This is a genomic window from Paenibacillus sp. JT22N12 (genome assembly GCF_056269365.1).
In genome coordinates this window covers 115,344-173,014 of sequence record NZ_JBWDNU010000010.1, presented here as the reverse complement: position 1 = coordinate 173,014, position 57,671 = coordinate 115,344, and the positions used below count along the sequence as shown (strand labels likewise).

The window sequence follows — 57,671 nt, the reverse complement described above, 5'->3', positions numbered from 1 at the left end:
TACATTACCTGGGCTCACTCTTAAATCCGGGTATTGTTCAAATACTTTATTAATGATTGCCGGAGATTTAATGATTTCTTTGTATGAATTGATCAACATGATATTGGTCTGTAAGGTACTCACATTCACGGAGTCTGCAATCTGGGAGGACTGATTGACAATTAGCTTGGCGTTCGCCTGATACATTGGTGTTGTTAAGTAGAAGCTTTTAATGCCTGCAATGATACATCCGATCGCAACTATGATTACGATCAACCAAATCTTTTTGATTACAATTTTAAAATATTGTTTAAGTTCCACCTTTGTTCCTCCCGTGAGAATGAGGTTTTAGCCCTCATTTAATAAAACAAGTTCGATTATTCAGCAATAAATGTAAAAAACTGTTTATCCAGTACGAATTAAAAAATGATTTGTGGTAATACTGAATAACAGGTATGATACGTAATGTATCATTTTCAATGTTTACTTTACGATACGGATTGTAGCATGTCAAGGATTTTTTCATAGTTCTTACAAGCTTGCTACGTTTTGTTTCATATCATGCATTTGTAAGCGTTTCGTATTAATATGTTGGTATGGCTGGTTAGGAGGAGTATTATGAACATAGGAATTCGTATTGCAAAATTGAGGGAAGATAGGGGGTGGACTCAGGAACATACCGCTGCTTCACTGGGAATTTCGCGAGCGGCATTATCTCATTACGAGAAAAACCGCAGGGAACCAGATACCGAAACACTTTCCAAATTCGCCGACTTGTTTCATGTTTCTGTAGACTTCCTCGTAGGAAGAACAAATTCTCCTCATGTTACACTCGACGATCCGATACGCCAGTTTGTCGATCAATTAGAATTGGCGGACGAACAATTGCTGCAGAATTTCGCCTTGACCATAGATGGCCGCAAGTTAACTGTTGAAGAAGCGCGGCGGTTCATTGCTTTTGTACGCGCAGAGAGAATGATGAATTAAATGAGCATCACTTTTCAAAAAAAAAACCATAGTTGGCCAGCTAAGCCAACTATGGTTTTTTTGTCCTTATAGAAAGGATGACGTTTCATTCCTGTAAATGTCTATAAGGTTAAAGAGAAGAAGCCAATCCTGCCGCCAGAGACCGGCAAATGCCGTCTCTTCTTGCTTATCCTCATTTTTTCCCTTCCACGGAAGCGTTGATTTGAGACCAGCTGTTAGAAGTAATGCCAAGCTGTTCCATAATCGCTCTCACATCGAGCTCTACCTGCTTGCCTGCCGCGCGATCAGTTTTTTTATCCTGGTTTGAATTCATTCCAAATCAACACCTCAGCTCTTTGTGTTTTCACGAACCATACAAATGCGCTCTTGTTAATTGGTTATTATTCAAATCGATTTCAAACTGACATCGTAATTAAAAAATCTTCGCATATAAGAATTCGTTTTCTTACATACAAAGATTATAATGATCTATGATGGTTGTCAGAAATCTGTTTTCAAGAAGAACTGCCGATCAGCTTAACCGTTTCTTGGCGCTGCTTCGATACTCATCCTCCCATTCCTTGGATATGCCCATTTGCTCCATAATCATTCGAATATCAATGGTTTCCTTTTGCTTGAGCTTCATATCGTGCAGTTGTCTTTCATTCGTATGAATCATTGCAACAAATCACTCCTTAGACCTATTAAATCGACCGGCTACTGAAAGACTGTAATCATTGTAACCGCTTTGATTTGTTTAAGTTGTCGTTTGTTGGAAGTCAAAACCGTACTATCTTCCTGTTATTTTGTCGAATTCGCAATCATATTGGGAGTTTCTATTCATTTTTCATAGCTTATTACCGATATAACCGATAATGGATGCACTTTGATCTCTTGACAGCTCACTATGGAAGCGTACTGTCTTCAGATCCAGCTCTCTGCAATCCATATCTATAACGGATTACAAGAAGCATCATACCATGTATACTCCCGTATGTAAGCCTCCTAAGGTACCAAAATGCCTCATTTCGCGATTAAGTTTCTCTCAGATATTCTAATGTTTTTCTCATACAATCACCTCTTTGCAGCAAAAAACGGCCTTACAGGAATGTGAAAGCTTGCATAAAGCAATTTCACAGCAGCCCATAAAACCGCACCATCCCAAAACGATAATTACCCCGACTTTTAGGATATGAAACGATTATTAATAATTTTAATTTGATTGAGCGACAGATTATTATTGATCCGTACGCCGCCAATCAAGATCAGCATGTCTTTATTGATGATATTCTCCGAAATCACATGCCCGCTTCCAACCTTTACAAGAATGCCGGCACTGGGACTAAGCCTGCGCGGACTTGTGACATCGTTTTTTGAAATGGTAATATTGTTGCTTGTGGCTTGAAGATTGTTGCCGTCATCCCCTGGTCGAATCGCAATATTAAATTGATTATTCGTGCATTGATTCTCAAGAAGGATACAGGAATCCGAACCATTTTTGACATCAATTCCATAATAAAAGCCTCTTACCGTATTGTTTTTAATTACGCTGTTTATCTCTCTTTCAAGTGTGATCCCCTGTTGATTCAAATTTCCGTCGCGATCCTCGATCACCGTGCAGTTCGATACCGTGTTATATTGGCCGCCTCCAAAAAGTGAAAGATGTCCGTCGCGGGAATTTCGGATTTCACAGGAGTCAATCAGGCAGCGGTCAGAATTGAAGTTAATAATGCCGGAACCATTATTAAATTCGCTTGTGATCCGGGAGATCGAGCAGTCCTCAGAATTATACATATTAATACCTTGGGAGTAATTCCTTATGGTCATCCCCACAACCGAACAGGAGCGGCAATCCTGAAGCAGGAGACCCACCCTCGAGGTTAGAATGCCGTTCGAAGGTAGTTGATCCCCTCTAAGACTTCCGCCCTGGAAATGGACATTCGAAGCCTTATGAACCCAGAACACTCCGTAACTGCCCGCAGTCCTGGTTTCAAAAATGGCATCGTTCATTATAATGGTTATCGGCTTTACGATTTTCAATGCTGCATAACTGGTTCCATAGCCTGTTGTTATTTTATGAAGCGGGTTTTTGCTTACCTTGTAATTACCCGCGGGCACAAGCAGAGTTCCGCCTTCCGGGACAGAATTAATGGCGGTTTGAATAGCTAGCGTATCATCATGAATACCGTCACCCACAGCATTAAAATCTGTTATCACATTCATACTCACCTTAATTCCTCCTCCTTCCTATTCATCCTGCTAATCTATTCTATTATTGAAGCCTCCGATTGTTTCTGGTTGCATGCCCCCTATGCCGATAAGTAGTTGCCAGGGACTTCCTCTTGAATCTTTCACATTCCATAAGTACAAAAAAAAGAAAGACTGCCGGGGTCACCCTGCAGTCTTTCCTATTCCATCTGTTTTAGTTGCCGCCAATGCGGGCCAGCTCTTTCATATTGGCTTCAAATGCTGCCAAGAGAGCAGCCTCGCCGGCTAAGCCGGTTTGCTCCATCTTCTCGATTTGCTCCAGCATCCGTTTGTAATCCTTCGGAATGACCTTCACAAACCTCGTTATCGATGTGTCCCAATCCTTCAGCACCCGTTCGCCGATTGCGCTGCCCGTATAAGTCACGTGGCGCTCAATCATTTCACGAAGCTCCGTAACTTCTCTGGTATCTTCCACACGCTCCAGAAGCACCATCTCGATGTTGCAATGCTTGTAGAAGTCACCGGTCTCATCCAGCACGTAGGCGACGCCCCCCGACATCCCTGCGGCAAAATTACGGCCTGTGTTCCCCAGAATTACAACACGCCCACCCGTCATATACTCACAGCCGTGATCGCCTACACCTTCGACAACGACCTTGGCGCCCGAGTTCCGTACGGCAAAACGCTCACCAGCAATCCCGCTGATATAAGCTTCACCGTTCGTTGCGCCGTAGAGCGCAGTGTTGCCGATGATGACATTCTCCGCGGCCTTAAACGTCGCCTGAGGCGAAGGAGCGATGATGATTTTGCCGCCGGATAGCCCTTTGCCGACGTAGTCGTTGGAGTCGCCTTCCAGAGAAAGTGTAATCCCCTTCGGTACGAAAGCGCCAAAGCTTTGTCCTGCAGAGCCGATAAAGTGATACGAAATAGTATCCTCCGGCAACCCCTTTGCTCCATAACGGCGGGTTACCTCGCTGCCCAATATCGTCCCGACAACGCGGTTGATGTTGCGGATCGGCAGGGTAGCGCTGACTTTCTCGCCGCTCTCAAGCGCACGCTCCGCGATCGGAAGCAGCTTCTGCATATCAAGCGACTCGTCAAGCTTGTGATCCTGCTCCTGAATGCAGTAGCGCACAGCGCCTTCAGGCAGCTCAGGCTGATGCAGCAAGCGTGTCAGATCGATTCCTTTGAGCTTGTAATGTTCGATCAATGTCTTCGTCTCCAGACGGTCGACACGTCCAACCATATCCTGCACTGTGCGGAATCCAAGCTCAGCCATGATTTCCCGAAGCTCCTGAGCAACGAACAGCATGTAGTTGGCTACATGGCTCGGATCGCCCATGAATTTCTTGCGCAGCTCAGGGTTTTGCGTTGCCACTCCCACCGGACAGGTATCCAGCTGGCAGACACGCATCATGATGCAGCCCAGTACGACCAGCGGAGCCGTGGAGAAACCATACTCCTCAGCACCCAATAGAGCAGCGATGGCGAGGTCGCGCCCGTTCATGATTTTGCCATCGGTTTCGACGACGACGCGATCACGAAGATTGTTCAGCATCAGCGTTTGGTGCGTTTCCGCCAACCCAAGCTCCCAAGGCATTCCGGCATGACGGATGGAAGCCAGAGGCGATGCTCCTGTTCCTCCATCATAGCCGCTGACCAGAATAACATCGGCACGGCCCTTGGCCACCCCTGCGGCAATCGTTCCGACGCCTACCTCGGATACCAGCTTCACATTGATGCGCGCCCGCGGATTGGCATTCTTCAGATCATGAATCAATTCCGCCAAATCCTCGATGGAATAAATATCATGATGCGGCGGCGGAGAAATCAGCCCCACACCCGGCGTCGATCCGCGCACTTCAGCAACCCACGGATAAACCTTGCGGCCAGGCAGCTGCCCGCCTTCACCAGGCTTGGCGCCCTGTGCCATCTTGATCTGGATCTCATCCGCATTGACGAGATAATCGCTGGTAACGCCGAAGCGGCCTGAGGCCACCTGCTTAATGGCACTGCGTCTGGAGTCGCCATTGGCATCCGGGATAAACCGGGCCGGATCCTCGCCGCCTTCACCCGTATTGGATTTGCCGCCAATGCGGTTCATCGCAATTGCAAGCGATTCATGGGCTTCCTTACTGATGGAGCCATAGGACATAGCCCCGGTTTTGAACCGTTTGACGATGGACTCCACAGACTCAACCTCATCCAGAGGAATCGGCTCTGAATTATGTTTGAAATCAAGCAGCGAACGAAGGGTCAGATGCTTCTTGTCCTCGCCCTGCACAAGCGCCGAAAATTTCTTGTACAGCTTGTAATCGTTCGAGCGCGATGCCATCTGCAGCGTGTGGATCGTTTGGGGACTGAAGAGATGGTCCTCGCCGTCCTTGCGCCATTGATATTCGCCGCCGGAATCCAGCTCCTTCTCGCCGCCTTCCTGCTCGGTAAACGCGCGGTTATGATGCTTCAGATTCTCGTCGGCAATCACGTCCAGGCCAATACCGCCGATGCGGGACTGCGTCCAGGTGAAATATTCGTCCACCAGCTCTTCTTTCAAGCCAACAGCTTCGAAGATTTGCGATCCGCGGTAGGATTGAATGGTGGAAATCCCCATTTTGGAGAGCACCTTTACGACGCCCTTGGTCGCTGCCTTAATGAAATTCTTCACAGCTTTATCATGCGTAACGCCGCGCAGCATGCCTTGGCGGATCATATCGTCAAGCGTCTCGAAAGCCAGATACGGGTTGACCGCACTGACGCCATAGCCGAGCAGCAGGGCAAAATGATGCACCTCGCGCGGTTCGCCGGATTCAAGCAGGATGCAGACCTTGGTCCGCGATCCTTCGCGGATCAGATGATGATGCAGCGCCGATACCGCAAGCAGAGCCGGTATGGCCGCATTCTCGCGGTCTACTCCGCGGTCGGACAAGATCAGGATATTATGCCCTTTGCTGATTACGCGGTCAGCCGCTTCGCACATTTGGGTCAAAGCGCTGCGCAGACCCTCTTCGCCATTAGCCGCCTGGTACAGAATAGGCAGTGTAATCGACTTGAATCCGGGACGGCGCACATGGCGCAGCTTGGCAAACTCTTCGTTGGACAGAACAGGCGAAGCCAGTCTGATATGACGGCAGCTTTCAGGTTCCGGTTGAAGCAGGTTGCGCTCGGGTCCGAGAGTCGTTCCTGTCGCTGTAATAATCTCTTCACGAATGGCATCAATCGGCGGATTCGTGACTTGAGCGAACAATTGCTTGAAATAATTGTAAAGACGCTGCGGACGCTCCGACAGCACAGCCAGAGGAGCATCGTAGCCCATGGATGCAATCGGTTCCACGCCGCTGCCAGCCATCGGCTCCAGCACTTTGCGCAGATCTTCGAATGTGTAGCCAAAAGCCTGCTGGCGCTGCTGCACGGTTGCATGATCCGGTTCAGGCAGCTCCGGCGCATCGGGCAGATCATCCAGACCGACGAGATGCTCGTCGAGCCATTCACGGTAAGGATGCTCCTTCACGATTTGCGCTTTGACTTCTTCATCGGTAATGATGCGGCCTTCCTTGGTATCCACCAGCAGCATCCGTCCCGGGCGAAGACGATCCTTGTACAATATATTGTCCGGCTCAACCGGTACGGTGCCCGCTTCCGAACCCAGAATGATAACGTCATCCTTCGTCACGTAGTAACGCGCAGGACGAAGCCCATTGCGGTCGAGCAGAGCGACGATCTGGGTACCGTCTGTGAACCCCATTGCCGCAGGCCCGTCCCATGGCTCCATAAGCGTGCTGTGATATTCGTAGAATGCCTTCTTGTCGTCATCCATGCCTTCATGGTTCGACCACGGCTCGGGAACCATCATCATTGCGACATGCGGAAGAGACCGGCCGGACAGATACATGAATTCCAGCGTGTTATCGAACATCGCGGTATCGGAACCGTCCGGATCGATAACCGGCTTGATTTTATCCATATCGGAACCGAACAGCTCGGTTTCGAACAGGGTCTGGCGTGCATGCATCCAGTTGACATTGCCGCGCAGCGTATTGATCTCGCCGTTATGAATCATATAACGGTAAGGATGCGCCCGCTCCCAGCTCGGGAACGTGTTCGTGGAGAAACGGGAGTGTACCAGCGCGATTGCCGTTTCCACCGCTTCATCGTTCAATTCCAGATAGAACGAACGAACCTGCTCGGTTGTAAGCATTCCTTTATAAACGATTTTCTTGCTCGACATGCTCGGGATATAGTACGTGTCCGCACCTTCGGCACCGGAGTAGCGGATAGCATGCTCCGAACGCTTGCGGATGACATAAATTTTGCGTTCAAAGGCAAGCTCATCCTGGATATCGGCGCTGCGGCCGATAAACACCTGGCGGACAAACGGCTTTACGCTCTTGGCGGATTCGCCAAGCTTCCCATCATTCGTCGGAACCGTGCGCCAGCCGATCAGAGTCTGGCCTTCTTCGCGAATAATGGATTCAAGCTCGCGCTCGTGCGTGCTGCGCAGCGCTTCATCCTGCGACAAGAACAGCATGCCTACCGCATACTCTCCGTTTGCCGGCAGCTCAATGCCTTGCCCTTTCAATTCCCGAGCGAAAAAAGCATGCGGAATCTGCAGCATGATGCCCGCTCCGTCTCCCGTGTTGGGCTCGCTCCCTTGGCCGCCGCGGTGTTCCATATTCTCAAGCACCGTCAGCGCTTGCTGAATAATGGTATGTGATTTTTTCCCTTTGATGTTAGCCACAAAGCCCATACCGCAAGCGTCTTTCTCTAATTGCGGATCGTACAGGCCTTGCTTCGGCGGCAACCCATAACGATTCTCTTTCATGTCGTGCAACCTCTCTATGAGAAAATTTGTGGATAAACGGTGGTTACAAAAGATCCGTCTTCATTTTCGCCCTGCTTTGGTTTAGAATGAAGGAATGCGTAAGCATACAGCATACCAAACCAGCGAAAAATGAACAAGTTAAAAGACGCTGTTGTACGCTCGCAAGCAAGCTGTAATCATCAGCATCTTCCGATAAATCTGCGTCAAAACGTTATTATTTTATTTTAACATCACCCCATAATGATATCAATTTAATATTTTTATGGTTCTGATAAGAGATCTTTTACGGTGTGCAGGTTTTAACAGTCAAGAAGAAACAGCTCCACCCTCCTTTGGCGGCTCACAACAAGTTTCTTCATCTAAGAAGCAATTCGAAGCGAATACTTTTACATTTTATCAAAAGGACGTGGAGAGATTGAATAGCAACTTCAGGAAAATGAATATCGCCGCCTGCATACTCGCAGCCTCGCTGCTGGCAGGACCTGCCGCCTATGCGGCGGAAACATCATCGCTTATGCCGGCTGCAGGCACTTCTTCAATCGGAACGACCGGCTATCAGGGAATGCAGCCGAACGCTGCCGCCCTGCAGCAGACTTATGCGGCGCTGGCCGCAGCCGCGGAAACAAACGCTCCGCTGCGTATTGCCGCGGTAGGCGACTCCCTCACGGCCGGCTATGAGAATGGAATGACGGAAAGCACCGTTCCGTATGGCTATGCAGACCGCGTTTATGAGCAGGCCCTGTATCACGGAGCGGCGGAGCTCCAGAACTTCGGCGTGCTCGGCCTGAAATCCGACGGGCTCCGCCAATGGCTGGAGGCCGCGCAGAACGGAACAAGCGTGACCGCCGACGGCATTCAACCCGGTCTTTCGAAGTACCGTCTCGCACCTGAGACCATTGCCAAGTCCTCCGAGCTTCGCACGGTTCTGGAGCAGGCCAATCTGATCGTCATGACGATTGGCGGCAATGACTTCCTGCCCTTATTCGATGAAATGAAGCAGCATGTGATGAGCCCAAGCGATATCCAGACCTGGATCGACACGATGCTGGCAAGCTATCAGACTTCCCTCGAAGCGTCGCTAACCGCCGCGCTCGCCATCAATCCCAAGGCAGAAATTGTATTTGCCGACCAGTATCTTCCTGTGCCAAAGCCATCCCCAATCAACAAGGCGGTAACCGAGGAGCAATATGCCGTCCTGCAGGGCGCCGTGAAGCAGCTTCGCGAGCTTGACGAATCCGTAGCGTCACGTTTCCTCGAACAAGGCTATCGGGTGAAAACCGTGGACGTATCCGAGCCGTTCATAGGCAAAGAGCTGGCCTATACCAGTATTCTTCAAGGGGACATCCATCCCAAGCAGGCCGGTTACGAGCAAATGGCCATGGCGTTCGCCAAAGGCATCTGGGGCGAATACCGCAAGCCCGCTCCGCTTCCGGCGGGGGTGCCGCTGGATATCGTCATCAATGGCAGCGTGCTTGGCGGCAAAAACAAACCGATTCTCAAAAACGACACGACCTTCCTTCCGATGCGCGACATCGCGGATGCCCTAAAAGCTCAGCTGACGTGGGACGGCAAAACCAAAACAGCCACAATCAGCGCAAACAATAAGGTCGTCTCCTTCACGATTGGAGCCAAGACGATAAAGGTCGACGGAACGGCGGTTCCCTTGGAGACGCCGGCTTATCTGCAGCAGACAAACGGAGGTTCGTTCACCTACCTGCCGCTGGCGGCTCTTTCCAGAGGACTTGGCTACCAGGTCGTTTACCGCAAGTCCCTTCAAACCGCATTCATTAATTCTTAAGCTTCTTTATTCTTCTCCTGAAATGTAATAAGCCGTATTCCCCTCACTTTAATGAGGGAATACGGCTTTATTTTTGGCTGCACACCGGATAACTGCCATACCGTTACTAAATAACAGCCGGCTTATACACTCAGCATCCTGCTTTCCGGGACATCCGCTCTGCGGCGGTTTTTGCGGAAAAGAAACAGGAAGAAAACCAGAGTCAGTCCCGCGAAGACAATACCGAACAAGGCGATATGCAGGGATTGGTTCCCTGTTTGGTCAAGCGATTCTCCTGTAATGATGGACCTGAAGGCCGAGATCGAATACGTCATCGGCAGCCAGTCGCCGATGCTCCTCAGCCAGGCTGGAACCAGCTCGCGCGGATAGGTGCCGGCACTGCCGGTCAGCTGCAGGATAAGCAGAATGACCGCGACGAATCGTCCGGGCTGATCCATCGTCGTAACGAGGAACTGGATAATCATCATAAAGGTAATGCTTGTCAGCACCGAGAGGCCGACGAAGGGCCACAGATGATTCACATGCACGCCGATCCCGTAGACAAGGATGGCATCGGCAATCAGTGCCTGAATCATGCCGACGATCAGGAACAAGAGCGCTTTGCTGGCGAACCAGCTCCAGCCGGAGCGGGGAAGCTCGCCGGTCTCCCGCATCGGCATGACCATCGATGACAGCAATGCTCCTACAAACAGGCCAAGCGAAAGGAAATAGGGCGTAAAGCCCGTGCCGTAGTTCGGCACCTCGCTGAGCTTGCGCTCCTCGACATGGACCGGCTTCGCGAACATGTCATACAGGGCGTCGGTTCCCTGGACGCCGCTTGTTTGGGCTGCGGCGGCGCCGAGCTTGCCGGCCAGCTCTGCCGTGCCTCCGGCGAGCTGCTGCGCGCCGCTGGCAAGCGCGGCGGAGCCGCTCTGAAGCTTGCCGGTGCCAGCGGCAAGCTCGGCCGCTCCGCGGCCTGCTGCGGCTGCGCCGTCCGCGACCTGCGCGGCGCCGCCGGCCGTTTTCCTGGCGCCCGCGGCAAGCCGGGCGCCGCTCTTCTTCGCGACTGCGAGCTTCGCGTGCAGTGCGTCCATGCCCTGCAGCAGGGCGCTCTGCCCCTGCTGCAGCTGAGCCGCCCCGGCAGCCAGCTTCGCGCTGCTGCCGGCAAGCCCGTCCGCGCCCGCCGATAGCTTGCGGGCGGCGGCGAGCAGCTCCTGCAGCGCTGGGTCCTGCGCTGTATCGCCTCTGGCGGCGGCGTAAGCTTCAAGCGCCGCCGACAGCTTCGCCGAGCTGTCCGCGAGCTGCCCGCTGCCCGTCTTCGCCGCCACAAGCCCGCCTGCCAGCTGCCTGCCCGCCTGCAGGGCATCTCCAGCACCGCCGCTGAGCTGTCCGGCGGCAGCCTCAAGCTTGCCGAGCCCGTCTGACAAGGCCGCCGCGCCGGAGCTCAAAGCAGCTGTGCCTTCCGCTACACTGCCCGCTCCCTTGCCAAGCTTATCGGCGCCGCTTTTCAGTTCCAGCGTTCCGCTGGCCAGCTTGCCCGCGTTCTCGAGCAGCAGCGAAGCGCCGTTCGCCGCGTCCGCAGCCCCGTCCCTCAGCTTGGCGGCTCCCGCGCTGGCATCCGCAATGCCGTTGGCAGCATCGCCGATTTGATGGAACACCGCCTGGGCATAGGCTTTGGTAACCTCCTGCGACAGCTCCGCCTGCAGCTGATCCATCGCCGTATGGCCGATTTTCGCAGCCAGATAATTATCGCTGTCATTGGAGATATATTTCAGCGAAGCGGGCTGCGGATTCTCGTCCAGCAGCGTGGTTGCCTGCTTGGAGAAGACGGGCGGGATTTCAATGGCATAGTAATAATCCCCGGACTCAAGGCCCTTCTCCGCAGCTTCCCGATCGACAAAGGCCCAGCGGAATTGCTTGTTTTCCTTCAGGCTCACGACCAGATCCGAGCCTACCGTCAGCGTTTCACCCTCAAATGACGCTCCCTGGTCCTCATTAACGACAGCTACCGGCAGCTCGCCAAGCTTCCCGTAAGGATCCCAGAAGGCGCCGACCAGCATGCCGCTGTACATAATTGGAATGAACAGAACACCGATGATCGGGATCAACAGCTTGGGACTGCGGACAATACGTGCAAGCTCTCTGCCAAACAAGGTAAAACCCATCATAACCGCCTCCGAATGAATAATGAACATATGACCGATTTGGTTATTTGGTCACTTTGATTCAAAAAAATAAGCAGCGTGTGCCGCTTCTCAAACCATCAACAACAGCTTCGTTATACTAGTGCAGCCTTCAAGCCCCCACTCCGCTTTTGAGCAGGGAAGCAAAATACCCGGCGATTTCCTCGCGCGCAAGGGGTTCATGCTCTTTGCTCCAGTCTACGGCAAGCGATATGTACAGTCTGAGCATGATGAAAGCCGTCAGCTCCGGATCGACGCTGCGCACCTCGCCTTTCTCGACTGCCAGTGCAACTTCATTTTGTATACATGTGACGATAGCCCGCTCCAGCTTGGCAATCCCTTCCTTGGCCATGGGAGTGCCCAATTCGCGGACCTCTTGGGACAGCTTGACGATCAGCTCATGCTTCTCGCGAAAGCGGAGCAGTTCATACAACACAATCGTCAAATTTTCGAAGAAGGGCGTTTCGCGATTAATCGTGCGATCGGCAAGCGAGCGCAGCTCGCCGGTCAGCTGTCCGATTATTTCATCGAACAATTCTTCCTTGGTGGCGAAGAAGGTGTAGATGGTGCCCTTGCCGACTGCTGCGATTTTGGCCACAAGCTCCATTGTCGTTGCTTTATAGCCGAACATGGCGAACGATTGGGCAGCCGCTTCGACAACCTGCAGCCGGCGGTCAACCGGAAGCTTTCTGGTATCCATTTGCCGAAGCCTCCTTCTCGCGGATTTGCCACTCGAAATCTGTTATTGACCAAAATTCCAAATCGGTCATCCGGTCGATAAGCAAATAATACCACCTTTTGCCGCACCAGGCAACCCTTATTGTTCAAATCCCTCTAACCCATTCGCTGCAGCGCCCTTCACCCTCTGGACTACTCCCGCTGTCCCAGCTCATTCAGTTCTTCCATTGTAAAAAGCGCATGCAGCCGCAGGTTTATTTCCTCCAGCCTTTTGCGTCCCTGCGGGCTCCTTAGGATGACGCAGATGACGTTATCCACGATAGCTCCCGCTTCACGCAGCGCATTGACACTCATGACAACCTGCCCTCCCGAGGTTATAACATCCTCGACGACACATACCTTTTTGCCTGCCACATCGATTCCCTCGGCAATTTTGCAGGTTCCATGATCCTTCGCTTTCTTCCTGACAAATGCGGAAGGGATGCCCGTCTCCAGCGAAAGTGCCGTTGTCAGCGGAATCGCTCCCATCTCGATGCCAGCCAGAACCTGGGTTCCAATCGGAATATAGGCTGACATTTCCGAGGCGATGACCCCCAGCAGTCTGGGGTCGGATTCGAACAAGTATTTATCAAAATATTCGTTGGAAATTTGACCTGAACGCAGTACAAATTCTCCGGTTAAATGGGAAACCGCATAAATCTCCTTGGCCAGCCATTCCTTCCCCATCTTGTGCGCACCTCCTTAAATTTTATATTCACGCTGCAGCTGCGCAAGCTGCTCCAGTCCGCGCTCAGCCCACCGCTTTAACCGGTCGAGCGCTGCCAGCTCATTCTCCAGGGCTTCTTTAAGCGAATCGGGATAAGACGGGACCTCACCCGTGTAGAGCACGAGATCGCCGTAGGGAATATTGGCCTTCTCCGTGTAGCTGAGCGCCCTGCGCTCATGAAACAGCGGCACGTCCGGATTTTGCGGATTATGGAGATCGCCCTGCTCCGGATGCTTGAGCACAGCCAGTACTTTCACCAATGCGCGCGGACTGCCACCTGCAGCTTCCATCACTTCACCAATATACTCTCCTGTCTTGTAGCGGACCGCCACCAAAGAACCAATTGCCGGAATAAATTTTTGTTGCTGCTGCATCTTTTTTATCCTCCTGCTCGTCTATAAATTCAAGCTGATTATTTAAGAATAAGGCGCCTGTCCTTCGTTTACCTAATTTTTAGAATAAATTACTGAGGATTCCTCCGCAAGTCTCAATTCCTAACTTGTTTTGAACGGACTTGCAAAGTAATATAGGGGAGAGGGGATTTTTTGAAATATAAGAAAGTATTAATCTTCATCATACTTTGCTTATATTTCTCCGGAATGAAACGCACCCCGCCTCCAAAGGACGGCGACAGCCGTTTCACCTTGCGTGTTGTTATCGCCGATAGGAAAGACATCCTGGGGACATTTTTTCCTATGTGGTCAGAAAAGTAGGTGAGAAGTTGCGTAAAAAAAGAGTGCTGCTGCTCTCTGAAGGATTCGGTTCAGGTCATACTCAAGCCGCCTATGCGCTGGCTGTCGGACTGCGTGCGCTCAATCCGGGTATTTCCACCCGCGTCATTGAGCTTGGCAAATTTTTAAATCCCGTGCTTGGTCCGTTAATTGTTTCCGCCTATCGCAAAACAGTCAGCAAACAGCCGAAGCTAGTCGGCATCGTATATCGAAGACAATACAAGAAATCTTTAAACAGGTTCACCCAGCTTGCGCTTCACCGGATATTTTATACGCATACCTCTCAAGTGATTTCCCAGCTGAAGCCGGATTTGATCGTATGCACCCACCCGGTTCCCAACGCGGTGGTCTCCCGCTTGAAGCGTCTTGGCCTCAATGTTCCATTATACACGCTTATTACCGATTATGATGCTCATGGCACGTGGACCAGCTCCGAGGTCAACAAGTATCTGGTCTCCACCGAGCTTGTGAAGAAGAAGCTTACCGACCGGGGCATCCCTGCAAGCAGAATTGAAGTGACGGGCATTCCGGTTCATCCGAACTTCTGGGAAACACATGATAAAGCTGAGCTCCAGGCTCAATTCGATTTGAAGCCCATGCCCACTGTCCTTATTATGGGAGGCGGCTGGGGGATTATGTACAGCGACAATCTTCTGGAGTATATGACACGCTGGCGGGACCGCATACAGATTATCTACTGTGTGGGGAATAACGACAAGGCCAGAGAAAAAATGCTGGCTGATCCGCATTTCCAGCATCCCAACATCAAGGTGCTGGGCTTTACCAAGGAGATCAGCAAGCTGATGGACGTATCCGATCTGCTGATTACCAAACCCGGCGGCATGACCTGTACCGAGGGTCTCAGCAAGAGCATTCCGATGCTGTTCTATGAGCCGATTCCCGGACAGGAAGAGGTCAACTGCGAATATTTTGTTGAGAGCGGCTTCGGCGAAATGCTTATAGACACAGAGACGATAGATAAATGGTTTGAAATGATTCAGGAGCCTTACAGCGCTGTCCAGCATCGGCGTGATCTGATGACCAAACGCAATCAGCATTATAACCCGATGCAATGCTCCCGTGCCGTCCTGCAGCTGATGCAGTGACGGCTTCTTTTTTCAGAGCGCTTGAAGCTTTGAAGCTTGAGTCCCGTCCTGAAGGATTAGTGTAGAGTTTGCGCCGCTTTTGCATATCCTGCCTCTTTTGAGGGTAAATAAACGAAAGTATATGTGTTCATTCACAATCAGGGAGGCTATTAAGAATGAGGAATGTGCCGCTGGATGGGAAAACCGTTATTTTACGGATTGAGCTGGATACGCAAAAGGTCTTTTTTGGCGCCGCTGCCACGGCGATTGAGCGGGCAGGCGGCGATATTATCGCCATTGACGTCATACAGACCGGACGCGACCGCACGGTGCGCGATCTGACCGTCAAAGTGAGTGAAGCGGCGACCAATGAACGAATTGCCAAAGCGCTGGAAGAGCTGCCCGGCATCCGCCTCATCAATATTTCGGACCGGACCTTCCTGCTGCATCTTGGCGGCAAAATCTCCGTTCAGCCGAAAACGCCGATTCAAAACCGCGATGATCTGTCGCGCGTCTACACGCCCGAGGTTGCCCGCGTTTGCAATGCGATCTTCGAGGATCCCTCCAAAGCGTATACCCTGACGATCAAAAGGAATACAGTCGCAGTTGTTTCCGATGGAACGGCCGTGCTTGGTCTTGGGGATATCGGTCCCTATGCGGCTATGCCTGTAATGGAAGGAAAAGCGATGCTGTTCAAGCAGTTCGCCGATGTGGACGCTTTTCCTATCTGCCTGGATACCCATGATACCGAAGGCATCATTGCCGCGGTCAAGGCCATTGCTCCCGGCTTCGGAGGCATCAATCTGGAAGATATTTCCTCACCGCGCTGCTTTGAAATTGAACAGCGGCTGCGGGATGAGCTTGATATTCCCGTCTTTCATGATGACCAGCACGGGACTGCCGTCGTATTGTATGCCGGACTGCTGAATGCCCTGAAGCTGACCGGAAGGAATATTGCCGATGCGCGTATTGTCGTTTGCGGCATTGGCGCGGCAGGAACGGCATGCACGAAAATGCTGCTTGCCGGCGGAGCGCAGCATGTTGTCGGCGTCGACCGCGAAGGCATCATATGCCGCGACCATCATTATCCGAACGGCATGTGGCAGTGGTATGCCGAGCACACCAATGATGAGCGGATGAACGGCGGCCTGGCTGAAGCGCTCAAGGACGCCGATGTGTTCATCGGCTTATCTGCCGGAGGCATTCTGAAGCGGGAGCTGGTCATGAGCATGGCCCCGGATCCGATCGTATTCGCGATGGCCAACCCCGAGCCGGAAATCCGCCCGGAAACGGCAGAGGATATCGTCGCTGTTATCGCAACGGGACGATCCGATTACCCGAACCAGATCAATAATGTACTGTGCTTCCCTGGCATTTTCCGCGGCGCCCTGGACTGCCGTGCGAGCTGCATCAACGAGCCGATGAAGCTGGCTGCCGCCGAGGCAATCGCCTCGGTCATCAGCCCTGACGAGCTGAGTCCGCTGTATATCATACCAAGCGTATTCAACCAGCGCGTGGTCGAAGAGGTGCGAAGACGGGTCGTGCAGGCCGCCATCGACAGCGGGGTCGCCAGACGCACGCCGCGGGAGTAAATGACGTTTATGCGTTTTATGCAGGCTGCTTATTCATACAGCAGCCTGCACTGCCCGGTAATGGCCTCCTTCAGCCTTTCTGTTGCATAGGCTCCGGGCGAGAGCACAGCGGGTTTGATATAATAAGCCACCCGGAATGAGGAGCCGTCCTTAAACAGTACGCGCAGATGATAGCTTCCTCCGCTTAAGCTTTTGGTTTCTTTATTCAGTTTCGTCCGGTCAACCAGCTCGAGCTTGATGTACTCCTCCTTGAACACCTTTGCCGCCTCCGCTGTAAAGGCCTTCATCGGGGAGCCGTCAATGCCGCTTTCGAAACGGACTCCCGCTATTTCCCCCTCGATATCATAAAGCTCGCCAACGGTCCTGGCAGAAGGATTCTCCGCGACTTCATACAACTGGTCTCCGGCAAGAAGACGATAGCCTGTCTTATAACCCTTCATCGCATACAGCGGAGTCTCTGCCTGCAGCAGGGTGGCATCGTCGTCCTTCATCTGAAGCCCAGACAGGCGTCGTCTGCCATCCTGTAGCCGATCTCTCCGACCTTCTTCCCGGGCTTCAGTCCGGAAGATTCGCTATAAAGGTTATCGATATACATACGGCCGTCGAATTTGATTGCCGCAAAATAATCTATGGCGGCATTTCTGCAATTTTTCGGATCTTCCTTCATGTTTTGAGCCTTCGTATTTTTAACAGCCTCCGCTTGTACGGCTGCTGGCCTGGATAATGAAACAGTTGAACAGCCTGCCAGCGTAGTTGCGGCTGCTATCATCATCAACGCCCAAACCTTTATCTTATTTCCGTATATGGAAGTCACCCCCACTATGCATATCCTTCATGACACTACACGGGGCAACAAGATTTCAACCAGGCACCCAAATAGAAATCCGGGGCAGTTCCCCCGGATTTCGCAGATGATTATGGCTGATTTAATGCACCTGGTAACCTGCTGCCATCGCTCATTCTTTTGCGCCGCTCCGCTATTAACACAATTCCCGCAGCGGCGAAAATAATCAGCAGGCTCACAAGAGGATAGCCGTAGCGTCCAAAGGTTATAAAAGGCAGATGGATAAACCAATAATAGAGGAAGGGAAGCAGAACCGGGAGCGTCTGCTTCATTCTCTTGAGGGACAGAAGCAGTAAAAGAGCGACGAAGCCCGCTAATACATAGAGCCAATGAAGCACATTAATCGCAGGTCTTGGAAGACCCGGCACCGGCCTTGAATAGAAAGGAGCCGAGAACAAATAATAGGTTTTGCCCGCCGTAAACCAATAGGTGTAAGCAATCGGCGTATGCTTGAAGTTATACGCGATGAGACGCTGTGCCGCGAGCTTCTGCGCCGTATCGTTGGGCCCAAACAGCTTATTGTCCTTGTATTCGGGATACTGCTCGAAGAAGCCCTTGGGCGGCATGCCCCGTTTGACCAGCGCGCCGAGCAGCATGGGGTTTCCGGTTGATTTGGTGAACGGAATAAATTCATGAAACTGCACATAATTGCGGATCCACCAGGGCGAGAGCAGCGCCATGCTGCAAACGCCGACGATAGCCGTATATTTGACAATATCCTTCCAGCTGTAACGGTGGACAAGCCAAAGTATAAGCAGGCATATGGGAAACAAGGCGCTTTGCGGCTTTACATAACAGGCTAAACCCAGCATGATGCCAACCCATACATAAGCGAGGGGCGTTTTTTTGCGAATGGCAAATATTGTGCTGCAAAGCAGCAACAAAAGCAGCACTTTAAACGTCGATTCAGTTAGAATCGCTCCCGAAGCGAACAGATCCGGAATATAGCAGGCAGCCAATATAATAGCCACAAGGCCGACACGGCTGTTGAACACCGATCTGGCCAGAATGAAAAGCAGATAGATAGAGAACGATTGCATCAGACATTGCAGCAGCCGGAAAGCCATAACTCCAGCGTCCCGGTCCAAAATGGCGATAAACCCGCTTAGCATGACCGGTATGGTGGGCATAATGAAATTAGTAGGCAGGTCGCCGCTGTTATAGACAAGCGTATGGTCCTGCATCAGAACCTGTGCGGCATAAACATATTTGACATCGTCATTATCGCGCTTCTCATAAGATCCCAGGAGAAAATGATCGCCAAGCACAAGCACGGACGTTACATGCACAAGCAGGACAAGCGCCATCACGGTATAAACCCATCTTCTTATCACAGGCGTCTCAGATTTCAAAGAAAACAATCCTACATCTCCTTCTTTTACAAATATTTGGTATCGCTTGCCCAACGTTTTCCATTATACTATACAGGCCCTGTATAAAAGCAAACGATTTGAAATGAGAAGGATGGATCGTAAAATGGAGCACAAACGAGCCAGTGATATACTAGTGATCATTCCCGCCTATAATGAGGAAGCGACGCTCGCACGGACCGTGCATGAGCTCAAACGCCATACCGATTATGATTTTGTCGTCATTGACGACGGCTCCAGGGACCGAACGGCGGAAATCATCCGCAAAGAGGGATTCCCCTCCTTGCGCCATGCGGTTAATCTCGGAATTGGCGGCTCCATGCAAAGCGGTTACCGGTACGCCGACAGCAATGGCTATCTCTACGCCATTCAGCTGGATGCGGACGGACAGCACCGCCCCGAAGATATCGCCAAGCTCGTGGAGCATATTCAGTCCAGCGGCTGCGATATGGTCATCGGTTCCCGTTTTGTCCGTCACAGCGGCTATAAAGGCAGTCTTCTGCGGCGATTCGGGATCTTCTATTTTCACTTTCTGGTGAGAGTGCTCACCGGCGTTTCCATCTATGATCCTACTTCCGGCTTCCGCATTGTGAACCGCTCGACCATCGAGCAGTTTTCACGAGCCTATCCAACGGATTATCCGGAGGTCGAGGTGCTTGTCAGTCTGTGCAAGCAGGGCCGTAAAATAACAGAAATCAGCGTCGAGATGAGAAACCGCCAAGGCGGGGTCTCTTCGATCAACCTGTCCAAATCGGTTTACTATATGATGAAGGTCACCATGATCTCACTCATCCGCAAAAGCTTCTCCTAGAAGCCTTGTAAAGCCTGTGCTTCTTAGTAAAGCCTGCAGCGATTCCTGAAAAGCATGCGCCCTGGAAAGGATCATTTATCATGAATCAAATCGTTTCTCTCATTATTACGCTGCTGTTTCTTGTTATCATTGTTTGTCTCACGGTATCGCACCGGCTGAGGGACCGCTATGCGTTTCTCTGGCTTATAACAGCCATCGCCGGCGTCGTCGCGGCGCTGTGCATCCCGCTGCTCAACCGGTTCGCCTTGTGGATCGGCATTTATTACATGCCGACTTTTGTCTTTATGATGACGATCCTGTTCATCCTCGGACTGCTGGTTAGACAGACAATGAGCTTGTCCAATCAGTCGGACCGCATGAAGACCTTGACGCAGGAGCTTGCCGTGATGGAGAAGAAAATGCTGGAGCTGCAGCAGGCAGTCGAAGGACGTGAAAAGCATTGAATCTGGTTCAATTTGTACTCATTCTGGTCAATACGCTCATGCTCGTAACCGGTCAATTTATATGGAAGTATGGCCTCATGCAGAAATCCAGGCCATTCGAAAGCTTCCGCACCATTCTGGAATTAGTGTTCTCCCCTTATATTCTGGGCGGATTGTTCATCTACGGCTGCGCTACGATACTTTGGCTGTATATCGTCTCCAAGGTGGATCTAAGTCTTGCGTACCCTATCCAAAGCCTGGCCTATGTCATATCGATCATCGGCGCTTACTACATATTCGACGAATCGCTCTCCGCTTTGAAAATCGCCGGCTGCCTGCTCATTCTCGCCGGTGTCGCCTGCATCGGACTCTCTGCCAAATATGCATAGACGGATACAAAAAAAAGCCTTCCGCATGAGGATCACTCCTCAGTGGAAGGCTTGGCTTGTTCTAGCGCAGAATATCCTCAATCCGTGAAAGCTCTTCTTTGGAGAAGTCCAGATTGCTGAGCGCGGCTACATTATCCTCGATCTGGCTGACCCTGCTTGCCCCGATCAGCGCCGATGTTACGCGTCCGCCGCGCAGCACCCAGGCCAGCGCAAGCTGTGCCAGAGACTGGCCGCGTTCGGATGCAATTGCATTAAGCTTCTGCAGTCTGGCCACACGCTCAGGCGTTACCGCGCTTTCCTGCAGAGCGCCGGTACGGCTGGCAGCACGCGAATCTTCAGGAATACCGCCGAGATATTTGTTCGTGAGCAGCCCCTGGGCGAGCGGGCAGAAGGCGATGCTGCCTACGCCGTTTTCCTCCAGCACATCCTGCAGGCCGTTCTCGATCCAGCGGTCAAACATATTATAGCTGGGCTGATGAATAACAAGCGGTGTGCCCAGACGTTTCATGATGGCAATCGCCTCTGCGGATTGTTCCGCACTATAGCTGCTGATACCGACATACAACGCTTTGCCCGAGCGTACGATATGGTCAAGAGCACCCATCGTTTCTTCAAGCGGCGTTTCCGGATCCGGACGGTGGGAGTAGAAAATATCGACGTAATCGACACCCATCCGCTTCAGGCTTTGATCAAGGGAAGCGATTAAATATTTGCGTGAGCCCCACTCCCCGTATGGGCCTGGCCACATATAATATCCTGCTTTGGAGGAAATAATCAGTTCGTCCCGGTACGGCTTGAAATCGTTCGCCATAATACGCCCGAACATTTCTTCTGCCGAGCCTGCCGGAGGGCCGTAGTTATTGGCCAGGTCAAAATGCGTTATTCCCAGGTCAAATGCCCGGTGAAGCATGGCGCGGCCATTCTCAAATGTATCAACGCCGCCAAAATTATGCCAAAGACCAAGTGAAATGGCTGGAAGCTTAAGGCCTGTCCGTCCAACACGGTTATACGTCATGGACGAATACCGCTCTTTATTTGCCGAATATACCACGTTATCGCTCCTTCTTCATTCGATTCAATCGAAAGAATAACTTGCCTCCCCTATCTTACACTACTGCACTACCGTACTCAAGTCTCTTAAATCAGCCTGCGCCATGATAGATTACACATTTGATATAAATGCAAGAACAAACGGCTGTCACTGTACTTTGGCAGCACAGGAAGCCTCTCCCTAAAAAAGACTATCCCACGCTCACGCTGTGGAATAGTCCAAGCTTGCTGTATGCCGGAGTGAGGATGGCATTCTCCCCACAGTCCGTTCTACATCGTTCCCGTACGCTGCTTGACGTGAACCAGCCTTTGGATGAATGGCTTCGCCGCCGCACCATCCTCCTTGCCACCGCCGCTGTAAACCACAATAAGCAGCGATTGTGCTTCCAGGGACAATATGCCTTCTGACAGATAGAGCTCCAGATCGAATGGCAGCAGTTCGATAACAGCGTGCTTATGCAGCTCCTTCTCGCCGAGGCCCAGCGTAGCGAATGCCTCCGAGACATCATGCGGTTCTTTCGCCAGCTGCTGCATCCAGCCGTTCCACGCGGATTTGTCCATCGTAAAGTCCCACCACACCTTGCGCGGCTTATACTTGTGATTCAGATAATAATCCAGCTTCATGAGCCCAAGCGCAACCTCGGGCTGCCAGTGCTTGCCCGCTTCTGCCGTGCGGAGAATATGCACCTCGGACAGGAACGTCCACAACCGGGAGAAAAGGTCCTCCAGCTGATGGCCGATTTTCTGCCAGCCGCGTCCTTCCCAATAATCGCCGAACTGCTGGAAGAAGTCGAAGGCCGAATCAAATGCCTGCCCGATTAGATAGTACAGCGCATGGTCCATCCGGTGCGCATTCCAATATTTCTCCAGCACGTCCTCCACCCGCTTGATCCGCACGATATCCGAGAACGGCATAATATCGTTGCCAAGAATCTCGTAAGGCGCCCGGTCCATATAGATGTATCCGTGCTTATCCGCATCGCGGCGCATGCCGGTGCCCCGCAGCATCTTGAGGAAGCCAAGCTGCAGCTCCTCCGGCCCCAGCGCGAAGACATCGTTGAAGGTTTTGCGGAACGTATCGTAATTCTCCAGCGGCAGACCGGCGATCAAATCAAGATGCTGATCGATCTTGCCGCTCTCCTTCACCTTGGTAACGGTGCGGCTCAGCTTCGCAAAATTCTGCCTGCGCTGCACCTCCGCGTTCGTTGGATCATTGGTTGACTGCACGCCGATCTCGAAGCGGAAAATCCCCGGCGGCGCATGCTCGGCTAAATAATCAAGCACCTCGGGACGCATGATATCCGCGGTGATTTCAAACTGGAACACGCAGCCTCCATGATTTTCAATAAGGAAATGAAAAATCTCCAGCGCATAGTCGCGTTTGATATTAAAGGTGCGGTCCACGAACTTGATCAGCTTCGCGCCGGACTGGATCAAATAAAGCAGATCCGCTTTGGTCCGTTCCATATCAAAATAGCGGACCCCTACCTCAATGCTCGACAAGCAGAATTGGCAGCTGAACGGGCAGCCGCGGCTGGTCTCGAAATAAGTGACACGGCTTTGCAGACCGGCGATATCCTCCGGAAAACGGTACGGTGATGGAAGCTTGGCCAATTCCAGCTTCGGACGCGGCGGATTGAGGATGATTTCTATCGTATCGTCCTTGCGCTCTTTGCGGTAAGCGACACCAAACACCATATGCAGCTTCTGCGTATCCCGCAGCTCCGTGAGCAGATGATGAAAGGTTTCTTCGCCTTCGCCAACCACAATATAATCGACCTGCGTCAGACGCTCCATCCAGAAGGCCGTGTCATAGCTGACCTCGGGGCCGCCCAGTACTATACGCAGCTCAGGCATGATTTTGCGCAGCATATCGATGACCGTAATCGTCTCTTCGATATTCCAGATATAGCAGGAGAAGCCGATTACACTCGGTTTCCTCGCGTAGATGTCGGCGACAATGTTCATCACCGGATCTTTGATCGTATATTCCGCAATTTCGATGTCGAACTCATGCTCGCTGAAGGCTTTCAGGCAGCGCAGCGCGAGTGAGGTATGAATAAATTTGGCATTCAAGGTTGCCAGTACGACTTTCATATTGTTTAATTCCCTCTTTATCGTTATGGCTTACAAGCAACTCTATTGTACCGAATATGGCACAAAAAAAGAAGGGCAGCCCCCGCTCCCGCAGCATAATGCCGCAGGAGAGAAAACCGCCCCGCTTCAATCATCGTTCAAAGAGGTCAGGTCCGGACCTGAACGATCATCTTCTCTTTGCCTTGCAACTGAACAACGGGATAACGGACAAGCCATTTTCCATCTGCAGCAGCCGTCACCTCTGCCGCGTTCAAATTCCGGGGCTCGAAGCTGAACTCCTGCTCATAATAGACGGCAAGCTGAATGGTGTCGTCCGGCAGCAGCTTATGCAGCTTGGTTCCCGCATCGAGTGCCCAGAAGCGCAGATCATCATTAGCCATATTCCCGTACAGCATATAAAATGCAGGATCGATTACGGCCGAAACAACCAGCCAGCCCTTGTCATCGCGCTTGACCTCAATGCGCTGCAGCTTCGTTCCGCCCTGCGAGGTACTGATTTCCCCGAACTCCTTGTCGACCAGATCGCGGATATCATCGTCAGTTGCACCCACAAGGGTATCCGGCAACGTTGAGGGCAGGAAGTCAATTTTCTCGTTGGCTTTGTTGTCTTCAATATTATAAAGAAGGATGCTGACATTAAGCACGGATACCGCAAAATTCAAATCCGCTTGCGTGGACTCGATTCCCGATGACGTGATCCCTACAAGCTCGCCGTAATCGTCGAACAGCCCGCCGCCCGAGCTGCCGTGATCAATCGGGGCGCTGATCTGATAGGTCTGAACGCCATCCGCCTGCTGCAAATTGCTGACAATGCCATCGGAGACTGTGTTCTGGAGCCCCAGCGGACTGCCTATGGCAATGACATGCGCCCCTTTGCCCACGCCGTATCCGATTGTGGCAGGCTCTACTCCCAGGGGCTTTGTCGTCTGAATGACCGCCAAATCCGATTTCTCATCATAGCCGACAATGCCTTCCACCTCGAAGGTATCGCCGCTGCGCAGCAGAACAGTTGCCTTCCCGGCTTCCTGCATCACATGAAGGTTGGTAACAATCCGGTTCGGTCCAATAATTACCCCGCTGCCCTGCGCCGAATCCGTCGTAATCATGACGACCTTATCGTCGTTCATCTCAACAACTTCTTCGGTCGAAAACGTATCATACTCCCCATAGCCGGAATCAGGATCATCGGCTTCTGTCTCATCCTCATCCTCATAGGCTTGCGCTTCCAGCGCCTCAAAGGAAGTGATGCGAATCAGGCGGGCGGCGGAATCGAGCTTAACCTCGGCGCCAAGCGCTTCCGCAACAAAACGAAGCGGCACCATTGTCGCTCCTTTAATAATCTGCGGCGGTACCGCCAGGGTCACGTTCTTCCCGTTCTTGACGGCCTTGCTTGAACCAAGCAGCAGCGTAATGGTCGTACGGTCCTTGACAACAATAATTGTCTTGGTCGCGGGCTCCCAGGTTACGCTGGCCTTCAATGCATTGAAAATAGTGCGCATCGGCACGATGGTCGTTCCTTTAATCGTAACGGGCGATGGTGTTAAAGCCAGCTTCGTTCCATCCACAAATACCGGTATAACATCAGCTTGTGCAGCGGTCTTGGAGGCCGCAGCAGCAGCGCTGTAATCCGCCAAACCCGGGAGCGGTACGAATACCAATCCGGCCGCAAGGACAGATAACAATACACTTCGTTTCCAGACAAGCTTCAATTTCACTTTTGAATTTCCTCCAGTTATCTGCCAATTTCCCACGTGGCTATCGTATCACCCCGTCCTCTCTTTTGTCTATGAAATTGAAATGAAAGATTTATAGATTTCAAGCCATCAGCCAGCTATTAAATTTCATGCTCCTGCTGCTTGAATTCCGTTGGGGTCAGTCCTGTTTCATCCTTGAAATTCCGTGAAAAATAATGGATGCTGGCATAGCCCAGACGCTCTGCAATCCGCTCCATCTTCTCTCCCTGGAGCAGATGGTATTTGGCCTTGCGGATCCGCTCGGAAATCAGGTACTGCTTGGGCGTCACGCCTGTGCATTTCTTGAACAGCGAAGAGAAATAAATCGCATGATAGCCGCATAAGCCGGCCAGCTCCGTTACCGTCCAGTTCGCCTCGGGATGCTGGCCGATCGCGGCAAGCGCCGGTTCGATTTTGATCCGCTCCGCCGATGGAGGCTGACGGTTCAGCAGATGCCGGACTAGAGCCGTAATCAGCTCTGTCATTAAGGCGCGCAAATAAACCGCATACCCGGGCTGTTCATTGCTGTATTCCTGAACGATGCGCAGCAGGTACGGCTCCAGGGCCGGCATCGTAATGAAGTCTGGCAGACCGAGTCTGTCATGGCCTGGAACTTCAATCGTAAAGCCGCTGTCTGCAGAATGGAGCATCTCCTCTTCCGAGCAGTTCTGCAGGGCATAAGCCGGGTGGACCGGCTCGGGTGAGGCATGACGCAAGTGAAAATGGAGGCTAATATATTCAGTCCTGTTCAAGGTCCTCAGCCGGTGAGGATGCAAAGAACCATAGATGACGCAATCTCCGCCTGCAAGCAAATACCGCTGCCCCCCGATAATGGCCTCCGCTTCTCCGGACAAGATATAGAACAGCTGAAAGTCGGGATTTTTGCGTGGGCCCCAAACCGTATTCGCATGCGCCTCCGCGCGGGCGGCAAAGTTCACGGTTGGCGCAAGCTCATGAATCGATCCCAGATCAGTTGATTTCAAAAACGCCCCTCCCTCCCCTTCGCGAGCCATTATGATTCGTATTGGAAAAGTGCAAATCCCTCTTCAGTATTTGTAAAGACAGCGTTACCATTCTCCACTATGCTTAGCTTATCAACGAAATACAGCCAACACATCCGGGAGGAATATACTATGTTAAGTCAAGCACAAATTGAGGAATTTGAAAACAACGGTTTTTTGAAAGGCGGCATTGTCTTGAGCGATGCCGAGGTTGAGGCACTTCGCGATGAGCTGGATCTGGTCATGAACGGGCAATCCGTGAAAAAGCCGGTGCTTTCGCACAATATGCTGGCGAAGGGTTATGACGATATGAAAATGACGGTCAGCGAGTCCGTCGTGCAGATCGTCAACATCTGGATGGCCAGCGATGTTTATTTCCAGCATACGGCTAACAAGACGATCTGCGAGGAAATCGCCCAGCTGACGCGGACCGATGAAGTCCGTATCTGGCATGATCAAATTCAATATAAGCCCCCTGTTACCGGCGGACCGACCAAATGGCATCAGGATCACCCGCTGTGGCCGATCATTACCCCTTCCGATCTCGTCAGCGCCTGGGTTGCTCTGGATGATGCCACGATCGAGAACGGCTGTATGTGGATGGTGCCGGGCAGCCACAAATGGGGGAATCATCAGCAGTATCTGGAAAGCAACGCGGAATTCAAACCGGTCCACAAGCAGCCTGAGCTGCTTCCGGAGGGAGCGGATACTACGCCGGTGCCATTTGAAATTAAAAAGGGACAGGTCGGCTACCACCACTGCCTGACCTGGCACGGCAGCCCGAACAACCGCTCGCAACACAAGCGCCGCGCAATCGCCGTTCACTATATGCCGGGCCACACACGTTATGCGCCAACGGCCGGGCACCCCATGCTGCCTTTTGTCTCGGTTGAACCGGGCGAGCTGCTGACCGGGGATCATTTCCCGCTCGTCTATCAACGATAAGAATAAAAACCAACCAAAGTTCTGTTTGACGGCTAAAAAAAACCAGTTTTGCACGAAAGCGTGCAAAACTGGTTTTTTTTCACAATACAATCCGTTCATTATAACCTCACACCCTAAAAAACTAACGGGATATGGCTACCCGTTGAGCCGATTGACAATCTTGAGAACGGCATCTCTTGTTAATTTGCTGCCGCCGGCAGCCAGAATGTTCACCGTAGCCTGAGCGAGCGCAAGCGGAATTTTGCAGAACTTCCGGGCCGGTCCCGGCTTTAATTCGGCAATATACTCATCAGCCAGCTTCAGATTGCGCTGTGTATATATGAGCATTTCCTTGAAGTCCCACCCATTCGGATAAAAGTCCACGCCCCGTTTGAGATCTTCTTTGCGGTTTCGCAGGATATTGACCGCCTGCAGCCCTCTGCCGAAAGCAACAGCCTTCTCTCTATCAGATTGGGTATCATCATGCCATAACCACAACTCAGAGAGCATTTCTCCGACCATACCCGCTACGCTGTAGGTGTAGCCGTCCAGATCCTCTTCGGTTTGAATATTCCATTTCGCCTGGGCCCACTCTCCCATTTGCTTGGCCATCTTCGCATTATAGTGAATAACCGTATCCACAATGGAAGGAGGACAAAGAAGCATCCAATCGCGCAGTCTCATAGTTACTTCCGGCAGGACATCGCGATAAGGCATCAGGACTTCATTAGTTGCATGAATAATATCGGAGGTTTGGGATGCTTCATAAATTCCCCGCAGCAGATCAATCTTCAGTTGACCCGAGATCTCCTCATGATCTTCGATTTCATCGATTGCCCGCATACATAAATAGCCAGAGGTTACGGCTTCCTTCAAGCCCATATCCAGGCCGTTGATCGGAATGTAAAAGGTACGGCTCGTCTTCTGCAGCATGGTCAAGGCGTCATTCAAAATAGCGTTCGTAATGGGGAGTCCCTCCAAAGTAGCTTTACTAATCGTGCTGGTTCAAACTTATTTTACTTTTCTATCATAATACCATACCTGTCCCTTGAAGCACCAATCCACGGACTATTAGCGACCGTCTGTATGGCCCATTTTATGAATTTCATTTATTTTCTCCATAAAAAGTGTAGCGAAAAGCGTATTGGCGCCGTCTATAGGGTACGGAGGTGGTTACATGCCAAGGCCGGCCGGCCCCAATGACAAATCAAGCTTCCCTGAAAATCCCTCCTCAGCGCTTGAAGGCTTAATGGCGGAATATGGTTCCGCCGTGCTTCGCACTGCTTATTTCTATCTGGCCGACAGACATTTGGCTGAGGACGTCAGTCAGGAAGTGTTTATCCGCGCTTACCGGAACTGGTCCACTTTCCGCGGGGAGAGCAGTGTGAAAACCTGGCTGAGCAGAATAACGATTAATTTGTGCAAAGACCGTTTGGGAAGAAAAGCTGCCCAGGAACAGCCGACCGATCCCGTTCTGCTCACCAAAGCGGAACGGTACAGCGCCGAAGAAGAAGCGATGGCCAGATGGAACCGGACAGAAATACTGAGGCATGTTGTCAAGCTGCCCTCCCACTATCATGAGGTGATCTATTTGTTTTATTATCTCGATTTATCTACGCGTGAAATAGCGGAAGCGACCGGTTCCCCCGAAGGTACCGTCCGCGGCAGGCTTCATCGTGCAAGAGAGATGCTCAGCGACTATCTGGAGAAGGAGGGACTGGCCCGATGAAGACGCCGGATACAGAACTCCGTCAAACATTTAAGCAGGAAGCCGATGAGCTGCTGTTCGAAGATCTGCATTTCGATAACCGCCTGAAAGAATCTGTACGGCAGCGGCTATTGGAAACCCAGGAGCCTCCTTCTCCTAAAAAACGGCTGCCGACCAGAGGCTGGATTTGGGGATCGGCAGCTGCAGCCGCCATTATATTGATTTTGCTGGCTGCGGCTCCATTTCTCTTGTCGCCGGCAGCTCCCGGCAGCGTTGCAGGTACTCAAGGAGGCAATAACGGCCAATCGGAACCGATGGTTGGCGGGCAGCAGCCCGGCGATACGCTGAACACGCCTATGCTTGGGCAGAACAATCCAGGGGATGACCTTCCCCCACCCGCACCGGGCTCCTCCAGTCAGGAAATATGGGTGCTTCCATCTATTAAGGAAGCCAAGGTCTGGTTCGGTGACGCGCTGCTGGTGCCCTCTTACGTAACAGCAGGATTCACGCTTCGTGAAATTAATGCCAGCGGTCCCCGTGAAGGAGAAGCAGCAGAAATTGTCTTCAGTTACGTTTCTGCCAATCAATCCTTCGGGATCTTTCAGCAGAAGCGGGTTATAGCGGATTTTCCCGCAAATGGCAAAGCCGTCGACATCAACGGAGCTGCCGGCTCCATCACTATAGGCGATCCGGGCGAGGATGCAGGGGATACGGATCGGAACATTCAGCTTCATTGGCAGGCCAACGATATCGACTATATGCTCTCCGGGATTTTGCCGGAGGCAGAGGCGCTGCAAATCGCACGTTCCATGAAATCTCTACAGGAGGAATAAACCATGACAACCCTATTAAACGTAAAAGCACGTTTGGCGAAGGTGCTGCTGATCGGCGGCTGTCTGATGCTCTTGTCGGCCAACGCGGCATTCGCTGCACCTGAGAACTCACCGTGCAATACCGCCCAAAGCAACCAGGCCGTAAGCCAGGAGGATCTGCTGCAGAAGCAGCAGGAAATCGACAGCTATGTCGCGGGTGAAGGGCAGGATAAACTCGCGGAACAGGGCTTCCAGATTACCACCACAGCCCCCGGTCAGGACGCGGTCGAAATAGGCATCACACCTTATAGTGAAGCCCATGCGGAGTTTCTGTACGAGAAGTTCGGCCGTGACCAGGTGAAGGTTGTGGAAGGAGAGCAGGCTGTACTGTTTGGCGAGATGATGCCGGCTGCAGCAGATCAACCTTCCGCGGATCTGCTGAAGAAGCAGCAGGAAATCGACAGCTATGTCGCGGGTGAAGGACAGGACGAACTCGCAGAACAGGGCTTCCAGGTTACCACCACAGCTCCTGGGCAGGGCGCGGTCGAGATCGGCATCACACCTTATAGTGAAGCCCATGCGGAGTTTCTGTACGAGAAATTCGGCCGTGACCAGGTGAAGGTTGTGGAAATGGAGCAGGCACAGCTGCTGGACGCAGCACCTGCCGCCGCCCAGAATACAGCTGCGGCTGATTCCGTTTCCCCCGGCGGCCCGAACGCATCCGCTGGAATGTCCGGGACCAGCCCTCTGATGGTCATCATCATTATTGCCGTTCTTGCCTTGGGTGCTGCAGCGGCAATCAGACGCAAGCAGTTATTTTCCAGAAAGCATTGACCACCCGAGGCCTCTGACTTGATTAACAGTTTATGATCCCGGGCATCCAACCGGCAATGCCGACCAGTCAGTGCAGGCGGTGCGCTGACATACGGAAAGAGACCGATAATAGCAATATCGGTCTCTTTCATGCTATATTGGGGATAACTTTTATAGGACGGTGTGAGCCTTACCATGGACAAACGAAAATCAGCCCCAAAACACAATGCAGCCGCTAAACGCGGCAGTTTACCACCGCGCGGATCATCCTCGCGCGGGAGCGGCGTCCGCGCGGCAGCGGCAGGGACATCTGCCTCCAGCCGAAGACCGTCTGCCGGAGTCAGCGAGAGAAGCGCAGCCCGCGCCGACAGCAAGCCTTTTATCGTGAAGGAGCAGCAGGAACTGCTGGCCTTCCTGCTGCTGGCCATCAAGCATCAGGGCCGCAACGCGATTAAGTCCCTTCTGGGCCGCGGTCAGATATCAGTGAATGGACGCGTAGTCACCTTATATAACCACGCACTTAAGCCCGGGGATTGGGTCTCGGTAAGCAGAGAGAAGATCGTCGAGAAGCCTCCGCTGATGGGACTGTCCATTCTGTACGAGGATGAACATATCATTGTCATCAACAAGGAAGCCGGCCTGCTGTCGATCGCATCGGCGCAGGAAACCGATTTGACAGCCTACCGGCAGTTAACGGCATATGTCAGATTGGAGAATCCGGAGAACCGCATATTCGTGGTACACCGTCTGGACCGCGACACCTCAGGCGTTATGATGTTTGCCAGGAGCGAGGAGGCACAGCAGCTTCTGCAGAATTCATGGCAGGACGCTGTGAAGGAGCGGACCTATGTAGCCCTTGTGGAAGGCAAAGTCCGTAAGACGGAAGGGACCATCAAATCCTGGCTGAAAGAAAGCAAAACGCTGCGCATGTATTCCAGCCCTTACCCCAATGACGGCCAGCTGGCTGTCACCCATTACAGAATCATGCAGACCAGCAGCGAATTTTCCCTGCTTGAGGTGGAGCTGGAGACTGGGCGCAAGAATCAGATCCGCGTTCATATGCAGGATATCGGGCATCCCGTCGTCAGCGATAAAAAATACGGTTCAAAGTCGAAGGCGATGGGACGGCTCGGCCTTCATGCCCGCGTTCTTTCCTTTGACCATCCCATAACCGGAATACGAATGCGCTTCGAAACGGAAATCCCCAAGCAGTTCCTTATTGCGCTTCGCGATGTCCGGCAGTCGACTTGATCAGTTGAGCAGAGAATAATACAGTGCTCTCATCGTCCTGACGGGACAGATAAATCGGCTATGCTCTGGGTGCGCGGACAGCTGCTGAAGGGGTTAGTCCGTATCTGCCGCATCCTCCTGCACGATCTTTGTGGTCATTTTGTTGACTGAATGAAGAAATTACTCACCTTTCTTATAACTGGACAAATGAACTTGATTGTCCGTTGTTGCCCTGATAAGCCGAAAGATAAGCATCCATCTGGTCAGCCGGCTGCAGGACTGAAGATCCATGGCATACTTCCAGACGTAAAGGCTTCAGTTTAGATACGATTCTGCTGCTTCTGACTGCTTCATTCATGTCGAAGGTGAACATTTTCATCGGCAGCCGGAGTTGACCTTTCTTGGAGGTAAACAAGTCTCCTGCCAGCATCACCTGGTCCCGTTCATGATAATATACGACATGGCCTGGTGAATGTCCGGGAGTCAGATAAGGTCTCAAGCTGCCAAATGCCGCAAGCTCCCCATCCGCATCTGCCTGAAGCGGCTTGGCAAGCCCTGCCTCCACGCTTGCTGCCGCTTTCTTGCGCCCCGGATAAGGAAGCTTTCCTTCCATATACGGGATTTCGATTGAATGTGCGTATACTGGGACGGATGAGTGCTGCCGGATTTTCTTAATGGCCCCAACATGATCGGAATGACCGTGAGTAAGCACGATCGCTTTCAATGGACCTGCCCCAAGCTTCCCGATAAAGGACAAAATGCCCTTCGTCATGCTTCCCAGACCCGCGTCCACCAAAATAACGCCGTCCTCTTCTACCACCACCCACACATGTATAGGAATGATCATCCATGTTTTCAAACTCCAGATATGCTCAGACAGTTGTTGTACTTTCATATGCCATCATCTCCGCTCTTTTTTATAACCATTGGTTACTAACCGTTGGTTATAATATATTTGATTATTCATTCCCTGTCAATAGGCGGCTGAAGAAAAAGGATTCTATACGCCAATCTCCGGCTGGGGCGTCTTCACGGATTCGATTGGCATGCGCTTCCTCGTTTAATGGAAATGGGATTAGGTGAATATATAATTGATTGCAGAGGATTAATTTATCAGGAGGCTTGCCCCATGTACAACCGAAATCCATACCGTTTGTGGAATATAGTTGGACTGATCGCTGTACTGATTGTGAACGCACTCGCTCAATATCTTCCCCTCAATGGCAAAACAACCGCTGAGCTGTCGGCTCAATATCCGGTTTTGATAACACCGGCCGATTATGCATTTTCAATCTGGATGCTGATTTATGTCTTATTGATCGGCTTCGTTTTTTACCAGCTGGGCTCCCGTACAGGAGATCAGCCTTCCGTTCGAAGCACCGGTCCCTGGTTCTTCATCAGCTGTTTGTTTAATATCGCGTGGGTCTTCGCCTGGCACTACGAGCATGTGAGAATTAGCGTGTTTATTATGATCGCTCTGCTGCTGACTTTAATCATTTTGTATCAACGGATCCGAACCGCCACCTCCAGGCCTGCTGCGGGAGAATTTATCTGGGTCAGACTGCCCTTCAGTCTGTATTTCGCGTGGATCACGGTCGCCACGATTGTGAACATTGCAGTTGGCCTGTATCAGGCTGGCTGGAACGGATTTGGCTGGTCGGATGCATTATGGGCCATCGCTTTGCTTGCCGCCGCCTGGGTGCTTGCCCTGATAGTCGGCGGTGTTTCCCGCGATCCCTTCTATGTGCTTGTATTCGTCTGGGCCTTTATAGCCATTGCCCTCAAGCAGCAGGATTATGAGAATATTTACACCGTTGCCATGGTAGGGGCGATTCTGCTTCTTGTATTCGCTATCTATCTCATTTTCCGCAGGCGAAATGTCTCGAAATGGTAAAGACAAGGGAGCATAGGGGAGTAAATGGGAATAAATGCCCCTCTTTTTTATATATTTAGATTATTCTGAATATTTACAAAACTTACATACAGCTTGTACAATAAGGACATATCATTCAGAACATGAATGGTACACAGTCCACCGAGAGGGGATAGTCCATTGGAGAAGGTTAGCGAAGCGTGTCCCTGTATCAACAAAAAGGTTAGAGATTTCTATGGATATGAAAATTCATGGAGAGGAGTAAGCAAGAAGAACCGTATAGAATTGAATGTATGACCAACATATATTCATTCTATAAGTTCAAGGAAAGCCGCTTGCTTGTGGGACATTGCGGGAAATCAACGATTGGATGATGTGAAGAGGAATAGGCATTGCCGCTAAAGACAGCGTCGGGCCATTCTTCAAAGCCTGGCTTGAACGATTGGGTTTAATAATTTGCAACGGAAGTTGTCTGAATGGAGTGCAGGTAACAATTGAATACGATTGAAAGCATCGGATAGGGCTCCTGGTTGTCACAGACAAGCAGGAGCCCTATTTACGTGCAAATTCTCAAAGTCATCAATATCCCCGCCAAAAGCCCCTGCTAATCGGATTTCTCCCATAAAGAACGATGTTCACCCCTCCAGCACGACCCATTGATGATCCATTCCCTTTAATTGTTGACATTCTGTATTTAATTAGAATATTATCTAATTAGATATTAATCTAATAAGGTGGTTGTGAAATGCTCCAGCTGGATAAAATCGTTAATTATCACAAAGCATTGGCCGACCTGACACGCGTCCGGATGATCATTCTGCTGGCCGCAGGCGAGATGACCGGTCAGGAGCTGGCTGAAAAGCTGTATCTTTCGACGGCGACCATTACCCATCATGCCGCCAAGCTGCGCGCCGTCAGTCTGCTCCATGAACGGCGGGAGAAGAATGCGATTTATTTTTCGCTGGATCGTTACTTTCTCAAGCAGTATGCCGGCGCCATGCACGATCTGCTTCAGGAACAACACAACAAAATAGAGGAGACATCAACGATGGATGAGAAGAATGAACGTCTTAAACAGTCCGTTCTGCGCAATTTCTTTAGCGGAGACGGGAAGCTGAAGCATATTCCGGCACAGCTCAAAAAGAAACGGATCGTGCTGGAGAGTCTGGCTGAACGCCTGGTGGAGGGACGGTCTTATTCAGAGCAGGAAATAAACGGCTTCATCAAACAATTCCATGATGACTTCGCCACCATCCGCCGCGAGTTTATCATGCACGCTTATCTGTACCGCGACAACGAGGTATATGAACGCAACCCCCGCTCGATGTGGGAGAAATGGGAGACCCTTTCGTAACGGACTGCCGGGGAGGAGCGCAGCCGGACTTACTTCAAAGTCTGCGCCTGTCCCGATGCCTGTATCGTGTTGCCCTTAACCTCCATGCCGTACGATATGGCCTCCAGATAATCCAGCTGATTATGGATGTACGCCTTCTCCCTCGGAATGATCTGATTATTCTTGATGTAGAAAGGGTCGAACTGCATGGTGACCTTGCCTTTCTGGAGTGTTAGATTCAATAGACCGGTGTCTGCTGTACGCCCCTTCACATAATCCGGAAACAGAAAGTTTCCAATGGAATAGGCAATCGGCTTGCTTTTATAGGACTCGAAACCCTGAAGCACATGAGGGTGGCTGCCGATAATGGCGTCTGCGCCGGTATCGATCATTTCTTTGGCAAACTTCCGCTGCCATGCTTCCGGACGGTTGTTTCGCTCAATCCCCCAGTGCATATATACGATCAGGTAGTCCGCTCCTTCCCGTTCGCCCGCAATGGCAGCCAGCACCTTCTTCTGGTCATAGGCTCCGGCCACACCGGGTCTCTCTCCTTCAGCTACCCAATTAAGCTCCGGCAGGAAGCGGGAAAAGGCCAGGTATTTCACTGTCACGCCCTTCACCTTGACTGTTCTGGCCGAAAAGGCTTCATTCTCATTGCGGCCGGCTCCCACTGGTATGAGGTCGTATGCCTCCAGATGGTCCAGCGTATCCAGCAGACCCTTCCGCTGGAAATCCAGGACATGATTGTTTGCGACCGAAATAACGTCAAAGCCGGCATTTTTGATCCCTTTGAGCGAAATCGCATCCGATTTGAAATTGAAGATTTGACTTGTATCCTTATTCTTCTCATTCGTAACGGCTGTCTCCAGATTGACAAAGGCAATATCCGCTGCCGTTACCTTCTTCTTTACATGCACAAACGGATAATCGGGTCCTTTTTGCGCAATAGCCTTCTTCACCGACGCATCCATCATTGCATCACCGGCAAAAACCAGATGAATGGGCTCCTTATTGGCTGCAATTGGTGCTTCTATGTATTCGGGGGGTGTCTGCATGTCTCCAGGAGGTATTGGAATATCTTCAGGCTCTCCGGTATTTGCCTCCGCTGCTTCCGGATAGCTCCCTGCTCCCTGTACGGCTTGTTCATTGGGACCGGTTGGATCAGCTGCTTCACCAGGCGCTTCGCCTGTTACAGGAAGAAGTATGAGCAGCACTGCCAACACAATCAGCACAGACACAGATATAGAAAAAAACCATTTTTTGCTCATATAATCACCTTCCGTCACGGTTTCCTCTATGTAAGCTATTGCTTCGGGCATCGCTTCATTCATCAAATATAACGCAGACTTTTTTCCGCATCGTTTCAACTTGTATCGGTGATGTAAACCATCTACAGTAACTTTATACCTTATCATACAGAAAAAGGCAAACGGATGCGACCGATTCAATCGATCTTTTCCGTTTGCCTCATCATGCTTGCTTATCTTCTTAACTGGCTGGCCCCGTCCGGAGAACATCCAGGGCTTTGGCCATCTGCGGGTCTTCCTGCTTATATTTCTCCATTAAACGCGTCGTCATCCGGTAGGCTGTCTTGTCGTTCACAACCCCGTTATCCGGCAGCGCCTCATCCCGCTGGAACTTCTTCACCGCCGTTGAAGTTGCATCATCATAGATGCCGGTTCCGGCGCCGACGTCATAACCAAGCGTCTTGAGCATGCTTTGAACCGTCTGCACCTTGTCCCCATAATCCCCCGCTTTGATCTGCAATCCCGCCGGAAGCCTTGGCAGAAGCGTGTAGGAGGGCGCTTCGATGGCGATATTCGGCTCGATTCCCTTCTTGTGAATCCACTGCCCGTCCGGAGAACGCCACTGGGCTTCCGTAAGCTTAAGCACAGAGCCGTCCTTTAATTGTCTGAAGTTCTGGACGATCCCTTTGCCGAATGTTTTTTGGCCGACCACTGTTGCGTTTGCTGTTGTTTTGAGTGCTGCGGTCAGCACCTCCGCCGAGCTTGCCGTGTTGTCGTCGACCAATATCGCGATCGGGAGCGTCCATGGTGTTTTTTGCTCTGATTTATGCGTAATAACCTGCTTCTCGCCTTTATAAACCACCTGGAGAATCGTCTGTCCTTTGGGTACGAACAGATTGGCAATTTCAACGGTTGGGGTCAGCAGCCCACCCGGATTGCCCCGTAAATCAATGAGCAGCGATTTCATGCCAAGCTCCTGCAGCTTCGTGACCGCTTCCTTGAACTCGTCGCCCGTTTTCTCTGCAAAGCGGGTAACGGTAATTTCACCGATCTTGTCCGCCTTCATCTCATACGTGACCGTATGTACGGGCACGGCCCCCCGGGTAACGGGAACATCAAGCGGCTCATTCATTCCCTGGCGGCGGATCGTCAGCTTCGCAATCGATCCTTCCTTGCCCTGAACCAGCTGCTTGAGCTCCTCCAGCGTGATGCCTTTGACCTCTTTGCCGTCCACCGACAGAAACACATCGCCGGATTGCAAGCCTGCTTTTTCCGCTGGAGCCCCTTTTATCGTATTCTCAATGATGAATTCCCCGTCCTGTTCCCTTATCTCAACCCCGATCCCGACAAAGGTATCCTCGTAGGACTGTACATACTGCTCGCCCTTATCCCCGCTTAAATAAACGGAATACGGATCATTCAGCGAGGCAACCATACCTTCCGCGGCTCCTTCGACAAGCGCCTTGGATTTGGCTCCGTCCAGAAAATTATCCATAATTTCGTTATAAGCATAGGACAAATTGTGGAAAGTCGATTCCTTCAATATGGGATACTGCACCGTCATTGATATACGTCCACCGATAAAACCGATAACACATGCCACCACAATAAGCAGAACCATATTCACATTCCGCCGCTGCTTTGCTTCCTGCTGACCATACAAGCTCATCTTCAATCACTCCGTTCCGACACAAGGAATCTGCTACTCACTTTATCGCATTCCCCGGTCAGCCGCAAGGCTTGGCGCACAGTCCAAAGAGCCCTTCCTCATCCAATGTCATCAATGCGACAAATATCCGCATGATCCTTGGTTAAAGAAGGGCTTGAGGCTTGAGAAAAATGCAAATCCGGCATGTTTTATTGCTATTCAGCAGCCAGAGCTTCCTTCGCCAGGCTCAGCCAGGCCAGTTCGTCCGCAGTCAAAGCAACGGGAAGCGCCTTGATGCTGTCATAAAGCTCCGAGGTTTGATGCGGACCTATGATCGCCGCAACCGGGAACGGCTGGTTCAGCACATACGCCAGGGCGATATGGTTCGCGCTGACGCCATATTTGGCGCCCAGCACGGCCGCACGGCGCTTGCGCTCCCAGTTCTCGGCGCTGTAGTATACCCGGACCATATCGGCATCCTGTGTGATCTCAGGCGCATAACGATCCGTAAAGAAGCCCCCGGATTGGGAGGACCATGAAATAATCGGCAGCTGCGAATGCTCATGCCACGCCTCATCCTCGGCATAGGTCGAGACGCATCCCGCCCAGCGCGGCTCGATCGGCTTGGCCAGGCCAAGGTTGGGGCTGCTGCTGGCAAAGCCTTTCATGCCGTTCTTCTCGGCATACGCGTTCGCCTCACGGATACGGCTTACCGTCCAGTTGGAAGCCCCGAGGGACAGGCAGCGGCCTGCGGCAATCTGATCGTTCAAGCCTTCAAGAATATATCCCACATGGACATTGGGATCGTCGCGGTGAAGCATGTATATATCGACGTAATTGGTTTTGAGCCGTTCCAGCGATTCGACCAGGTCGCTCTGAATACAGGTCTTGGTCATCCGGGACTGCTCATACGGATGGGCTCCTTTGCCGATCAGAACGACTTCGCTGCGATTTCCCCGTTCCTCCATCCACTGCCCGACAGCCTGGGCCGTTTTTGCGCCATAGATATGTCCCGTATCGATTGCATTCCCTCCTGCTGATACATAGGCATCAAGCAATTCGCTGGAGTAATCCATCTTATCGATACTGAGCATCATGGATCCCTGCACCAGCTGGGAAATCCCCAGCTGAACATCTTCCACCCTGATTTGCTTCATCATCCAAAATCCACTCCCTATTGTCATATATTGATTATTATAAAGCAGGATTAACGGCAGTAAAATCGAAATATATTGCAATGACTAATACAATATTGATAAAGACATCGCTTTCAAAATAAAGGAGGCTTCCTCGGCGCAAATGGAACATCTTACACTGCCCATGGTTCGGCGGGACCGTTACTACTGCTTCCCCGAATCCGCCGGTTACTATAAGGAAATCCGGAACCACAAAGAAAATCGATCCTTCGGCAGCCTGCTGGAATTCAATCTCCATCTGGTTACAGCCGGCCAGGGCTTTGTGGAGGAAGAGAGCGGCCTCCAGGAGCTCAAGGCCGGCGACGCTTTTCTTTATTTCCCGGGTGATAAACAGACCTATTACAGCGATCCCGCGCATGCCTGGAGTGTAAAATGGATCCACTTCTACGGCAGTGGAGCATTCGCCGATCTCACGGAGCGCGGCTTTCACCGGTCGGTTGTTTGGCGAATCCGCTCACCCAAAATGCTTGAAAGCCGGATGGACGACCTGCTGCAGCAAATCCAGCGGCATAAATCACTGTATCCCACCAGCCTGTCGATGCTGATGTATGGAATTATAGCCGAATTAATCGAACAAGCAGAGCCGCTGTCGGCTCATACACCCGGCGAGGAGGCCAGTGAGCGCATCCTGCTGCTGCTCCCTGAGCTGCAGGCCGCTGCTTCCGCCTCCTTCGACCTGAATACATGGGCCGCAAAGGCCGGCACGAACCGTTACGCCTTCTGCCGATGGTTCCGGAGAGCCACAGGTCAAACACCGCTTGAATTCGTCACCATGTGCCGGATCGGCAAAGCCAAGCAGCTGTTAATCGAGAAGCACAGCCTGGCAATAAATGATGTAGCGCAGCTCTGCGGGTATGAAAGCCCGAGCTACTTCAACAAACGATTCCTGCAAAGCGAAGGAATGACGCCTACAGCGTACCGCAATCTGTTTCTGACAGGCCGCCGTTCTTAAAGGTTTCGTAAAAAACGCTTGTCCGCCGTATCAATATCCGATACAATCAATGAAAACCTTAAAGAGAGAACAGGAGCAGGAATAACCATATGTATAAACTTATTGCCATTGATGTGGACGACACCTTGCTGACCGACGATCTGACCGTCACGCCCGGGACCAAAGCCGCACTGACGGAAGCTATTGAACGGGGGGTATTTATTACACTCGCCACCGGCCGCATGTTTCCCTCAGCCAAAAAAATCGCCATGCAAATCGGCTTTGATGTGCCGATCATCACCTATCAGGGCTCGCTTATCAAGACACTGATGGATGAGCAGGTTTTATATGAGCGAAGCGTACCCAAGGACGCCGCCCAGCAGCTGTTTGATTTCTGCAGGGAACGCAAGCTGCACCTTCAGCTGTATATCAACGATGTACTTTATGTGCAGGAGGATACTGAGCTTGGCCGCGGGTACTCTGCGCTCTCCAAGATTCCGTTTGTCGTCGAGCCCGACTTCAATAAATTGATCGATCAGCCTTCAACCAAGATGCTGATTATCGATGACCCGGCTTACCTGGACGAAATTGCGCTGGAGCTGGCGCCGCTGATTGGAGATCGTGTGCATATCACCAAATCCAAGCCCCATTATCTGGAATTCATGCACAAGGAAGGGACCAAAGGTCATGCGATCGCCTTTATGGCCGAACATATCGGCTGCAAGCTCGAAGAGGTGATCGCCATCGGCGATTCATGGAATGACCACGAAATGATCGAAGTTGCCGGACTCGGCGTGGCGATGGGCAATGCGCTTCCCAAACTCAAGGAAATTGCTCAATATGTAACCCGGTCCAACAATGAAGAAGGCGTACGTCATGTCATCGAGAAATTTGTACTTGATCCGTCCTGATTCCGTTATCCGGTTCGAATGAAAGCCGCATTACAAGCAGAATTCTTGCTTGTGATGCGGCTTTTTTTGTGTAAAAGGATCCATTTATATATGGGTCAACGAACATGCGACTCCTTCTCGCTGCAAAGGACCGACGTCAGCTATTTAATTCTGCTTTTAAATAAATTCTTCACCCCTTGGTGATAATAGGAAAACGCAAGAGACCTGATACATAATAACGATATCCCCCTTCGAGGAGGAGAGAAATGGAAGCCGACAACAATAACAGCACCGCCAGACCATTACATGAAAACCTTAAAGAGAATATAACACATATTTATCGTGTCATGGGTACGAGCCCCGATTTGATCATCAAGGAGATTTCTTTATCCGGGACCGTCTCGACAGCCCTGATCTATATCGATGGTCTTGTAGACGTCAAAGAGCTGCACAACTGTGTCATTAATAATCTGATGTCTTCCAAAAGTATCCCGAGCGTTCAGGAAATGAATTCAAAAAGCAGCAGCGTTCTGGCTTATATCAGGAATGATATCCTGATGGCAGGAGATATAAGCATATTGGGTGACCTGGATACCATGATGACTTATCTCTTGTCCGGCGATGCGATCCTCATGGTGAACGGCTTTCGGGAATGCCTGCGCATCGGGGTAGCCGGATGGGAGTGCCGAAATGTCTCCGAACCGATCACACAAGCAGTGGTACGCGGCCCGATGGAAGCCTTCAATGAGAATCTGCGAACGAATACCGCCCTGGTCAGACGCAAAATACGTGACCCGCAATTATGGATGGAAGAGCGCCATATCGGTAAGGTTACGCAAACAAGCGTGGCCATTATGTATTTGAAAAATATTGCGAATGACAAAATTGTGGAGGAAGTGCGAACAAGGCTGGACCGGATCGATATCGACGGTATATTAGAGAGCGGCTATATCGAGGAATTGATTCAGGATAAGACGCTTTCGCCATTCGCCACGATCTACAACAGCGAAAGGCCGGACACCATTGCTGCAGGTATTTTGGAAGGCCGGGTGGCCATTCTCATCGACGGAACTCCCTTCGTGCTGCTTGTTCCAGCCCTTTTCGCTCAATTCTTTCAATCAGCTGAGGATTATGCGCAGCGCGCCGATGTCAGCACATTGCTGCGGCTTATCCGTTATTTAGCCTTTTTCATCTCCTTGCTGGCTCCTGCAATGTACATCGCTATTACGACCTTTCATCAGGAGATGCTTCCCACTGATTTGCTTATTAATCTTGCCGCCCAGCGCGATGGCGTTCCATTTCCCGCATTCATAGAAGCGCTTCTCATGGAGATCACATATGAAATCCTGCGTGAGGCTGGCGTGCGGATGCCCAGGACAGTCGGGCAAGCGGTATCTATCGTGGGAACGCTCGTTATTGGACAGGCGGCAGTGGAAGCCGGGATTGTGTCTTCGGTTATGGTTATCATCGTATCCATAACGGCAATCTCGAGCTATGTCATTCCGGCAACAAGCATGTCCATTTCCGTTCGGATGCTCCGTTTTATACTGATGGGCCTGGGCGCCTCCTTCGGTCTCTTCGGCATTCTGGCCGGAATCATTGTGCTTATTCTCCATCTATGCTCGCTGCGCTCCTTCGGGATCCCTTATATGAGTCCGTTCGCTCCTTTTAATCTGGCGGATCAGAAGGATACCCTATTCCGGGTTCCATGGTCTTCCATGTTAAAACGACCTCGGCTTATCAGTCAAAAAAATATTGTTCGGCAGCAAGCCGGAAATAAATCAGACAAATAAAGGAGTCCAATATGAAATGTATATGCAGATGGATATTGGCTGTTTGTTTGATTGTCATGTGCTTAACCGGCTGCTGGGACCGGCGCGAGCTCAGTGATCTTGGAATCCAACTGGGGACGGGATTTGATAAAATCGGCGATAATTATCAGGTTTCCGTCCAAGTCGTTAACCCCTCAGCCGTTTCAACGAAAAACGGCAATGGCAGCAGGTCCCCTGTTGTTATGTATAAAGCCTCAGCCCCAACATTATTCGAAGCCTTCCGTAAACTTACGTTAACAAGTCCACGAAAAATTTATGGGGCTCACATTCGCGTTCTGGTCATTGGTGAAGCATTGGCCCGGGAAGGAATCTCCAAAATCCTGGACTTCCAGACCCGGGTTTCGGAACCGCGGCCAGACCTCTTCGTGATGATTGCCAAGAACGGCACTGCTGAAAATGTTCTGAAAATCATGACGCCTCTGGAGGAGATTCCGGCAGTCAATATGTACAGCTCGCTTGAGGCATCCTCCAAGGTCTGGGCCACAACCGCGGATGTGACACTGGATAAGCTTGTAAGCCAGTTAATTACCGATGGTATCAATCCCGTACTGACGGGAATCAACGTAATCGGCAATCAACGCACCGGAGAGAAGGAACAGAATGTCAAGGAAATCGACAGCACCGCACGCTTGAAGTATTCCAATCTTGGCGTCTTCAAGGGGGACCGTCTGATCGGCTGGTTAGATCCGGAAGAAACCAAAGGCTTCAATTACATCATGAATAATATAAACACCACTGTAAATAGAGTGGCCTGTCCGGATGGAGGAAATCTCACGATAGAAGTCTACAACTCCAAGACCTCTACTAAAAGCCAGATCAAACAAGGCAAGACTCTTATGAACATTAATGTGAATATTACGGCAGACATTGGGGAGGTTGAATGCGATATCGATTTGACAAGCCCGCCCGTGATCAATCAACTGCAAAAACAAGCGGAGAAAGAAATCAAGCAGCAGATGGAACAAACCATGGCTCATGTGCAGGGAAAATATAAGAGCGATATTTTCGGATTCGGCCAAGTGATCTATCATTCTCATCCGAAAAAATGGAATCAGCTGAAAAAAGATTGGGATGTGGAATTCCCGAGGATCAAGGTGAATTACCAAGTAAAGGTAATCATTCGGAAGCTGGGAGCCATAGGCAACCCGATTACGAAGGAATTGAAGGAGTGATGCTTTGTGATGATGCTAATTGCTGTCCTGATATTCGCCCTGGCAGCGGCTGCACTTGAACTGCCGGTCCTGATCAGGAAACGGTGGATCAAAGAAACCGTCATTTTCTCCGTTCTGTTCGTCGCTGGGATCGCTCTGAGCATAGCGTCCGTTAAATCGGTTCCATTACCAAGTCCACTAATCGTACTCAAGATGGTCTATTCCCCGATTAGCAGCTGGATTTTCAACTAAGTTAGGAAAGGGTGGATATATTTGCGTGAACATGGAAAAATCAGCATCCAACAAATAACAATCCTCGTCATCTTCACTACAATCGGGGATTCCATCCTCTTCCTGCCTTCCATGATGACAACAGCGGCCAAACAGGATTCATGGTTATCCGTACTGCTGGGCATTCCTATCGGTCTGTTCATCTTGTGGCTGATGCTGCGGCTAAGCCGGATGGAGGCCAAATCGACACTATTTCAAATGAACCAGAAGCTCCTGGGTCAATTTTTCGGCGGGATTCTATCGGTTCTATTTCTGATGTTCTTTCTCGTGCTTACTTCGGGGATGCTGCGTGAAATCAGCGACTTCATTACGACCATCATTTTGCCGCAAACCCCGCTTTATGTGATTCACTTTATGATGATTATTGTGATGCTGTTCGGGATTAAATTGGGGCTGGAGCCCCTCGCAAGGGCAAGCGAGATTTTCTTCCCCTGGTTTCTGCTGTTCTTTTTCTCCCTGGTTCTGCTTCTGCTGCCCCAGATAAAACTGACGAATATGCTCCCGATACTGGGCAGCGGAATTGGCCCCGTGCTGCATGGAATGCTCTACTCGGTTGCCTTCCCGTTCTCGGAGCTTCTCGTGTTTCTGGTAATTCTTCCCTATGTCAATGAGGGTACGCATCTGCAGAGGGATCTGCTGCTTGGCTCCTTGTTCGGGGGAATGATCATTTTCATTCTGGTCCTGCTATCCACACTGGTACTGGGACCGACTATGAGCTCTTTTCATATCTACCCCTCTTACTCATTGGCCAAAAAAATCAGCATCGGCCATTTTCTGGAGCGGCTTGAGGCCATGCTGGCCATTATCTGGATTTTCTCGATCTTTTTCAAAACCGTCCTGTATTATTACGCCACCGTTCTGGGAACAGCCCAGCTATTCCGATTGAAGGACTATCGTATGCTTGCTGCTCCCATCGGATTCATCTTATTCGGACTCGCCTTTTACTTCTCCCCCAATTACTCTTACCTGACGGAAATAACGGCAAAATATTGGCCTTTCTGGGATTACACCTATATTGCCGCCATCGTATTGCTGCTGCTGGTCAGTTACCTGATCAAAAAAAACAAACAAAAGGCGTCTTCAATTCCTGAGAGCTGAGTCGGGCAACGGGGTATTCAACCCTGGTTCATTCGGGTTAAAAATAGTTATGTGTTTTAACCATTTTGTTACTTTATAAGGCGCCCGTATCACTTATAATTATGTTATATCATGCATCATGGAGGGATCTAGATGACCCAACACCGTTTGACGAGCAATTGCCTGAGAATACTGGTCCTTGGAGCAATTAGCAGCCTGATGTTCCATGCCGGCACCCCGCTTTCTTTTGCCAGTGGGAACGGGATTGCTGACACAATCGATGTCGGCAGCCCCTTAGCCAACCAAAAAACATCCGCCATCAAGGTCTCCGCAAAGACAATTAAAACAATTTCAAAAACGTATACCGCCAACGTCCAGTATCCGGTTATCGCTGGCCTGCGGAGCACCCAGTATCAGGGAGAGCTTAATTACCGCATCTCCGAGCTTGCCCGGCAGGATCTGGAGGCTGTCAAGAAACAGGCTGCCAGCGGTGCCGCAGAGGCGATCGATGCAGGTATTGATTTTATTCCCTATGATATCACGGTCAAGTATGAGGTTATGTCCGATGGAAGTCCCGGGAACAGCAATTATTTATCCATAAAAGTGCTTACCTATCTATTCACGGGAGGCGCTCATGGCATCACCCGCATGGATACCTATAATATCCGGAACTCCGACAAGCCTTCTCTTATCACGCTCAAGGACTTGTTTGGAGCCGATTACAAAGCAGTTATCAATAAAAAAGTGAAAGAAGAAATAGCGTCAAACCCCGATCATTATTTTCAGGATGCCTTCACAGGCATTACCGATGACCAGACCTTCTATGTGAAAGACGGCAATGCCTACATTGTATTTCAAAATTATGAAATTGCCCCGTATGCCGCAGGCTTGCCCGAAATCAAGGTTCCTTATGCCGGCGACAGCTCCTCCGGGGGCGGCCAATTGATTTCGCTGCCTGTGTTTATCAATGGAGTCAAGCTGGATCTCGGACAAGCGCCGCTGTTTACAAATGAGAGCGGTATCGTCATGGCTCCGCTGCGTCCCATCTCCGCCGCGCTTGGCTACAAGCTCAATTGGAAGGAAGCTTCGCAGCAGGCTGAGCTGTTCAAAGGCTCGCAGCTTATTACGGCAACCGTGGGTGAGGATTCCTACATTTCCGGCAAAAACGTCCTTCTCTCCCTGGAGACCGCCCCTGTTATTAAGAATGGAACGTTATATGTTCCGCTTGCTTTCTATTCCGGGCTGCTTCAGGCAAAGGTCGCTTATACAGCGACTGCAGTTATGATCACGGCCTGATTTTGCTCTTGACCAACGTACAAGACAGCGTCGACGAAAGGGAGACAACCCCGGAATGATTAAAATTGTACTGATACGCCACGGCCAAAGCCAGTGGAATCTCGAAAACCGTTTTACCGGCTGGACAGACATCGATTTGTCCCCCACAGGCTTTGAAGAGGCCCGAATAGCCGGGGGAATATTGCTGCGGAACGGCTATGTCTTCGATATCGCCTATACATCTTACTTGAAGAGAGCGATTCGCACGCTATGGATTATTTTGGATCAAATGAACTTGATGTGGATTCCCGTCTTTAAAACGTGGATGCTCAATGAACGCCACTACGGAGCCCTTCAGGGGTTGAACAAGGCTGAAACCGCTTTGAAATACGGGGATGAACAGGTTCATGAGTGGCGAAGATCCGTCCATATCCGGCCGCCTGCCCTGGAATTGACCGATACGCGCTGTGAGAGATCTGACCGCAGGTATGCGGGCATTGAACAATGTGTCCCGCTAACGGAGAATCTGGATGATACCAAAGCGAGGGCATTGGTCTATTGGAACGAAACCATTCAGCCCGCCCTGAAATCGGGCAGTCGGGTCCTGATCGCTGCTCACGGCAACACCTTACGGGCGCTTGTCCAATACCTGGATCAGATTCCCGAGGACGGGATTGCCGATCTCAATATTCCCACAGGCACCCCGCTGGTATATGAGCTGGATGACAATCTGAAGCCGCTGCGGCATTATTTTCTGGGCGAATCCGGCGAGGTGGAGGGAAGGTCCGTAACGGATCCTTTGACTTGAAGAATGGGTAGCGCAATCATACTTTCATATAGTGGATTACAAATGAGTTCACAGAGGAAAGCACCCTGCCGAAAGACCGAAGCAGAGTGCTTTTTTGCATGCTTTATTTCCAAGGATCATAGCCCCGCAAGCACTTGATACCATACGCCTTTAGGGGAATAGAGCGTATCCCGTACCTGGTCCCAGCCGCCAAGATAGCTGATGTCGAACAGATCCGCCGGCTGCTGATATTGGCCCTTCACCTCTGCCAGCACCTTATCGTCAACAGGTCGAAAGCCATAGTCGGCGAAGATATGCTGCGCCTCCGGGGTTTCCAGATAGTTCAGGAACGCTTCAGCCACCTTGCGCGTTCCGTGCTTATCCACGTTGACATCAACCACCGCAGCCGGATTCTCGATCAGAATCGTGGAGCTGGGCACAACGATCTCATATTTCACCCCTTGGTTGATTCGGGCAATCAGCTCATTCTCATATGTCACGATCACATCGCCTACACCGTATTCGAAAGCTGCCATCGAGGCGCGCCCGCTCTTATCGAGCGACTCCACATTGTGATGGATCTGTTCCAGAAAAGCCTTGGCATAGGCAGGATCCTTCTTGCCGGTATCCGCCTCCGACTTTTTGAGTCCGGCCCCGTACATCGCGTTAATGTCCCATTGGGCGCCCCCGGAGGTTTTCGGATTGGGGTAAAGCACCTTGATCCCTTTACGGGTCAGATCCGCCCAGTCATGGATGCCCTTGGGATTGCCCTCCCGGGTACCGAGAACGGCTATGGATCGTGTAATCATGCCATCATGCGCAATGGCCTTCTTCCAGTCATGCGTGATAAAGCCCGCCTTCTGGATTTTGTCGATATCGCCTTCCATCGCAAGCACGGCGATATCCGCCTCGAAGCCGCCGGCTATGGCTCTCGCCTGTGTTCCGGACGCTTCATAAGACTCCTGGAAATCAACCGTCTGTCCGGTTTCCGCCTTCCACTTCGCCTTAAACTTCGGAAGCAGCTCGGCAAAGGCATCCTTGGCCACGGAATAAGCGCCAATTACCAGCGTCACATCGCCCTTGGGCGCAGACGGAACGGAGCCATTCTGTCCCTGATCATTTCCCCCGCAGGCGGTGGCGATCATCAGGATTAGAATCGTACATGCAATACCGCTAATACGCCATCCTTTTGTCAGGGTAGGTTTCATTCATTACACAACACTTTCTGTCAGAGGCTGCTCTGCCCGAGATCCGCAGAGCACCTCCTTGTTAGATATGAATCGGCATGGGGTCTTCCTTCAGCTTATTCTCCATGATCCATGTGTCATTATCATTAAACAGATAGGCCCGGTGTATCAGCACACTGACCTCGTCTCCAGGCTGCAGGACTTCCTTCTCCAGCGAGCGGTACGTGATCAGCTTGATATCGCCAACCTCTACCTCAACCATCCACTCGCTGCCGCGGAAATGAACATGCTTGACCTTGCCCCGCGCAGTCGCAGATGCAATGCGGAATTCATTATGCCTGCCGATTTCGATATATTCCGGACGGATAAGCGCCTGGGTTCCCGGCCACTTGGATGCATCCTCGAAGCCCTTGAGATTCTCCACCTGCGATACGATCGTGGACTCTCCGATGAAGCTCGCCACAAACTGGGTTTGCGGATTTTTGTATATATCCCATGGCGACCCTTTTTGCTCCAGCCGCCCTTTATTGATAATCATAATCTCGTCTGCTACCTCGATGGCCTCATCCTGGTCATGCGTGACGAATATGGAGGTAATGCCCACACGTTCAATCATTTCCTTCAGCCATGTGCGAAGCTCGGAGCGGATCTTGGCGTCGATCGCTGCGAACGGCTCATCCAGCAGCAGCAATTGAGGCTCAGGCGCCAAGGCTCTGGCAAACGCGACGCGCTGGCGCTGGCCGCCGGACAATTGATGCGGCAGACGATGCTCGAAACCCTTGAGCCCCGTCAGCTCAACCAGGGTCATAACGCGGTCGCGAATGGCTCCCTTGGACTGCTTCTTCACCTTGAGGCCGAAAGCTATATTGTCGTAAACGGTCATGTGTTTGAACAAGGCGTAGTTCTGGAACACAAACCCGATCCCGCGCTCCTGCGGCGGCAGATCATTGACCCGTTTGCCGTGAAATACGATATCCCCGGAAGATGGCTGTTCCAGTCCGGCCAGCATGCGGAGAATAGAGGTTTTCCCCCCGCCGCTCGGTCCCAGGAGGCCAATCATCCTTCCCTTCTCTATGTCAAAGCTGACATCGCGCACCGCATGAAAATCACCGAATTGCTTGTTTAATCCGCGCACCTCGATATGCATCGTCTAATGCACTTCCTTTCGCTTTTTGGCCCATTCCATGAGCAGCAGAAGTCCGACAGAGAAAGCCGCCAGCACAAGCGCCACACCGTTTGCAGCCGTCACATTGAAATTCTCAACATCCTGATAGACGAGCGTTGTCGCTGTCTGTGTCTTGTTCATTATATTGCCCGAGACGACCAGCACGGCGCCAAATTCCCCCAATGACCGGGCGACGGTCAGAACGACGCCATAGATTACACCCCATCGGATTGATGGCCAGGTCACATGCCAGAAGGTATACCAGGAATAGGCGCCAAGCGTCGATGCGGCTTCTTCCTGCTGGGCTCCAATTTCCTGCAGCACCGGCATTACCTCCCGGACCATGAGCGGGAATGTAACGAACAGGGTCGCCAGAATCATCCCCGGCAGCGCATACACCACTTTAAAGCCGATATCCTCGAAGAACGTACCGATGATGGAGCTTGGTCCCAGCAGCAGCACAATCATCAGGCCGCCAATGACCGGCGAAACCGCGAACGGCAGATCGACGATGCTGTTGAGCAACTGCTTGATCCTTCGTCCCAGCCAGGTCGCCCGGACCAGATAAAGGGCCAGCATCACACCAAACAAGGTATTGATGGCCGTAACGACAAGGACAATAATGCCTGTCATCATCAGCGCGTTCAGCGCCTCCCTGCGGGTCAGCGCTTCAGCAAAGCCGCTCCAGCCATCCGCCCAGGCACCGGTGAATATCTTCACGATCGGCGCAATCAGCAGTATAAGAAATACGAGATACGTAAGCGGAATCCACAGCCTCTTCATTTGTCCGCCCTCCTCGTCTGAACGAGGTTGACGGCCCATAGAATAAGAAAGGATAGCGTGAGCAGCAGCACCGAGGTGGCGGCTGCACCCTGCGTATTGTCGCTTTCAATCTCACCAAAAATATAAACCGCTGCAATCAAGGTCTTGCCCGGAATATTGCCCGCCACAAGCACAACCGCCCCGAATTCGGCGAGCGCCCTGGAGAAGGCCAGCATCGAACCGCTCAGAATGCCTGGCAGCATCGACGGAAATATCACCTGAAAGAAGGTTCGGGCCTTGGAAGCGCCTAGCGTGTAAGATGCCTCCTCCTCCGATTTGTCCATCTCTTCCAGCAGCGGCTGAATCGCCCGGATGACAAACGGGAAGGTGACGAATACCATCGCCACAATTATAGCGGGTTCGTGAAAAACAATCTGAAAACCGAGATTATCGGCCAATCCCCCAACAAAGCTGTTAGGTCCCAGCAATAGCAATATCATTAATCCGCCGACAGCCGTCGGCAGCGCAAATGGCAAATCAACCAGACTGTTCAGCAGCCGCCGGCCCGGAAACCGGTAACGGATCAATACCCATCCGATCATGGTGCCCAGCAGCATATTAATAACAGTCGCAATAACCGAAAGCTTGATTGTGAGCAGAACCGCCTTCCACGCAAGTGGATCGGTGATGCTTTCCCAGAATGGCCCCCAGCCCAGAGTAAACGCTTGCGTGTAAATTCCGATAATCGGCAAAATGATTAAAACAATAAAATAAAGCATAATGGTGCTGCGAAAACCGAAACTCCACCAGCGGCTGCGCATCATAAAATTCAAGCTGACTTACCTCCCGGCGCTTTCCTTGTGGAATCGCGCTAATTCCCATTAAATTACTCGGTATTGATAATGTAGCAGATAGCTGCCTGTCCAGTCAATGCTTATATAAGAAATAATGATCGTATTTATGAGAAAAAATAAACTCCCCGGCCACATCTCCGGGGAGTTCAAATGAAGGGCTATTCCCCTTCGATATCATATTTGGTATTGCCGTTCGTAATGATCGCCCGCCCCTGGGTCACATCCGTCATCCAGGCTGTAAAACGCTCGGCCTCCGGTTCCTCCGGCAGGCAGGTCATTACCACACGGTCGGTAAACGCGGTGTCGCCGACCCTCCAGCCTTTGGCATGCAGCTCATTCTCCAGCTTGCCGTACCAAGTGTAATCCACATCCACGATCACCTCGCGGCGGAGGATCTTCACAATCGGCTGAGCCGCATCAATTGCCGCGACAGCGCCATCGGCATAGGCGCGAATCAACCCGCCTGCGCCGAGCATAATGCCGCCGAAGTACCGGGTGACCACGATAACGGAGTTTTTGAGCTCCTGGTGCTTCATCACTTCCAGAATCGGTTTGCCGGCTGTGCCGCTTGGTTCACCGTCATCCGACTGCTTCTGGCATTCGTCACGCTCACCGATCAGATACGCCGAACAATTATGCGACGCATCTCGATGCTGCCTCTTGATTTCATCGATGAAGGCGGCAGCTTCGGCTTCCGATTCTACCGGCTTGCCATGCCCGATGAAACGCGACTTTCTGATGACGATCTCGCCGCTTGCCTGCTGACGGAGCGTCTTGTATCGGTTCAGCATATCAGTTGCAAACTCCTTGCCGGCAGAGGATTATAGGCGTGCTTCCAGCTCGGCTTTTTCTTTCTCGAAACCAGGCTTGCCAAGCAGGGCGAACATATTCTTCTTGTAAGCTTCAACGCCCGGCTGATCAAAAGGATTCACGCCAAGCAGATATCCGCTGATCCCGCATGCTTTCTCGAAGAAGTAAACGAGATAGCCGAAAGTGTAAGGCGTAAGATCGGCAATATTGACGATAAAGTTCGGTACCTGACCGTCCGTATGCGCAAGCAGCGTGCCCTGGAATGCTTTCTTATTGACAAAATCCATCGTTTTTCCAGTCAGGAAGTTAAGCCCGTCCAGATTGTTCTCGTCATGACCGATCGTGATCTGCTCCTGGACATTCTCCACCTGGATCACCGTTTCAAAAATATTCCGGTTGCCCTCCTGGATAAACTGCCCCATGGAATGCAGATCCGTCGAGAAATCGACTGCCGCCGGGAAAATCCCCTTGTAGTCTTTGCCTTCGCTTTCTCCGAAAAGCTGCTTCCACCACTCTGAGACGAAATGAAGCGATGGCTCGTAATTGACGAGGATTTCAGTCGCTTTTCCTTTGCGGTACAAGGCATTGCGGGCTGCGGCGTATTGATAGGCCTCATTCTCGGCAAGATCCGGGCTGGCATAAGCCATCGAGGCGTCCGACGCGCCTTTCATCATGGCATCAATGTCAATGCCGGCAGCAGCGATTGGCAGAAGCCCGACAGCGGTCAATACAGAATAACGTCCGCCAACATCATCCGGGATAATGAATGACTCGTAGCCCTCTTCATTAGCCAGCTTCTTCAGTGCGCCCTGAGCACGGTCGGTTGTGGCGTAGATCCGTTTGCGCGCTTCTTCCTTGCCGTATTTGTTCTCCAGCGCTTCGCGGAAAATCCGGAAGGCAATGGCCGGTTCTGTCGTTGTGCCGGATTTGGAGATCACGTTGACCGACCAGTCGCGGCCTTCGAGCAGCTGCTGCAGATGGGTCAGATATGTAGAGCTGATATTGTTGCCGGCGAACAGGATTTGCGGCGTTTTGCGCTGTCCTTGCGGCAGTAAATTATAAAAGGAATGCGACAGCATCTCGATAGCCGCGCGAGCGCCCAGGTATGATCCGCCTATGCCGATGACAATCAGCACTTCGGAATCGGACTGGATTTTCGCTGCCGCCTTCTGAATGCGTGCAAACTCTTCTTTATCATAATTGTTCGGAAGATCAATCCATCCCAGGTAATCGGAGCCCGCGCCCGTTCCGTTATGCAGCTGGTCATGCGCCGCCCGTACCTGTTGGGTTAAATTGTCGATCTCGTGCTGACCAATAAAAGCAAGCGCCTTGCTGTAATCAAATTTCACTGCTTTACTCATGGGTGAAACCTCCTAAGTTTTTGGCGATACGTTCATGGATATCTTCCTGCCTGTCAGGGAGAAAAAGCACCTCGTAAGCATGTCCTACGATAGCATTAGAATAATGGATTTCCCAGGCAAAAACAAGGCTAGCGGAGACAGCTCCGGCCGTCCTCCAGCAGCTCCCGGTGTTCCGGGCAGGCAGGACACAGGCGGCAATTGAACGCGAAAACCACATATACGGCAGTTGTTCCCGAAGGTTGTCCAATTCTTCTCCAGGCCTGTTTATGATAAAATGAGAAGATCATGATTCACCTGACAAGGAGATGAAAGTGGATGAATAAAATCGGTTTTGTTGGCCTTGGTGTCATGGGTGCACCGATGGCGGCAAACTTGCTTCGCAAAGGTTATCACGTTACACTTTACAACCGTACGCCGGGCAAAGTGGACAAGCTCCTCGAGCTTGGCGGCGAAGAAGCCGCTTCACCGGCTGCCCTCGCCCGCAGCTCAGAGCTGATCATTACGATGATCAGCAACGACGATGCCATTCGTGAAACCTACTATGGTGAGAACGGCCTGCTCAGCAGCGTTATGCCCGGCACGATTATTGTCGACAGCAGCACGATTTCGCCTGCATTGGCAAGGCAGCTGGCTGCCGATTCCGCGCAGCGGTACGCCGACTTCCTGGATGCGCCCGTCACAGGGAGCAAACCGTCCGCCGAGGACGGCTCGCTTGTATTTATGGTCGGCGGCGACATCGAAGTGACTCACCGCATCAGCGACGTGCTGCTGGCCATGGGACGTAAAGTCATTCCCATGGGACCAAGCGGCAGCGGAGCAACTGCCAAGCTTGCCCATAATACGGTAGTCGGCATTAATATTGCCGGACTGGTCGAAGGCATGGCCATTGCGGCAAGCGGCGGCATTGATGCTGCCTCCTTCATTGAACTCGTGCAGTCCGGCGGCGCGGCTAGCCGGATGGCCGAGATGAAAGGGCCACGGCTGCTTGACCGCGACTTCAGCGTTCAATTCTCCCTTTCCCTGATGCTGAAGGATCTTCGTCTTTCTTCTGCTCTCTCTGATGGCTTGAAGACGCCAACCCCCGTTCTGGAGACGGTCAAGAGCCTCTTCCAGATGGGCGAGTCCATGGGGCTTGGCGATCTCGATCTGTCGGCCCTGGCCAACTGTTATGAGCAGTGGATTGACAAGCGCCTTACCAACCACGGCGGTACACAGCAACTGCGGAACGAGCTTGCAGCCACCTCAGAAGCTGCAGGCAGGAGCGGATCGGATACTGGTGACAGACGAAAAAGCGAGCGGGTGGAGCTGCAGATTCCATTGAAGCTGTCTGTCTATCAATGGGAGCAGGAAGGCGCCTTCTCCGGCCAGCTGATTGAAGGCATGCTATGGGATCTCTCCGACAGCGGCATTCAAATATCATCTTCTTCCCCGCTTGAGCTGGATATGTTTATTGTTATCCATTTCCCCAAGGATTCGGAGCTTCCTCCGGTTACCGGACGCATCATCCGGATCGAAACGAGCGGCAGCCAGTTCCGTTACGGCTGCATGCTGGCAGGCCTTGCGCCCTATCAGCGGCTGCAGCTGGAAGCTTACATAGGCAAGCAGGTCATCATTGCCGACTGAGCCTGCGGCCCGTTTTGGCCCGTTTTTCTCTGACATTTCAAGAAGATACAGCTGCCCGCCGTCCTTTGGCGATTAAAGCCAAGTTTTTTCCTTCGGAAATATAAGCGATGTATGATGGAGTTTTATACTTTCATACGTTTACAAAAAAGGCTGCTCTGCTTATCCGTATGGATGAGCATCGAGCAGCTTTTTTTCACGGTTATTCTTGAATATAAGAGCAGCAGTAGTCGGTAACGCCTGTCACCTTAAGCTTGAATTTGGAATGCGCAGGAACCGTGAACTCGCCTTCTCCGGAGATCGTAATCCACTGCTCGTCTCCGGGCAGAAGGATTTGCAGTTCACCGGCGAGGATTTCCATAATTTCCTTGTCATCTGTGCCAAACTCATATTCCCCCGGCAGCATGATGCCAAGCGTTTTTTTTGTGCCATCGGCAAACAGCACGGTACGGCTGGTCACTTTGCCGTCAAAATAGGTATTGGCTTTCTTGACAATGGTTACATTTTCGAACTGGGACATGTGGGTATAAACTCCTTTTATTATAGGTGGGATGTTTTAGAACGAACTTCGGTAGAAACGAATAATGTCATTTCTTTAGAAAGAAGGCGGGGACTGAAGGCCGCATTGTGACCGCCCCCGCCTCATTCAAGCTGCTGCCGGCGCTTTTAGCCTACAGCAATTCTTTCACTTTGCTGACTACGTTCGCAACAGTGAAGCCATATTCTGCAATGACACGGTCGCCCTTGGCGGATGCGCCGAATGTATCAATTCCGAGAATGGCGCCCTTGTCGCCTACATAACGCTCCCAACCGAACGGGGAAGCCATTTCAACAGCCAGACGCGCTTTAACATCCGGGAGCAATACGGAATCCTTGTAAGCCTGCGGCTGCTGTTCGAACAGATCCCAGCTCGGCATGCTGATAACACGAACCTGGATGCCTTCTTCTGCCAGAGCTTTCTGGGAAGCGACAGCTAGCTGCACTTCCGAACCGGTCGCAATAATTTGCGCTTGCGGCTTACCTCCGGCAGCATCGGATACGATATAAGCGCCTTTGGCGATTCCTTCGCGGGCATTTGCGATTGTACCCTCAAGGATCGGCAGATTCTGGCGAGTCAATACCAGCGCAACCGGCTTGCTGCCGTTCTCAAGCGCATAAGCCCAGGCTGCGGAGGTTTCATTGGCATCGGCAGGGCGGATCACCGTCAGACCCGGAATAATACGGATCGATGCAAGCTGCTCGATCGGCTCGTGAGTGGGTCCGTCTTCGCCGACAGCGATACTGTCATGCGTCAAAACATACACTACCGGCTGCTTCATTATGGATGCCAGACGAATTGCCGGACGCAGGTAATCGGTAAAGACGAAGAATGTGCCTCCGTAAATTTTCAATCCACCGTGAAGGCTGATCCCGTTCATGGCTGCAGCCATCGCAAACTCACGAACACCGAAGTAAATATTCCGGCCATCGTATGCACCCGCCTTGAAAACCGGCAAGCCTTTGAGATGCGTCATGGTCGAGCTCTCCAGATCTGCCGACCCGCCGACAAGATTCGGCACGCCTTTGGCCAATCCATTGAGCGCATTGCCTGAAGCAACTCGCGTGGATATCGCTTTGTCCTCTGTCGTATAGACAGGAAGCTCCTTGTCCCAGCCCGCAGGAAGCTTGCCGCTGATCGCAATTTCAAATTGCTTGGCCAGATCGGCATGTGCGGCTTTATAGTCAGCGAACAGCTTGTCCCATTCCGCATTGGCTTTCTCGCCGTTTGCCTTCACCTCGGCAAAGTGAGCGCGAACTTCATCAGGCACGAAGAACGGCTCATTGTTCCAGCCGTAAAACTCCTTCGTCAGCTTGGTCTCGTCGGCGCCGAGAGGTGAACCATGCGGTCCGGCATGTCCGCCCTTGCCGCCTTTGTTCGGACTGCCGTAGCCGATTACAGTTTTCACTTCGATCAGAGTCGGCTTGCCGCTCTCCGCTTGCGCTGCCGCAACAGCTTTGGCAAGAGCATCCAGATCATTGCCGTCTTCAACGCGCAGCACCTGCCAGCCATAAGCTTCGAAGCGTCCATGAACATTTTCCGAGAAGGACATGTTCAGTTCGCCGTCAAGTGAGATATCATTAGAGTCGTAAAGCATAACGAGTTTGCCGAGCTTCAGATGGGCTGCAAGGGAAGCCGCTTCGCTCGAAACACCCTCCATTAAATCTCCGTCGCCACAGATCGCATATGTGAAATGATCAACTACTTTAAAGCCTTCCTTGTTGTAAGTGGCGCCCAGCTGTGCCTCGGCGATTGCCATACCTACTGCCATGGCTACCCCCTGCCCCAGCGGCCCGGTTGTTGCGTCAACACCGGCCGTATGGCCGAACTCCGGATGACCCGGCGTTTTGGAACC

At 51.6% G+C, this 57,671-nt stretch carries 52 protein-coding genes (2 of these 52 cut by a window edge); 23 read left to right on the top strand and 29 right to left on the bottom strand.

What is annotated here, in order from left to right; genetic code table 11:
• A protein-coding gene (locus AC0YOA_RS28480) for a YveK family protein (protein WP_475789505.1) crosses the window boundary here: on the bottom strand, positions 1-300 show its beginning. The gene continues 435 nt to the left of window position 1, outside the view; 300 of the gene's 735 nt are visible here — the first part of the coding sequence; its start codon is at positions 298-300; its stop codon lies beyond the left edge, outside the window.
• Positions 301-597: 297 nt separating this feature from the next.
• Between AC0YOA_RS28480 and AC0YOA_RS28475 the strand changes: the two genes are divergently transcribed.
• Complete coding sequence (locus AC0YOA_RS28475) at positions 598-966, top strand: helix-turn-helix domain-containing protein (RefSeq protein WP_210038249.1); 369 nt, start codon at positions 598-600, stop codon at positions 964-966.
• Positions 967-1,138: 172 nt separating this feature from the next.
• Here the strand turns inward: AC0YOA_RS28475 and AC0YOA_RS28470 are convergent, their stop codons facing one another.
• The 4 genes from AC0YOA_RS28470 to gltB form a co-directional block, all read right to left on the bottom strand.
• Positions 1,139-1,279, bottom strand: a complete 141-nt coding sequence (locus AC0YOA_RS28470) for a hypothetical protein (protein ID WP_210038248.1) — start codon at positions 1,277-1,279, stop codon at positions 1,139-1,141.
• A gap of 198 nt (positions 1,280-1,477) precedes the next feature.
• Entirely contained in the window at positions 1,478-1,624 is a 147-nt protein-coding gene (locus AC0YOA_RS28465; protein WP_475789504.1) for a hypothetical protein, read from the bottom strand.
• 506 nt (positions 1,625-2,130) lie between these two features.
• Complete coding sequence (locus AC0YOA_RS28460) at positions 2,131-3,168, bottom strand: right-handed parallel beta-helix repeat-containing protein (RefSeq protein WP_475789560.1); 1,038 nt, start codon at positions 3,166-3,168, stop codon at positions 2,131-2,133.
• Between the two features lie 199 nt (positions 3,169-3,367).
• On the bottom strand, positions 3,368-7,972 hold the full coding sequence (gene gltB / locus AC0YOA_RS28455; RefSeq protein ID WP_475789503.1) for a glutamate synthase large subunit: 4,605 nt from the start codon (positions 7,970-7,972) through the stop codon (positions 3,368-3,370).
• Between the two features lie 415 nt (positions 7,973-8,387).
• Here gltB and AC0YOA_RS28450 point away from each other — a divergent pair, with 415 nt between their 5' ends.
• Positions 8,388-9,770 (top strand): stalk domain-containing protein, encoded by a 1,383-nt coding sequence (locus tag AC0YOA_RS28450; protein WP_475789502.1) that lies wholly within the window; start codon positions 8,388-8,390, stop codon positions 9,768-9,770.
• A 122-nt stretch (positions 9,771-9,892) separates the two neighbouring features.
• On the opposite strand, the gene AC0YOA_RS28445 is transcribed toward AC0YOA_RS28450, so the two are convergent.
• The 4 genes from AC0YOA_RS28445 to kapB all read right to left on the bottom strand — a co-directional run bounded on the left by AC0YOA_RS28445 (position 9,893) and on the right by kapB (position 13,750).
• Complete coding sequence (locus tag AC0YOA_RS28445; protein WP_475789501.1) at positions 9,893-11,917, bottom strand: YhgE/Pip family protein; 2,025 nt, start codon at positions 11,915-11,917, stop codon at positions 9,893-9,895.
• 127 nt (positions 11,918-12,044) lie between these two features.
• A complete protein-coding gene (locus tag AC0YOA_RS28440; RefSeq protein WP_475789500.1) occupies positions 12,045-12,632 on the bottom strand; it encodes a TetR/AcrR family transcriptional regulator in 588 nt (195 codons plus the stop codon).
• A 170-nt stretch (positions 12,633-12,802) separates the two neighbouring features.
• Positions 12,803-13,336 carry an orotate phosphoribosyltransferase gene (gene pyrE, locus AC0YOA_RS28435; protein ID WP_475789499.1) on the bottom strand — a complete coding sequence of 178 codons (534 nt, stop codon included), beginning with the start codon at positions 13,334-13,336 and terminating at the stop codon, positions 12,803-12,805.
• A 15-nt stretch (positions 13,337-13,351) separates the two neighbouring features.
• On the bottom strand, positions 13,352-13,750 hold the full coding sequence (gene kapB / locus AC0YOA_RS28430; RefSeq protein WP_475789498.1) for a kinase-associated lipoprotein KapB: 399 nt from the start codon (positions 13,748-13,750) through the stop codon (positions 13,352-13,354).
• A 347-nt stretch (positions 13,751-14,097) separates the two neighbouring features.
• On the opposite strand from kapB, the gene AC0YOA_RS28425 reads away from it, so the two are divergent.
• Together AC0YOA_RS28425 and AC0YOA_RS28420 are read left to right on the top strand one after the other, a co-directional pair.
• Positions 14,098-15,213, top strand: coding sequence for an MGDG synthase family glycosyltransferase (locus AC0YOA_RS28425; RefSeq protein WP_210038239.1), 1,116 nt, complete (start codon positions 14,098-14,100; stop codon positions 15,211-15,213).
• A 155-nt stretch (positions 15,214-15,368) separates the two neighbouring features.
• A complete protein-coding gene (locus AC0YOA_RS28420; protein ID WP_379113930.1) occupies positions 15,369-16,784 on the top strand; it encodes an NAD-dependent malic enzyme in 1,416 nt (471 codons plus the stop codon).
• 29 nt (positions 16,785-16,813) lie between these two features.
• Here AC0YOA_RS28420 and AC0YOA_RS28415 read toward each other — a convergent pair whose 3' ends face one another.
• The 3 genes from AC0YOA_RS28415 to AC0YOA_RS28405 all read right to left on the bottom strand — a co-directional run bounded on the left by AC0YOA_RS28415 (position 16,814) and on the right by AC0YOA_RS28405 (position 18,989).
• A complete protein-coding gene (locus AC0YOA_RS28415) occupies positions 16,814-17,275 on the bottom strand; it encodes a hypothetical protein (RefSeq protein ID WP_475789497.1) in 462 nt (153 codons plus the stop codon).
• Entirely contained in the window at positions 17,272-17,556 is a 285-nt protein-coding gene (locus AC0YOA_RS28410; RefSeq protein ID WP_475789496.1) for a hypothetical protein, read from the bottom strand. Before AC0YOA_RS28410 ends, AC0YOA_RS28415 begins: the two co-directional genes overlap by 4 nt.
• 143 nt (positions 17,557-17,699) lie before the next feature.
• Positions 17,700-18,989: a glycosyltransferase family 39 protein gene (locus AC0YOA_RS28405; RefSeq protein WP_475789495.1), complete on the bottom strand. Its 1,290-nt coding sequence runs from the start codon at positions 18,987-18,989 to the stop codon at positions 17,700-17,702.
• Between the two features lie 115 nt (positions 18,990-19,104).
• Here AC0YOA_RS28405 and AC0YOA_RS28400 point away from each other — a divergent pair, with 115 nt between their 5' ends.
• The 3 genes from AC0YOA_RS28400 (at position 19,105) to AC0YOA_RS28390 (ending at position 20,620) form a co-directional block, all read left to right on the top strand.
• The gene (locus tag AC0YOA_RS28400; RefSeq protein ID WP_475789494.1) at positions 19,105-19,809 is read left to right on the top strand and encodes a glycosyltransferase family 2 protein; all 705 of its coding nucleotides are present in this window, start codon (positions 19,105-19,107) and stop codon (positions 19,807-19,809) included.
• 80 nt (positions 19,810-19,889) lie between these two features.
• Entirely contained in the window at positions 19,890-20,252 is a 363-nt protein-coding gene (locus AC0YOA_RS28395; RefSeq protein ID WP_475768546.1) for a DUF2304 domain-containing protein, read from the top strand.
• Positions 20,249-20,620, top strand: a complete 372-nt coding sequence (locus AC0YOA_RS28390) for an EamA family transporter (protein ID WP_210038233.1) — start codon at positions 20,249-20,251, stop codon at positions 20,618-20,620. The genes AC0YOA_RS28395 and AC0YOA_RS28390 overlap by 4 nt, the downstream gene beginning before the upstream one ends.
• 61 nt (positions 20,621-20,681) lie before the next feature.
• Here AC0YOA_RS28390 and mgrA read toward each other — a convergent pair whose 3' ends face one another.
• The 4 genes from mgrA to AC0YOA_RS28370 form a co-directional block, all read right to left on the bottom strand.
• Positions 20,682-21,671, bottom strand: a complete 990-nt coding sequence (mgrA, locus tag AC0YOA_RS28385; RefSeq protein WP_475789493.1) for an L-glyceraldehyde 3-phosphate reductase — start codon at positions 21,669-21,671, stop codon at positions 20,682-20,684.
• A 269-nt stretch (positions 21,672-21,940) separates the two neighbouring features.
• Positions 21,941-23,767 (bottom strand): B12-binding domain-containing radical SAM protein, encoded by a 1,827-nt coding sequence (locus AC0YOA_RS28380; RefSeq protein ID WP_475789492.1) that lies wholly within the window; start codon positions 23,765-23,767, stop codon positions 21,941-21,943.
• A gap of 146 nt (positions 23,768-23,913) precedes the next feature.
• A complete protein-coding gene (locus AC0YOA_RS28375; RefSeq protein ID WP_475789491.1) occupies positions 23,914-25,482 on the bottom strand; it encodes a stalk domain-containing protein in 1,569 nt (522 codons plus the stop codon).
• Positions 25,483-25,601: 119 nt separating this feature from the next.
• Positions 25,602-26,483, bottom strand: a complete 882-nt coding sequence (locus AC0YOA_RS28370; protein WP_475789490.1) for a helix-turn-helix transcriptional regulator — start codon at positions 26,481-26,483, stop codon at positions 25,602-25,604.
• Between the two features lie 150 nt (positions 26,484-26,633).
• Here AC0YOA_RS28370 and AC0YOA_RS28365 point away from each other — a divergent pair, with 150 nt between their 5' ends.
• Positions 26,634-27,446, top strand: a complete 813-nt coding sequence (locus AC0YOA_RS28365) for a phytanoyl-CoA dioxygenase family protein (RefSeq protein WP_475789489.1) — start codon at positions 26,634-26,636, stop codon at positions 27,444-27,446.
• Positions 27,447-27,581: 135 nt separating this feature from the next.
• Here the strand turns inward: AC0YOA_RS28365 and AC0YOA_RS28360 are convergent, their stop codons facing one another.
• Positions 27,582-28,358 carry a squalene/phytoene synthase family protein gene (locus AC0YOA_RS28360; protein ID WP_475789488.1) on the bottom strand — a complete coding sequence of 259 codons (777 nt, stop codon included), beginning with the start codon at positions 28,356-28,358 and terminating at the stop codon, positions 27,582-27,584.
• 244 nt (positions 28,359-28,602) lie between these two features.
• Between AC0YOA_RS28360 and AC0YOA_RS28355 the strand changes: the two genes are divergently transcribed.
• From AC0YOA_RS28355 to AC0YOA_RS28340, 4 genes are all read left to right on the top strand, one after another.
• Positions 28,603-29,154 carry a sigma-70 family RNA polymerase sigma factor gene (locus AC0YOA_RS28355; RefSeq protein ID WP_475789487.1) on the top strand — a complete coding sequence of 184 codons (552 nt, stop codon included), beginning with the start codon at positions 28,603-28,605 and terminating at the stop codon, positions 29,152-29,154.
• Positions 29,151-29,966, top strand: a complete 816-nt coding sequence (locus AC0YOA_RS28350) for a DUF4367 domain-containing protein (protein WP_475789486.1) — start codon at positions 29,151-29,153, stop codon at positions 29,964-29,966. Before AC0YOA_RS28355 ends, AC0YOA_RS28350 begins: the two co-directional genes overlap by 4 nt.
• Positions 29,967-29,969: 3 nt before the next feature.
• Complete coding sequence (locus AC0YOA_RS28345) at positions 29,970-30,779, top strand: hypothetical protein (protein ID WP_475789485.1); 810 nt, start codon at positions 29,970-29,972, stop codon at positions 30,777-30,779.
• 174 nt (positions 30,780-30,953) lie between these two features.
• On the top strand, positions 30,954-32,009 hold the full coding sequence (locus tag AC0YOA_RS28340) for an RluA family pseudouridine synthase (RefSeq protein ID WP_475789484.1): 1,056 nt from the start codon (positions 30,954-30,956) through the stop codon (positions 32,007-32,009).
• A 172-nt stretch (positions 32,010-32,181) separates the two neighbouring features.
• Here AC0YOA_RS28340 and AC0YOA_RS28335 read toward each other — a convergent pair whose 3' ends face one another.
• Entirely contained in the window at positions 32,182-32,883 is a 702-nt protein-coding gene (locus AC0YOA_RS28335; RefSeq protein ID WP_475789483.1) for an MBL fold metallo-hydrolase, read from the bottom strand.
• Positions 32,884-33,117: 234 nt separating this feature from the next.
• Here AC0YOA_RS28335 and AC0YOA_RS28330 point away from each other — a divergent pair, with 234 nt between their 5' ends.
• Complete coding sequence (locus AC0YOA_RS28330) at positions 33,118-33,882, top strand: tryptophan-rich sensory protein (RefSeq protein WP_475789482.1); 765 nt, start codon at positions 33,118-33,120, stop codon at positions 33,880-33,882.
• 724 nt (positions 33,883-34,606) lie between these two features.
• A complete protein-coding gene (locus AC0YOA_RS28325) occupies positions 34,607-35,215 on the top strand; it encodes a DUF2087 domain-containing protein (RefSeq protein ID WP_475789481.1) in 609 nt (202 codons plus the stop codon).
• Positions 35,216-35,244: 29 nt separating this feature from the next.
• Here the strand turns inward: AC0YOA_RS28325 and AC0YOA_RS28320 are convergent, their stop codons facing one another.
• The 3 genes from AC0YOA_RS28320 to AC0YOA_RS28310 all read right to left on the bottom strand — a co-directional run bounded on the left by AC0YOA_RS28320 (position 35,245) and on the right by AC0YOA_RS28310 (position 39,249).
• Positions 35,245-36,462 carry a CapA family protein gene (locus tag AC0YOA_RS28320; RefSeq protein ID WP_475789480.1) on the bottom strand — a complete coding sequence of 406 codons (1,218 nt, stop codon included), beginning with the start codon at positions 36,460-36,462 and terminating at the stop codon, positions 35,245-35,247.
• Between the two features lie 220 nt (positions 36,463-36,682).
• On the bottom strand, positions 36,683-38,110 hold the full coding sequence (locus AC0YOA_RS28315) for a S41 family peptidase (protein WP_475789479.1): 1,428 nt from the start codon (positions 38,108-38,110) through the stop codon (positions 36,683-36,685).
• Positions 38,111-38,304: 194 nt separating this feature from the next.
• A complete protein-coding gene (locus AC0YOA_RS28310) occupies positions 38,305-39,249 on the bottom strand; it encodes an aldo/keto reductase (RefSeq protein WP_475789478.1) in 945 nt (314 codons plus the stop codon).
• A gap of 139 nt (positions 39,250-39,388) precedes the next feature.
• Here AC0YOA_RS28310 and AC0YOA_RS28305 point away from each other — a divergent pair, with 139 nt between their 5' ends.
• The 8 genes from AC0YOA_RS28305 to gpmA all read left to right on the top strand — a co-directional run bounded on the left by AC0YOA_RS28305 (position 39,389) and on the right by gpmA (position 47,540).
• A complete protein-coding gene (locus tag AC0YOA_RS28305) occupies positions 39,389-40,237 on the top strand; it encodes a helix-turn-helix transcriptional regulator (RefSeq protein WP_475789477.1) in 849 nt (282 codons plus the stop codon).
• An 89-nt stretch (positions 40,238-40,326) separates the two neighbouring features.
• Positions 40,327-41,127 (top strand): Cof-type HAD-IIB family hydrolase, encoded by an 801-nt coding sequence (locus AC0YOA_RS28300; RefSeq protein WP_475789476.1) that lies wholly within the window; start codon positions 40,327-40,329, stop codon positions 41,125-41,127.
• A gap of 245 nt (positions 41,128-41,372) precedes the next feature.
• Complete coding sequence (locus AC0YOA_RS28295) at positions 41,373-42,899, top strand: spore germination protein (protein ID WP_475789475.1); 1,527 nt, start codon at positions 41,373-41,375, stop codon at positions 42,897-42,899.
• Between the two features lie 11 nt (positions 42,900-42,910).
• Positions 42,911-44,110, top strand: coding sequence for a Ger(x)C family spore germination protein (locus AC0YOA_RS28290; RefSeq protein ID WP_475789474.1), 1,200 nt, complete (start codon positions 42,911-42,913; stop codon positions 44,108-44,110).
• Positions 44,111-44,116: 6 nt separating this feature from the next.
• The gene (locus AC0YOA_RS28285) at positions 44,117-44,341 is read left to right on the top strand and encodes a hypothetical protein (RefSeq protein ID WP_210038214.1); all 225 of its coding nucleotides are present in this window, start codon (positions 44,117-44,119) and stop codon (positions 44,339-44,341) included.
• Between the two features lie 21 nt (positions 44,342-44,362).
• Complete coding sequence (locus AC0YOA_RS28280) at positions 44,363-45,478, top strand: GerAB/ArcD/ProY family transporter (RefSeq protein ID WP_475789473.1); 1,116 nt, start codon at positions 44,363-44,365, stop codon at positions 45,476-45,478.
• 132 nt (positions 45,479-45,610) lie between these two features.
• Positions 45,611-46,753, top strand: a complete 1,143-nt coding sequence (locus AC0YOA_RS28275; protein ID WP_475789472.1) for a stalk domain-containing protein — start codon at positions 45,611-45,613, stop codon at positions 46,751-46,753.
• Between the two features lie 55 nt (positions 46,754-46,808).
• Positions 46,809-47,540 carry a 2,3-diphosphoglycerate-dependent phosphoglycerate mutase gene (gene gpmA, locus AC0YOA_RS28270; protein WP_475789471.1) on the top strand — a complete coding sequence of 244 codons (732 nt, stop codon included), beginning with the start codon at positions 46,809-46,811 and terminating at the stop codon, positions 47,538-47,540.
• A 116-nt stretch (positions 47,541-47,656) separates the two neighbouring features.
• Here gpmA and AC0YOA_RS28265 read toward each other — a convergent pair whose 3' ends face one another.
• The 6 genes from AC0YOA_RS28265 to AC0YOA_RS28240 all read right to left on the bottom strand — a co-directional run bounded on the left by AC0YOA_RS28265 (position 47,657) and on the right by AC0YOA_RS28240 (position 53,658).
• A complete protein-coding gene (locus tag AC0YOA_RS28265) occupies positions 47,657-48,727 on the bottom strand; it encodes a sulfate ABC transporter substrate-binding protein (RefSeq protein WP_475789470.1) in 1,071 nt (356 codons plus the stop codon).
• Between the two features lie 61 nt (positions 48,728-48,788).
• Positions 48,789-49,853, bottom strand: a complete 1,065-nt coding sequence (locus AC0YOA_RS28260; protein WP_475789469.1) for a sulfate/molybdate ABC transporter ATP-binding protein — start codon at positions 49,851-49,853, stop codon at positions 48,789-48,791.
• Between the two features lie 3 nt (positions 49,854-49,856).
• Positions 49,857-50,654, bottom strand: a complete 798-nt coding sequence (locus AC0YOA_RS28255) for a sulfate ABC transporter permease subunit (RefSeq protein WP_210038208.1) — start codon at positions 50,652-50,654, stop codon at positions 49,857-49,859.
• Positions 50,651-51,457 (bottom strand): sulfate ABC transporter permease subunit CysT, encoded by an 807-nt coding sequence (gene cysT, locus AC0YOA_RS28250; RefSeq protein WP_379114083.1) that lies wholly within the window; start codon positions 51,455-51,457, stop codon positions 50,651-50,653. The genes AC0YOA_RS28255 and cysT overlap by 4 nt, the downstream gene beginning before the upstream one ends.
• Positions 51,458-51,645: 188 nt before the next feature.
• A complete protein-coding gene (locus tag AC0YOA_RS28245; protein ID WP_475789468.1) occupies positions 51,646-52,278 on the bottom strand; it encodes a YigZ family protein in 633 nt (210 codons plus the stop codon).
• A gap of 30 nt (positions 52,279-52,308) precedes the next feature.
• Positions 52,309-53,658 (bottom strand): glucose-6-phosphate isomerase, encoded by a 1,350-nt coding sequence (locus AC0YOA_RS28240; RefSeq protein WP_475789467.1) that lies wholly within the window; start codon positions 53,656-53,658, stop codon positions 52,309-52,311.
• A 315-nt stretch (positions 53,659-53,973) separates the two neighbouring features.
• Between AC0YOA_RS28240 and AC0YOA_RS28235 the strand changes: the two genes are divergently transcribed.
• A complete protein-coding gene (locus tag AC0YOA_RS28235) occupies positions 53,974-55,281 on the top strand; it encodes an NAD(P)-binding domain-containing protein (RefSeq protein WP_475789466.1) in 1,308 nt (435 codons plus the stop codon).
• A 199-nt stretch (positions 55,282-55,480) separates the two neighbouring features.
• Here AC0YOA_RS28235 and ppnP read toward each other — a convergent pair whose 3' ends face one another.
• On the bottom strand, positions 55,481-55,798 hold the full coding sequence (gene ppnP, locus AC0YOA_RS28230; RefSeq protein ID WP_475768521.1) for a pyrimidine/purine nucleoside phosphorylase: 318 nt from the start codon (positions 55,796-55,798) through the stop codon (positions 55,481-55,483).
• A gap of 151 nt (positions 55,799-55,949) precedes the next feature.
• Positions 55,950-57,671 carry the 3' portion of a transketolase gene (gene tkt, locus AC0YOA_RS28225; protein ID WP_475789465.1) on the bottom strand. The gene runs 294 nt beyond the window's last position, so only the last 1,722 of its 2,016 coding nucleotides appear in the window; the start codon falls outside the window, past its right edge; its stop codon occupies positions 55,950-55,952.

Bases quoted from the DNA above. Each gene is read 5' to 3' on its own strand.
- AC0YOA_RS28475 (WP_210038249.1), top strand. From the start codon at position 598: ATGAACATAGGAATTCGTATTGCAAAATTGAGGGAAGATAGGGGGTGG.
- AC0YOA_RS28470 (WP_210038248.1), bottom strand. From the start codon at position 1,279: ATGAATTCAAACCAGGATAAAAAAACTGATCGCGCGGCAGGCAAGCAG.
- AC0YOA_RS28465 (WP_475789504.1), bottom strand. From the start codon at position 1,624: ATGATTCATACGAATGAAAGACAACTGCACGATATGAAGCTCAAGCAA.
- AC0YOA_RS28460 (WP_475789560.1), bottom strand. From the start codon at position 3,168: ATGAATGTGATAACAGATTTTAATGCTGTGGGTGACGGTATTCATGAT.
- gltB (WP_475789503.1), bottom strand. From the start codon at position 7,972: ATGAAAGAGAATCGTTATGGGTTGCCGCCGAAGCAAGGCCTGTACGAT.
- AC0YOA_RS28445 (WP_475789501.1), bottom strand. From the start codon at position 11,917: ATGATGGGTTTTACCTTGTTTGGCAGAGAGCTTGCACGTATTGTCCGC.
- AC0YOA_RS28440 (WP_475789500.1), bottom strand. From the start codon at position 12,632: ATGGATACCAGAAAGCTTCCGGTTGACCGCCGGCTGCAGGTTGTCGAA.
- pyrE (WP_475789499.1), bottom strand. From the start codon at position 13,336: ATGGGGAAGGAATGGCTGGCCAAGGAGATTTATGCGGTTTCCCATTTA.
- kapB (WP_475789498.1), bottom strand. From the start codon at position 13,750: ATGCAGCAGCAACAAAAATTTATTCCGGCAATTGGTTCTTTGGTGGCG.
- AC0YOA_RS28420 (WP_379113930.1), top strand. From the start codon at position 15,369: ATGAGGAATGTGCCGCTGGATGGGAAAACCGTTATTTTACGGATTGAG.
- AC0YOA_RS28415 (WP_475789497.1), bottom strand. From the start codon at position 17,275: ATGAAGGACGACGATGCCACCCTGCTGCAGGCAGAGACTCCGCTGTAT.
- AC0YOA_RS28410 (WP_475789496.1), bottom strand. From the start codon at position 17,556: ATGATGATAGCAGCCGCAACTACGCTGGCAGGCTGTTCAACTGTTTCA.
- AC0YOA_RS28400 (WP_475789494.1), top strand. From the start codon at position 19,105: ATGGAGCACAAACGAGCCAGTGATATACTAGTGATCATTCCCGCCTAT.
- AC0YOA_RS28395 (WP_475768546.1), top strand. From the start codon at position 19,890: ATGAATCAAATCGTTTCTCTCATTATTACGCTGCTGTTTCTTGTTATC.
- AC0YOA_RS28380 (WP_475789492.1), bottom strand. From the start codon at position 23,767: ATGAAAGTCGTACTGGCAACCTTGAATGCCAAATTTATTCATACCTCA.
- AC0YOA_RS28365 (WP_475789489.1), top strand. From the start codon at position 26,634: ATGTTAAGTCAAGCACAAATTGAGGAATTTGAAAACAACGGTTTTTTG.
- AC0YOA_RS28360 (WP_475789488.1), bottom strand. From the start codon at position 28,358: ATGCTGCAGAAGACGAGCCGTACCTTTTACATTCCGATCAACGGCCTG.
- AC0YOA_RS28355 (WP_475789487.1), top strand. From the start codon at position 28,603: ATGCCAAGGCCGGCCGGCCCCAATGACAAATCAAGCTTCCCTGAAAAT.
- AC0YOA_RS28350 (WP_475789486.1), top strand. From the start codon at position 29,151: ATGAAGACGCCGGATACAGAACTCCGTCAAACATTTAAGCAGGAAGCC.
- AC0YOA_RS28345 (WP_475789485.1), top strand. From the start codon at position 29,970: ATGACAACCCTATTAAACGTAAAAGCACGTTTGGCGAAGGTGCTGCTG.
- AC0YOA_RS28340 (WP_475789484.1), top strand. From the start codon at position 30,954: ATGGACAAACGAAAATCAGCCCCAAAACACAATGCAGCCGCTAAACGC.
- AC0YOA_RS28335 (WP_475789483.1), bottom strand. From the start codon at position 32,883: ATGAAAGTACAACAACTGTCTGAGCATATCTGGAGTTTGAAAACATGG.
- AC0YOA_RS28330 (WP_475789482.1), top strand. From the start codon at position 33,118: ATGTACAACCGAAATCCATACCGTTTGTGGAATATAGTTGGACTGATC.
- AC0YOA_RS28325 (WP_475789481.1), top strand. From the start codon at position 34,607: ATGCTCCAGCTGGATAAAATCGTTAATTATCACAAAGCATTGGCCGAC.
- AC0YOA_RS28320 (WP_475789480.1), bottom strand. From the start codon at position 36,462: ATGAGCAAAAAATGGTTTTTTTCTATATCTGTGTCTGTGCTGATTGTG.
- AC0YOA_RS28315 (WP_475789479.1), bottom strand. From the start codon at position 38,110: ATGAGCTTGTATGGTCAGCAGGAAGCAAAGCAGCGGCGGAATGTGAAT.
- AC0YOA_RS28310 (WP_475789478.1), bottom strand. From the start codon at position 39,249: ATGATGAAGCAAATCAGGGTGGAAGATGTTCAGCTGGGGATTTCCCAG.
- AC0YOA_RS28305 (WP_475789477.1), top strand. From the start codon at position 39,389: ATGGAACATCTTACACTGCCCATGGTTCGGCGGGACCGTTACTACTGC.
- AC0YOA_RS28300 (WP_475789476.1), top strand. From the start codon at position 40,327: ATGTATAAACTTATTGCCATTGATGTGGACGACACCTTGCTGACCGAC.
- AC0YOA_RS28295 (WP_475789475.1), top strand. From the start codon at position 41,373: ATGGAAGCCGACAACAATAACAGCACCGCCAGACCATTACATGAAAAC.
- AC0YOA_RS28290 (WP_475789474.1), top strand. From the start codon at position 42,911: ATGAAATGTATATGCAGATGGATATTGGCTGTTTGTTTGATTGTCATG.
- AC0YOA_RS28275 (WP_475789472.1), top strand. From the start codon at position 45,611: ATGACCCAACACCGTTTGACGAGCAATTGCCTGAGAATACTGGTCCTT.
- gpmA (WP_475789471.1), top strand. From the start codon at position 46,809: ATGATTAAAATTGTACTGATACGCCACGGCCAAAGCCAGTGGAATCTC.
- AC0YOA_RS28265 (WP_475789470.1), bottom strand. From the start codon at position 48,727: ATGAAACCTACCCTGACAAAAGGATGGCGTATTAGCGGTATTGCATGT.
- AC0YOA_RS28260 (WP_475789469.1), bottom strand. From the start codon at position 49,853: ATGCATATCGAGGTGCGCGGATTAAACAAGCAATTCGGTGATTTTCAT.
- AC0YOA_RS28255 (WP_210038208.1), bottom strand. From the start codon at position 50,654: ATGAAGAGGCTGTGGATTCCGCTTACGTATCTCGTATTTCTTATACTG.
- cysT (WP_379114083.1), bottom strand. From the start codon at position 51,457: ATGATGCGCAGCCGCTGGTGGAGTTTCGGTTTTCGCAGCACCATTATG.
- AC0YOA_RS28245 (WP_475789468.1), bottom strand. From the start codon at position 52,278: ATGCTGAACCGATACAAGACGCTCCGTCAGCAGGCAAGCGGCGAGATC.
- AC0YOA_RS28240 (WP_475789467.1), bottom strand. From the start codon at position 53,658: ATGAGTAAAGCAGTGAAATTTGATTACAGCAAGGCGCTTGCTTTTATT.
- AC0YOA_RS28235 (WP_475789466.1), top strand. From the start codon at position 53,974: ATGAATAAAATCGGTTTTGTTGGCCTTGGTGTCATGGGTGCACCGATG.
- ppnP (WP_475768521.1), bottom strand. From the start codon at position 55,798: ATGTCCCAGTTCGAAAATGTAACCATTGTCAAGAAAGCCAATACCTAT.